A 44,959-nucleotide genomic window follows, 5' to 3' on the forward strand; every position below is an offset into this window, starting at 1 on the left:
GGGCGTCCTGGGCGTAGGCGAAGCCGCGCTCGGCCTCGTCCAGCTGCATGGACGACACGCCGAGGTCGAAGAAGACCCCCTGGACGCGCGGCACGCCGAGCCGGTCGAGAACCTCGGGCAGCTCGTCGTAGACAGCGTGCACCAGGGTCGCCCGGTCGCCGTACGGGGCGAGTCGCTCGCCCGCGAGCCGCAGCGCGGCCGGGTCGCGGTCGAGGGCGATCAGCCGGGCCGCCGGGAAGCTGCTCAGCAGCGCCTCGCTGTGTCCGCCCAGGCCCAGGGTGCAGTCGACGACGACCGCGCCGGGCTGGGCGAGAGCGGGGGCCAGCATGTCCAGACAGCGCTGGAGCATGACGGGAACGTGGAGAGCGTTGCTGCTCATTGCGCTGCTCGTGCGCCCTTCTGAGGGTCGGGCGAGGAGGGTACGCACCTCCGGGTCCCCGCCCGCTCTGAAGGGGAAGCGGCCATCTGGCGCCGGGGAAGTGACGTCAGGCGGCCGGAGCGGGAGGAGGCCGAGGGGTACGTACGCACCGCGCTCACGCGAAAATTCCGGATCCAAAGGGGAGCGTCACGCCTCCCACTTCGCGCCACTTTAGTCCACTCGTCCCCTCGGTCAACCAACCGGCCAGCGCGTCCCGCCGGGGTGTGGACCGCCTCGTTCGGCCGTGCGGCATCGGGGCGCGCACCCTGTGGAATCCCTCACATCACCCCAACGGGCCACCCGGTTACGCCCGTTTGCCCGCCCTAAAGAGGAGACAAAATCCGCTGGTGAGAGGTATCTTCGTGATCATGTCGATATCAGCGCCGCAGCCAAACCAGTCCGCCGACGACGCCCCCACGGAAGACACGGTGATCGACCGCCTCGTCGAAGCCAACCGGCGGTACTCCGTCCAGTTCCGCGACCCCGGGATGGACGCGCGCCCCGTGCAGCGCGTCGCCGTCGTCGCCTGCATGGACGCGCGGCTCGATCTGCACGAGGCGCTCGGCCTTGAGCTGGGCGACTGCCACACGATCCGTAACGCGGGTGGCGTGGTCACCGACGACATCATCCGCTCCCTGACCATCAGCCAGCGCGCCCTGGGCACCCGCAGCGTCGTGCTCATCCACCACACCGGCTGCGGTCTGCTGACTCTCACCGAGGACTTCCGGCATGAGCTGGAGGCGGAAGTGGGGCAGCGGCCGTCGTGGGCGGTAGAGGCGTTCAAGGACCTCGACGCCGACGTACGCCAGTCGATGCAGCGGGTGCGCACGTCCCCGTTCCTGCCGCACACCGACGACGTCCGCGGCTTCGTCTTCGATGTGACGACGGGTCTGCTGCGGGAGATCGATCCGCGACAGTGACGGATTTTACCGCCTGAACACGTACAAGAGTGACAAATAACCCCGGGTTATCCACAGCCAAGTGACGCGAAGCCGCGGAGACCGCAAGAATGCATAAGTGACATCGCCCCCCGCAACCCAGCGGGGGCCGGTGTCCGCGTATGCGGTGGGCCGGTCCGTTCCGAGGGCAACGGCCCTGAGAACGGGCCGAGGAGGGCCGGGTGACGACCTATGACGAGCGAGCGAGCCTCAGCGATCTGACCACCACAGCGGAGCGGGTCCGCAGGTCGGTGGAGGGTGTGATCGAGGGCAAGCCCGAGGTCGTACGGCTTTCGCTGACCGTGCTGCTCGCCGAGGGGCATCTGCTGATCGAGGATGTCCCGGGCGTGGGCAAGACGATGCTCGCCAAGGCGCTCGCCCGGTCCATCGACTGTTCGGTGCGGCGGATCCAGTTCACTCCGGACCTGCTGCCGTCGGACATCACCGGCGTGAGCATCTTCGACCAGCAACGCAAGGAGTTCGAGTTCAAGCCGGGCGCGATCTTCGCCCAGATCGTGATCGGCGACGAGATCAACCGCGCCTCGCCCAAGACCCAGTCGGCACTGCTGGAGTCCATGGAGGAGCGCCAGGTCACCATCGACGGGGAGACCTACGAGCTGCCCAGCCCCTTCATGGTGGTGGCCACGCAGAACCCGGTCGAGATGGAGGGCACCTATCCGCTGCCCGAGGCGCAGCGCGACCGTTTCATGGCGCGCGTCTCCATCGGCTACCCCAGCCCGCAGGCCGAGCTCGAGATGCTGGACATTCACGGCGGCGTCTCACCGCTGGACGACATGCAGCCCGTCGCGCACGCCCATGAGATCGTCAAGCTGGTCGAGGCGGTGCGCTCGGTGCATGTGGCCGAGGCCGTCCGGCGGTATGCGGTCGATCTCGTGGCCGCCACGCGCAACCACCCCGATCTGCGGCTCGGCGCCTCCCCGCGGGCGACGCTGCATCTGCTGCGAGCGGCCAAGGCGTCGGCCGCGCTGGCCGGGCGCGACTTCGCACTGCCGGACGATGTGCAGGCACTGGCCGTGGCGGTGCTGGCGCACCGGCTGTTGCCCACCGCGCAGGCCCAGCTGACCCGGCGCACCTCGGAGCAGGTGGTGGCGGACATCCTCCAGCGCATCCCGGTGCCCACGGCGGCCCCGCGCGGCTCCGCCCCCATGCCACCGGTGCCGCCCATGCCCCCGGTCGACTACGGGCAGCAGCCGGGCGCCCGGAGGCTGTGATGACCGCAGGGGGGACGAGCGCTGATCCCTGGAGCTCCGCCGGCGGGGAGGACAACGGCGGGCTGCGGGCCGCGCTGGCCGGTCTGACGACCCGCGGCCGGTCCTTCCTGGCCGCGGGGGTCGCCGCCGCGGTGTGCAGCTATGTGCTGGGCCAGGAGGATCTGCTGCGGGTCGGGCTGCTGCTGGCCGCGCTGCCGCTGGTGTGCGTGGCCGTGGTCTACCGCACCCGGTACCGGGTGGCGGGCAGCAGACGGCTGGCGCCCGCGCGGGTGCCGGCCGGCTCCGAGGCCCGGGTGCATCTGCGGATGGACAATGTCTCGCGGCTGCCCACCGGGCTGCTGATGCTCCAGGACCGCGTGCCCTACGTTCTGGGGCCGCGGCCCCGCTTCGTCCTGGACCGGGTGGAGGCGGGCGGGCGGCGCGAGGTGTCCTACCGGGTCCGCTCGGATCTGCGGGGGCGTTATCCGCTGGGCCCACTCCAGCTCCGGTTGAACGACCCGTTCGGGATGTGCGAGCTCACCCGCGCCTTCAGCGCCTACGACACGCTCACGGTGGTGCCGCGGGTCGAGCCGCTGCCCGCGGTGCGCCTGACCGGCGAGGCCGCGGGATACGGGGACGGGCGGCACCGCTCGCCGGCGCTGGCCGGCGAGGACGATGTGATTCCGCGCGGCTATCGCCACGGCGACGATCTGCGCCGGGTGCACTGGCGGTCCACCGCCCGCTACGGCGAGCTCATGGTCCGCCGCGAGGAGCCGCCCCAGCGCGCGCACTGCACGGTGCTGCTGGACACCCGCGAGATCGCCTACCAGGGCTCCGGGCCCGACTCCGCCTTCGAATGGGCGGTCACGGGGGCGGCCTCGGCTGCGGCGCATCTGCTGGAGCGCGGCTATGCGGTCCGGCTGCTGACCGACACCGGCAGCTCGGTGCCGGGCCCGGACGGCGGGGGCGGCTTCACCGGTTCCACGCATGACTCGGCGGAGACGGCCGGGCTGATGCTGGACACCCTCGCGGTGGTGGACCACTCCGACGGCGGCGGGCTCTCGCGCGCCCATGACGCGCTGCGCGGCGGCACCGAGGGGCTGCTGGTGGCCTTCCTGGGCGACCTGGACGAGGAGCAGGCGGCGATGGTCGCGCGGATGCGGCACCGCGCCACGGGGGCGGTGGCGTTCGTGCCCGACAGCGTGGCCTGGTCGCGCGGGGTGCCGGGCGTCGGTCCGCAGCCGCTGGAGGAGCGGCTGCGGCGGCTGCGCGAGGCGGGGTGGACGGCGCTGCCGGTCGCCCCCGGCGACTCGCTGGCCCATCTGTGGCGGCAGGCCGACGCCCAGGGCGCCACCCGGGCCGACGCCCCCGTGATCGGCGGCATGACAGGGGGCTGGGCATGATCCATCAGACGCCCCCTGAGGCGAACGCGGGGGACAGGGCATGAGTGGAAGCGTCCGGCTCTCGATATGCGCGACCGTGGCCACGGTGGCGGCGGCCTGTGCGCTGCTGCCGCTGGTGGATCCGGCCGCCTGGCTGCTGCAGGCCCTGCTGCTGCTGGCCCTGCAGAGCGCGGTGGGCGTGGCGACCCGCCGGGTCCCGCTGGCCCGCCCGCTGACGGTGACCGCGCAGGCTGTGACGGCGCTGTTGCTGCTCACGTTCGTCTTCGCGCGTGGCGAGGCGCTCGGCGGCGTGCTGCCGAGCCCGCAGGCACTCCATGAGTTCGCCCTGCTGCTGCGCGAGGGCGCCGACGATGTGGGGCAGTACGCGATCCCGGCGCCGCTGACCGACGGCATCCGGCTGCTGCTGATCGGCGGGGTGCTGATGATCGGCCTGGTGGTCGACGCGCTGGCGGTGACCTACCGCAGTGCCGCCCCCGCCGGGCTCCCGCTGCTCGCGCTGTACTCGGTCGCGGCGGGTCTGTCCGACAACGGGAGCGACTGGCTGTGGTTCCTGGTGGCCGCGGCCGGCTACCTGCTGCTGCTCCTGGCCGAGGGCCGGGACCGGCTGTCCCAGTGGGGCCGGGTGTTCAGCGGCGGAGCCCCGCATCCGCAGGGCATGCCCCCGTCGGGCCTGGCCGGGGCCGGGGGCAGTCCGGCGCTCGCGCCGGTCCGTACCGGCCGCAGGATCGGCGCGCTGGCGCTGGGCATCGCGCTGGCGGTGCCGATGGTGCTGCCGTCCCTGGACGGCGGGCTGCTGGACCAGCAGGGCAGCGGCGGCGGGCCGGGCGGCGGTGGCGGCACGATCTCGGCGGTGAATCCTCTGGTGTCGCTGCAGGACAGCCTGAACCAGCCGGAGAACAAGGAGGTGCTGCGGTACCGCACCTCCTCGCAGACCACTCAGGACCTCTATCTGCGGATCGTCGCGCTCGACAAGTTCGACGGCACCTCGTGGAAGTCGTCCGAGCGGCATGTCACGGGTGTACCGAACCAGCTGCCGTCGCCGGCCGGGCTCGGCCCCTCGGTCCGGGTCTCCTCCATCGACACCTCCATCTCGGCCGCCGACTGGTACGCACAGAACTGGCTGCCCCTCCCCTACCCGGCCTCCGAAATCGAGATCGACGGGCGCTGGCGCTATGAGCCGGAGGGCCGCACTCTGGTCGGCGACCGCGGCCAGACCACCCGGGGCGCCCATTACCGCGTCACCAGCCTGCTGGTGGAGCCGACCGCCGAGCAGTTGGCCACCGCGCCGACGCCCTCCCCGCGGCTGCTGCGCGAATACACCCGGGTGCCGGGCTCACTGCCGCCGGTGGTCGCCCGGACGGCGCGACGGGTGACGGCGGGTACGACCAACGCGTACCAGAAGGCGGTCAAACTCCAGGACTGGTTCGCCGTCAACGGCGGATTCCACTACGACACCCAGGTGCAGTCCGGCACCGGCACGGCCGCCATCGTCCGGTTCCTGAAGCAGAAGGAGGGCTTCTGCGTCCACTTCTCCTTCTCCATGGCGGCCATGGCCCGGACGCTGGGCATCCCGGCGCGGGTTGCCGTCGGCTTCACCCCCGGCACCGCCGAGGCGGACGGCTCGGTGTCGGTCGGCCTGAAGGACGCGCACGCCTGGCCCGAGCTGTATTTCGAGGGCGTCGGCTGGACCCGCTTCGAACCCACCCCAAGCCGGGGCACCCAGCCCGACTACACCATGGAGCAGACGCCGTCGGGCGAGCCGACCGATGAGCCGTCGGCCGCACCGAGCACCTCGTCCGAGCCGTCGGCCGAGCCGACTGCCTCGGACAGCTGCCCCGCGGACATCAAGAAGCAGGGCGGCTGCGAAGGCGCCGCGATCCAGCAGCCGGACAGCGGCGCCTCGGGCGGCGGTTGGTCGGCGTCCAAGGTCACCAGCTGGAGCTCGCTGGCGCTGCTGCTGCTCGTGCTGCCCCTGCTCCCCATGCTGTACCGGCGGCGGGTACGGGCCCGCAGACTGGGTGACTCGGGCGGCCGCACGGAGCAGGACGCTGCCGACCGGACGCTTGCCGCATGGCGCGAACTGGTCGATTCCGCCTGGGACTTCGGCGTACTGCCCGATGGCTCCCAGACATCGCGCAAGGCGGTGGCGCGCATCGTGCGGATCACCGGGATCGACGGCGAAGCGGCCCAGGCGGCGCAGCGGGTGGCCGGAGCGGTCGAGCAGGTGCTGTACGCGCCGCGGCCGGGCCCGGTCTCGGGCGTCGCGGACGATGTGCGGCAGGTGGTGGCCGGTTTCCAGGCCCGGGCCGGGCGGCGGGTGCGGTTGCGGGCGCTGCTGGCCCCGCGGTCCTCTGTCCGGCTGGTGTGGGCGGCCTCGGCGCGCTGGTCCGCCCTGGTCGAGCGCTGGGGAGCCCCGCGCTGGGCGCGGTGGGCGTCCCAACTGCGCGGGCCCCGCGGCGAGCGGGGCTGAGGCCGCCGGCCCGGGGCCCGGATGCGGGTCCCACCGCCGGGCCGGGGCGAAAAGCGGGTCCCGCCGGGGTCCGGGGTCAAGCGGGTCCCGCCGCCGGGCCGAGGTCCACAAGCAGGTCCCGCCGAGGTCCGGGGTCAAGCGGGTCCCGCCGGGGGCCGGGGTCGAGAAGCAGGTCCCGCCGGGGTCCGGGGTCAAGCGGGTCCCGCCGGGGGCCGAGGTCGAGAAGCAGGTCCCGCCGGGGTCCGGGGTCAAGCGGGTCCCGCCGCCGGGCCGAGGTCCACAAGCAGGTCCCGCCGAGGTCCGGGGTCAAGCGGGTCCCGCCGCCGGGCCGAGGTCCACAAGCAGGTCCCGCCGAGGTCCGGGGTCCAGAAGCGGGTCCCGGGGCGCCCCCGACCTCGCTGGCCCCGGGCGGGTGCGCCGCCCCAGGGCCTGGCCGGGCGCACCCGACCGGAGCCGGGCGCACGTGAGGGGCGGCCGCCACCCGGCGACCGCCCCTCAACCGTTCATCCGTGAATGCTCAGTGGCCCTGCTCATCGCGGCGGCGCTGCCACCGCTCCTCGATACGGGTCATCATCGAGCGGCGCTGGCGGCCTTGACGGCGCGGACCCGCTCCGCCGGGGCGCTGCGCCTCACCCGGCTTGGGAGCCTTGCGCCAGCCGGTCACCGCGAGCACCGCACACCCCAGCATGATGAGGAAGCCCACCACGCTGATCCAGATCTGGGGAACGATCACTCCGACCATGAGGAGCGCGATACCGATCAGAAAACCCGCGACCGCCTGGTAGACCCGTCGCCGGGTGTACGTGCGCAGGCCGCTTCCCTCAAGCGCTGTCGCGAACTTGGGATCTTCGGCGTACAACGCTCGCTCCATTTGCTCGAGCATGCGCTGCTCGTGCTCCGAGAGCGGCACGGAGTCCTCCTACTCGTCGGTCGCGGGGGGCGACCGGGGTGCGACCCTTTCAGGATAGGCAGGGAATCGCCCCCGTGAAACCCGCCCCTCAACGCCAATTCGCCCACCGTTTCGTGTGGGGCCAAAGTTGACGCTGAGACCTGCATTCCCCTCCCGCCGATGCGCCATGCCGGACGGTGTACCCCGATCATACGGGGCCGCGCGTCTGATCGGGCCTCCTGTGGCCTACTCCACCTGCGCCATCGGTCACCCGGCGGCGCGGGTAAGGCGATCAGTCCCGCTCGGCGAGAACGTGCAGCTGAGTGGCGACGGAGTGGAAGGCGGGCAGCTCGGCGGCGGCCGCCTCCAGCCGCAGCAGGGCGTCCAGCGCACCGGGCTCGGTGTCGACCAGCACCCCGGGGACGAGATCGGCGAAGACCCGCACCCCGTGCACCGCGACGATCTCCAGACCGGCCGCCGTCACCAGCCCGGACAGCTGGTCGGTGGTGAAGCGGCGCGGCATCGGGTCGCCGGAGCCCCAGCGGCCCTCGGGGTCCGTAAGCGCCTGCCGGGCCTCGGTGAAGTGACCGGCCAGGGCGCGGGCCAGCACGGCACCGCCCAGGCCCGCGGCCAGCACGCTGAGGGTACCGGCCGGGCGCAGCGCCGCCGCCGCGTTCCGCAGGCCCTCGGCGGGGTCGTCCACGTACTCCAGCACGCCGTGGCACAGGACCACGTCGTAACCGCCCCGCTCGACCACGTCGAACAGGCCGTGGGCGTCGCCCTGGACACCGCGCACCCGCTCGGCGACCCCGGCCTCGGCGGCCCGTCGCTCCAGGGCGAACAGCGCGTTGGGGCTCGGGTCGACCACCGTGACCCGGTGGCCGAGGCGGGCGACCGGGACGGCGAAATTGCCGCTGCCGCCGCCGGTGTCCAGCACGTCCAGCGCTCCCTGCGCGGCCCCGTCCACCCCGTCCGCCACGGGCTCCCGGCCGGTGGCCTTGGCCCGCCGTTCCAGGGCGTCTTTCAGGACATCCCAGACCACGGCGGTACGGAGGGACGCACGGGGGCGCTGCGGGTCTGACACGGCGGGTGGCTCCTCGGCGCGGTGCCGCCACCGCCCGGGGGCGGCGGCGACGGGTTACTGACGTCGGCGCTCCCAGCCTATTGCCTCCGGCGGCGAGCCCCATGCCAGCCCGGGCCCGGCGCCCCGCCTGGGCCCCGCCCCGGCCCCGGCGCACCGGCCTCCGGCCGGCCCCCGCGCCCAGACCAGGCGCAGCCCACGCCACGCTCGGGCCCGGCCCCTCCCACGCCGGGCGCCCAGGCGGACCCGCGCCCAGGCTGCGGCCACGCCACGCACTCGGACCCCGGCCCGGCGCACGACCGAGCCGCCACCCCGCTCACGCCAGGCGTCGGCCGGACCTGCGCGCCGGGCCCGGCCGAGCACTCGCCTGCGGGCCCCGACCCGGCCCGCGCCAGGGGTAGCCCCGAGCTCATGCCGGGCTCTCAGCCCGCCCCAGCGGGCCGAGCGGGCCGAGCGGGCCGAGCGGGCCCCGTACTCGGGGCTACGAAACGGCCCACGCCGGGCGTCGGCCGGGCCATCGGTCGTCGCCACGGCCCGCACCCAAGCCCCCGACCCCACCCACCCCAGGCATCGGAACGGGCCCATACCCGAGGCCCGGCCGAGCACTCGCCCAGGCCCCAACCCGGCCCACACCGCACTGAGGCCCCACCCCACCACGCCAGGCGTCGAGCAGGCCCATGCGCGGACCGGCCGGGCGCACGCCCAGGCGTCGGGCAGGCCCATGCGCGGACCCGGCCGGGCGCACGCCCAGGCGTCCGCACGGCTCGCGCGCTGGAGCCCCACCCACCTCACCTGTCCGGCCGGGCTGCGCACTTGGACCCAAGCCCGCGCCACACCCACCCCAGGCATCGGAACGGGCCCATACCCGAGGCCCGGCCGAGCACTCGCCCAGGCCCCAACCCGGCCCACACCGCGCTGGGCCCCACCCACCTCACCTGTCCGGCCGGGCTGGGCACTTGGACCCAAGCCCGCGCCACACCCACGCTCGGATCCCGGCCCGCCCGCCGGCCTGGCCCCCGCCTGCCCACGCCAACCGCCGGGCCGGGCGGGGCCTTAGGCGCCGGTCGGGCCCGGGTCGTCACCCGGGGGTGTTTGCTGGGGCAATGCGGGCTGGAGCGTCAGCATGCGTTCGACCAGGCGCAGGAACATGGCGGCGGCGCGCAGCAGGTCGTCCGCGTCGCGGCTGCTGGCCGCGCCCTGTATGCCCGCCTCGGCGCGGGCCCGGCGGTCGGCGCCGGAGGAGAACAAGGCGCTCCATTCGGTCAGTTCGGGTGCGACTTCCGGCAGTACTTCCCAGGCGCTGCGGATCCGGGCGCGGCGGCGCGCCGAGGACTCGGGGCGGCCGCGGACGGCGAGCACGGCCGCGGCCGTGCGCAGGGCGGCCAGATGGGCGGTGGCGAAGCGCTCGTTGGCCGGCTCGAGCCCGGCGGCCTCCTCCAGCCCCTGGTGGGCCTGGGTGAGCAGGTCGAGGGCGGCGGGCGGAGCGCCCGCGCGGCGCAGCACGGGGTGGACATCGCTCGCGGGGCCGGTCAACGAAGGGGCAGGGGCGGCGGCACGGTGCCGGCGCGCTGCGGCGGTACTGGCCATGACGAACCTCCTGTCGTCGCGTGGCGGCCGATCTTGTGGTAGAGCGACCGCCGTATGACCCCATCGTGGGACACACCACTGACAATCGACCTGACCTGCGCGAACGACCCCGACGGCCCGAACTCCCCGGCCGTGCCCCATACTTGTTTCTGTACTGACCGGTCAGTTCAAATTTCAAGGGGAGTGGTTCGTGTGGAGGACACCCCAGACGAGGCGGCCGGGGCGGCGGTGACGGCCGAGGGCCTCGGCGTCAAGGGCTCGCGCGGCTGGGCGTTCCGCGGCGTGGACATCGCCGCCGAACCCGGCGCGCTGATCGCGGTCGAGGGCGCGTCCGGCTCGGGCCGTACCTCGCTGCTGCTCACGCTCACCGGCCGGATGCGCCCCGGCGTCGGGCAGGCCACCGTCGACGGTTTGCGTGTTCCCCAACAAATGGCGCGTATACGCAGGATCAGTGCCCTGGCGCATGTGCCCGGCGTCACGGAGCTCGACCCGGTGCTCACGGTCGCCGAGCATCTGCGCGAGCGGGCCCTGCTCCAGCGCCGGTTCGCCGACTCGCCCCGCGGGCTGCTGCGCCCGCGCCGGGAGCGGGCCGCCGCGTCCCGGGCCGCGATCGACGCGGCCCTCACGACGGCCGGACTGGACCTGGACGCGCTGCCCAAGGGGCCGCGTACGGCCGTACGGGACCTGGAGCGGCTGGAGGCGCTGCGGCTGTCGGTCGCGCTCGCGCTGATCGCCCGGCCGCGGCTGCTGGCGGTCGACGACGCCGATATGAAGCTCTCGGACGCCGAGCGCGGCCAAGCGTGGGCGCTGCTGCGGGAGATCACGGAGGGTGGCACCACGGTCCTCGCGGTCTGCAGCCAGGCCCCGGACGGCGCGGTGGTGGTCTCGACCGCGACCGTCGAGGAAACGGCCCCGTACGGGGACCAGACAGAGGACCGCACAGCGGACGAGGACGAGGAAGGGGCGGCGGATGCGCTCGCCGAAACTGGCCGCGCTTGAGCTGAAGCGGTTCGGCAGGGGAAAGCTGCCGCGGGCGGCGCTCGCCGCCCTGCTCCTGCTGCCGCTGCTCTACGGCGCGCTGTATCTGTGGTCCTTCTGGGACCCGTACGGCAAGCTCGACAAGATCCCCGTGGCGCTGGTCAACGCGGACACCGGGGCCACCGTGAAGGCTGAGAAGCTCACCGCGGGCGACGACCTCACCGACAAGCTGCTCGAGAGCAAGACCTTCGACTGGCGCCGGGTCAGCGCCGAGGAGGCCCGTAAGGGCGTCGCGGACGGCACGTACTACCTGTCGCTGACCGTCCCTTCGGACTTCAGCCGGCAGATCGGCTCCAGCTCCGGCAAGTCCCCGGAGACCGGCGCCCTCAAGGTGCGCACGAACGACGCCAACAACTACATCGTCGGCCAGATCTCCCGCTCGGTCTTCTCCGAGGTCCGCGCCGCGGCCTCCACCAAGGCGTCCCGGGGCTTCTACGACAACATCTTCATCTCCTTCTCCGACATCCACGGCGAGACGGAGAAGGCCGCCAAGGGCGCCGACAAGCTCGGAAAGGGCATCGGCAAGGCCAAGAAGGGGACGGGGGACCTCGCCAAGGGGCTGGCGAAGGCGAAGAAGGGCAGCCGCGAGCTGAAGTCCGGGCTCGGCAAGCTCGAGAAGGGCTCCGGGAAGCTGGAGACCGGTGCGGGCGGGGTCGCCGACGGCACCCAGACGCTGGCCGACAAGGCGAACGACGTGTCCGCCGAGGTCGGCCCGTTCCTCAAGAAGAACGGCAAGGAGATCGCCGAGATCTCCCGGCTGGTCGCCCGGGCGTCCCAGAAGGCGTCCGACAACCTCGACACGCTCCCCGAGACGACCTCCGCGGCGGCCCTCAAGGCCCGTAAGGCGTCCGACGACCTCGCCGCGGACTACCGGACGCGCTGCGAGGGGGCGGTGCCCCTCGATCCGGACTGCCCCGCGCTGAAGAAGTCGGTGGCCGCGGCCGACACCGCCGCGGATGTGGCCGAGGACGTCAACACGCTGGTGCGGGACAACACCGACCAACTGGACACCCTCGGCACCCACTTGGACGATCTGAGCGACAAGGCGTCCTGGCTCGCGAACAACGCCCCGCACCTCGGCAGCGACCTCGACACCTCCGTGCGGAAGATCAACGCCCTCAACCGCGGGGCCCATAAGGTCGCCAAGGGCGCCGGCACCCTGCACACCGGTCTGACCACCGCCAAGACCGGCGCGTCCGACCTCGACAGCGGCGTCGGCAAGGCGCGCACCGGCGCGGACACGCTGAACGGCGGCATGTACAAGCTCGTCGACGGCTCCGGCAAGCTGTCCGGCGGACTGCACGACGGCGCCGGCAAGATCCCCGACTACGACAAGCACGACCGCGACGCCCGCACCGAGGTGATGTCGGACCCGGTGCAGCTCGTCAAGCACGCGATGCACAAGGCACCCAACTACGGCACGGGTTTCGCTCCATACTTCATCCCGCTCTCCCTCTGGGTCGGCGCGATGGTGGCGTACATGCTGATCCAGCCGCTCAACGGACGCGCGCTGGCCGCGGGCGCCGCCTCCCCGCGCGTGGCGCTCGCGGGCTGGCTGCCGGTCGCCGCGATCGGGGTGGTCCAGACGCTTGCCCTGATGGCCGTGTTGCACTGGGCGATCGGCCTGCGGATGGTCCGGGCGGCGGGCACGATCGGCTTCCTGTTGCTGGTGGCGGCCTGCTTCACGGCGATCGTGCAGTGGCTCAACGCCCGCTTCGGACCGGCGGGCCGGATCCTGGTGCTGGCGCTGCTGATGCTCCAGCTGACCTCCGCGGGCGGCACCTATCCGGTGCAGACGAGCCCCCGCTTCTTCAACGCCATCCACCCCTTCCTGCCGATGACCTACGTGGTGGACGGGTTGCGTCGGCTGATCACGGGCGGCGGGCTCGGCCCGGTGTGGGCGGCGTGCGGGGTGCTGCTCGGCTTCACCGTTGCCTCCCTCGCTCTCACCGCGTGGTCGGCCCGGCGCCGGCAGGTGTGGTCGGTGGACCGGTTGCACCCGGAGCTGAGCCTGTGAGCGGGACCACTTCGGCAACGGGCACAATCGGCGCCATGGACAGCAGCAGCACGCGCCGCCGGGCCACCCGGCAGAAACTCTTCGAAGCAGCGGTCACCCTGATCGCGGAACAGGGCTTCTCCTCCACCACCGTGGACGAGATCGCCGAGCGGGCGGGGGTGGCCAAGGGCACGGTGTACTACAACTTCGCGAGCAAGACCGTGCTCTTCGAGGAACTGCTGCGGCACGGCGTGGAGCTGCTCACCGCCTCGCTCCAGAGCGCCGCCGACGAGAACGCCGAGCGCGGCGGCAGCCATGTGGGCGCGCTGGACGCGATGGTCCGGGCCGGGCTGGACTTCATCTCCCGCTATCCGTCGCTGACCCAGCTGTACGTGGCCGAGCTGTGGCGCACCAACCGCGCCTGGCAGTCCACCTTGATGATGGTCAGGCAGCGGGCCATAGCGGTGATCGAGGGCGAGCTGAGGAAGGGTGTCACCGCGCGGGAACTGAGTGCGGACATCGACATTCCGCTGACGGCGTCGGCGCTGTTCGGCATGGTGGTGGTCGCCGCGCTGGACTGGCAGTCGTACCAGCCGGAGCGGTCGCTGGACGATGTGCACGCGGCGCTGTCGCGGCTGCTGCAGGGCCGTGTCGGGGGTGCCGGAGCCGTGGCCAAGGGCGTCGCCGGCGCCCCGGGCCAGTGACCCGGACCCCGCGACCTTGACCCGTGATCCGGACGGAGAGCAGAAGGCGCTGTTCCGGCGCGGTTCGATCCCCCATCGACCTGCGCCGGAACAGCGCCTCCCCCCGTACCCCCCGTACCCCCCCGTTCCCCCGTACCCCCCGTTCCCCCGCTCCCCCCGGCCCCCGTTCTCTCCCCCGGCTGGAGCGTTCCTGGTCCCCGGGAACAACTCCGGGGACCCCCGTACCGTCCAGGCCGCCGCGCCGTTCCGCCGCCCCGTGTCGGCGGTGCGGCGCGCGGCCCTTCGGTGTGCTCCACTCTCTCGTCGGCGGGGGTCGTGCCCCATCCGCGCGGCTACTCATCTCATCGACTGAGTATGTGTACTCAGGACCCCGCGCTCATCCCCACGCGTCTCTCCCCCCGCCCGGCGGGGCCGGCTGTCGGTGGCGGCGGATAAAGTCGCGGTCATGGCACGGATTGGGGTGATCGGCGCCGGGATGGGCGCCATGGCGGCGGCCGCCCGGCTGGCCGTCGCGGGCCACCGGGTGGTGGTGTACGAGCGTGGGAGCACCCATGGCGGCGGGGTGGGCCGCCTCGAGCGGGACGGCTTCCGCTTCGATACGGGGCCGGGACTGCTGCAGTTGCCCGCCGTGTACCGGGATCTGTTCGTGAAGACCGGCAAGCGGACACTGGAGCAGAGCGTCGAGCTCACCCAGGTCGATCCCGCGAGCCGGCATCTGTTCGCCGACGGTACGGAGGTGCGGCTGCCCAATGCCTCGCGCGCGGGGGTGGTCAAGGCACTGGACGGCGCCTTCGGCGCGGGCGCGGGCGAGCGCTGGAGCGACTTGGTCAACCGGGCCCGGGAGGTGTGGGATGCCACGCGCCGGCCGCTGCTGGAGGAGCCGCTGCGCGCCGACTGGCAGGCCCTGGGCCGCGATCCGTATCCTGCCGTCCCTGTGCGGCGCGGCTGGTTCGGCGGGCTTTTCGGACGGGGCGAGGCCGGGCCGCCCACGCTCGCCGAGGTGGCTCGGCGTGAGCTGAGGGATCCGCGCGCCGCCGCGCTGCTGGAGAGTTACGCCCTCACTCACAGCCTGGATCCGCGCACCGCCCCGGCCGCGGCCACCGTGCTGCCCTATGTCGAGCAGACCTTCGGCACCTGGTATGTACGCGGCGGTATGCGGGCGCTCGCCGATGCGCTCCATGAGCGCTGCCGACAGCGGAAGGTGGAGTTCCGCTTCCAGGCCGAGGTCACCGGCATCGTCGAGAAGGACGGCCGCGCGGCGGGCGTGGAGTTGGCCGACGGCACCGTCGCGGAGGCCGACGCGGTGGTCGCGGCCGTGGATCCGGCGCTCTTGCCCCCGCTGCTCGGCGGCCAGGAGCCCTGGCGGGACGGGGACGTACGGCCGGACCTCGGCCCGGGGACCGGCACTCCGGGCCGGCTGACCGTCTTTCTCGCCCTGCGCGGCGCCCGCCCCGACGGGACCGCGCACCGGACGGTGCTCCACACCCCGGACCGCGAGGCCGAGTTGACCGCCGTCTTCGGCGACGGCTACGACCTCCGCGAGCCCTGCCCCCGCCCCACGGTGACCGTGCTGCGCCCGGACGACCCCACGGTGCGGCCGGACGAGGACCATGAGGCCGTCACCCTCACCGCGGTCGTCGCCCCGCACGGGCCGGTGGACTGGATGGACGGCACCGCCGCCGAGCAGTACGCCGACCGGCTGATCACCGCCGCCGAGGCCGCCATACCGGGGCTGCGGGACCGGCTGCTGTGGCACGAGGTCCGCACGCCCGCCGACACCGGCACACAGACCGGTGCCAGGGGCGGCGCCGTCCCCGGCCCGGCGCTCGCCGGAGCGGACGGCCGCTTCCTGCGCCCCGCCAACCTCACCCGCCTCCCGGGCCTCTATCTGGCGGGCGGCTGGTCCCACCCGGGTGGCGGGCCGGCCCACGCGGGGATGTCGGGCGCCCTGGTGGCCGGTCTGATCGTGGAGGGCGAGGACTGGCGGGGCTCTCGGTAACGCGGTAGCCGGGGCGCGGAAGCGCCCCGGCCTCACCACTGGTACCGCTCTAGTAGCGGTACTGCTCGTCGTAGCCCGGCTGGTAGCCCTGTTGCTGCTGGTACGGATACGGCTGCTGCTCCGGCTGCTGCGGGGCATCGCCCTCGCGCTGCTGCGGCACCCAGGGCCCGCCCGGCTGCATCACGTCGTACCCCTGGTCCGGCGAGGGGTACGCGGCGTCGGCCGTCCAGTGGTCGCCGCCGAGGGCCCCGGCGCCGTAGGGGTCCTGCTGCCCGTACGCCGCGTACTGGTCGGCGTACTGCTGCTGGCCATATGCCTGCTGCTGGTCGTACGCCTGCTGCTGGCCGTATGCCTGCTGCTGGCCGTACGGCTGGGCCTGGGGCTGGGCGCCGCCGTACGGGTCGGCGTAGGCCGCGTACGCCTCGTTCCCGTAGCCGTACTGCCCGGCCTGCGCCGCGTCGGCGTACACATCCTGGCCGTAACCCTGGCCCTCACCCGGCATCTGACCCTGTATCTGGTCGTTCTGCGAGCCGTAGCCGCCGTACGTCTCGTACGGGCTGTAGCCGCCGCCCGCGTCGTTAGGGTAGGCGCCGGGAGCGGGGGTGAACGGGGACGGCTCCTCGTAGACGCCGTACTCGCCGGTGTCGTCAGGCAACGGCTGCGGCTGGTACGTGAGCGGCTCGGCCGGCTTGACCGGCACCGCCTCCAGGTCCGATACCTGGAGGATCGGCTCCGGGTCCGGCTCGGGCGACAGGGCGTCCTTGTCATCGCGCTCACCGCGCAGCCCCGGCAGCCCGCCGCGCAGCGCCCAGCCGGCGGCGAAGCCGCGCCGGAAGGAGAGGGTCACATACGTCTGGCCGACCGCGAAGGCGGCGGCGCCGATCCCGATCACCACCACGGATGGGATCAGCACCCCGACGACCACACCCAGAAAGCCGACGAACGCCAGCAGCCTCCAGCGCAGCCGCGCCTTGTATTGCAGGAGCACCTCACCCAGCAACCACAGCGCGACGACGCCGAAAGCGATATAGAGGACCGTCCAGCCCATGCCCGCCCCTCACTCGTGCGGCCGCCTGTCGGCTGCCGTCGTCAGGACCGCTGATGCAGTCCCAGATTTTCGTAGATCTCCAGCGTCGCCGGGGAGTGGTTCAAGGTAATGAAGTGAAGCCCGGGGATCTCCTCGGCCATCAACCGCGCGCACAGCTCCGTCGCGTAGTCGATCCCGATCGAGCGTACAGCCGCCGGGTCATCCTTGACCGCCAGGATCCGCTCCGCGAGCTCGGGCGGGAAGGCGGCGTTGCTGAGCTGTGCGAACCGCTCGATCTGCTTGACGTTGGTGACCGGCATGATCTCAGGGATGATCGGCGTCGTACAGCCCGTGGCGGCGACCCGGTCCCGCAGGCGCAGATAGTCCTCCGGGCAGAAGAACATCTGCGTGATGGCGAAGTCGGCGCCCGCGCGGCACTTGTCGACGAAGTGACGGATGTCGGTGTCCCAGTCCGTCGAACGCGGGTGCATCTCGGGGAACGCGGCGACGCCGACGCAGAAGTCTCCCGACTCCTTGATCAGCCGGACCAGCTCGGCGGCGTAGGTGACCCCGTCCGGGTGCCGGACCCATTCGCCCATCGGATCGCCCGGCGGATCGCCGCGCAGCGCGAGCATGTTCCGGATTCCGGCGTCGGCGTACTGGCCGATGATGTTGCGCAGGTCGGCCCGGGAGTGGTTGACCGCGGTCAGATGGGCGACGGGCGTGAGCGTGGTGTCCGTCGCGATGCGCTCGGTGGCGCGCACGGTGCCCTCACGGGAGGAGCCGCCGGCGCCGTACGTCACGGAGACGAAGGTCGGCGAGACGGCTTCCAACCGACGGATGGCGTTCCACAGCGTGCGCTCGCCCTTCGCCGTCTTCGGGGCGAAGAATTCGAAGGAATACGACTGCTCGCCCGATGCGAGTAGATCACGCACGGTTCGTGCGTGATCGGTCCTGGTGGAAGCGGTGCCTAGGGCCATACGGGCAGGTTATCCACCGGGGTGGGCCACGCCCACCCGGAGGCGGTGATATTGCCCTTTTGTCGCTTCCTTGTCCGTAGTGCGGACACCCGGGGACACCTGCGGTTCAACCTAACGGCCCCGTCCCGGCCAACCGGGACCGGGGCGCAGCCCCGGCTCCCAGGCCACCTGAGCTCGCCGAAGCGGGGCCCGAAGGGCACAGGCAGGCGGGGTCCGGGGCGGAGCCTCAGTCGGGGCCGGGTGCGGAAGCCCAGCCGGCATCCGGGGGCGGAAGCCCATGCCTTGCCGGAGCGCGCAGGCCCGGGCGGGGCCCGGTGCGCAGACCCGGGCAAGGGCCGGTCGCAGGCCAGGCAAGGGCCGGTCGCAGGCCAGGGCGGGGCCCGAAGGCCGCAGGCCCGGGCGGGGTCCGGGGCGGAGCCTCAGTCGGGGCCGGGGGCGGAAGCCCAGGCGGGGCCCGGTGCGCAGACCCGGGCAAGGCCCGGTACGCAGACCCGGGCAAGCGCCAGTGCGCAGGCCCGGCCAAGGCCCGAAGGCCGCAGGCCCGGGGCGGGGCCCGAAGGCCGCAGACCCGGGCGGGGTCCGGGGCGGAAGCCCAGGCGGGGCCCGGTGCGCAGACCCGGGCAACGCCCGAAGGCCGCAGACCGGGGCGGGGCCCGGTACGCAGACCCGGGCAAGGGCCAGTACGCAGGCCCGGGCGGGCCCGGTGCGCAGGCCCGGGCGGGGCCCGGGAGCCCGGTTACGAAGCGCGGATCCGCTTGGCCAGGGAGGCCGTCGCTTCCGCCGGGTCGTCGGCCTCCGTGATGGCGCGGACCACCACGACGCGGCGGGCGCCCGCGGCCAGGACCTCGTCCAGGTTGGACGCGTCGATGCCGCCGATCGCGAACCACGGGCGGGCGGGCCGCAGCGCCGCGGTGTAGCGGACCAGGGAGAGCCCCGGGGCGGGGCGGCCCGGCTTGGTGGGGGTGGGCCAGCAGGGGCCGGTGCAGAAGTAGTCGACGCCGGGCTCGACGGCCGCCGCGTCCACCTCCGCCTCCGTGTGCGTGGAGCGCCCGATCAGCGCCTCGTCGCCGAGGATCGCGCGCGCCGCGGGCACCGGCAGGTCGCCCTGGCCCAGATGGAGCACATCGGAGCCGATGGCGTGGGCCACATCGGCCCGGTCGTTGACGGCGAGGAGCTTGCCGTGCCGGCGGCAGGCGTCGGCGAAGACCGCGAGGTGCTCCAGCTCCTCGGCCGCCTCCATGCCCTTGTCCCGGAGCTGGACGATGTCCACCCCGGCGCCCAGGACGGCGTCGAGGAACCGCGGCAGGTCGCCCTGGCGCTTGCGGGCGTCGGTGCACAGGTAGAGCCGGGCGTCGGCCAGCTGTTCACGTGCGGTGGCGGCGGCCATGAGGTCGGCTTCCCCCCGGGTCGGCGGCATACGGGCCGGGCCGGATGATCCGGACCGGCCCGTACGCCTCGGTCGTTCAAGTACGAGTACGGGTGCGGGTGCGGGTGCGGCGTCAGACGGCCAGTGCCTGGGCCCGGCGCTTCACTTCCGTGCCGCGATTCTCGCGCAGGGCCTGCGCCGGGGTGCCGGGCAGGGTCGGGTCGGGGGTGAAGAGCCACTCCAGCATCTCTTCATCGCTGAAGCCGTCGTCCTTCAGAAGCGTCAAGGTCCCCACGAGGCCCTTGACGACCTTTCCGTCACCGATGAACTCCTCGGGCACCTGGAGCACCCGGTTTTCGCCACGGCGCACCGCGATCAGCTGGCCCTCCTTGACCAGCTGCCGGACGCGCGTCACTTCGACGCCCAGCCGTTCGGCGACGTCGGGGAGGGTGAGCCAGGCGGGGACGAGAGCATCGATCTTTGCGTCAATCTCGGTCACGGAACAAGCCTGCCATCCGGGACCGACAGTCGGTAGCCGGGTGTCCGCCGCGCGGGCCGTCCCGCCCGGGTCCCGGGACCACCGCCCCCGCCGTCACCGACCGGTCACAGAACGGCCGACTTCAGCGGCACCGAGGGGTCCGTGGCCCGTTCGCGGTCCAGCCGCGCCCCTCGTTCGATCAGCTTCCGTCCCTGGGCCAGATCGCGCGGACGGCCGACGGCCAGCAGGGCGACCAGGGCCCCCTCGCGCAGCCAGCACACCGACCACGCGGCGCCCGTCGGATCGCCGCGCCAGATCAGTTCGTCGGCCCCCGAGTGGTACCCCGCGTACTGCACGAACCGGCCGAACTGCTCCGACCAGAAATACGGCACCGGGTCGTAGACCGAACCGGGGTAGTGGGCGGCCGTCCGGCTCCCCACCACATTGGCCGCCACGGTCCGCGGCCCCTGCACCGCGTTGTCCCAGTGGTGCACCAGCAGCCGGGTCCCGTACCGGGTGGACGGGAAGGACGCGCAGTCGCCGACCGCGTAGACGTCCGGCACCGAGGTCCGCAGCCGCTCGTCGGCGGCCACGGACCGGTCCGTGGCCAGTTCGACGCCCGAGCCCGTCAGCCAGTCCGTGGCGGGCCGTGCCCCGATCCCGACGACCACCGCGCCCGCCCGCAGCCGGGTGCCGTCGCCGAGCAGCAGCCCGTTCTCGTCCACGGCGCTGACCGGCGCGCCGGTGACCAGCGTGGCGCCGTAGTCCGCGTACCAGTGGGCCATATAGCCGGCGACCTCGGCCGGGAGGGCGCCCGTCAGCGGCCGGTCCGCGGCCTCGACGACGGTCACGGCACAGCCTGCCTCGCGGGCCGCCGTCGCGAACTCCGCACCGATCCAGCCCGCCCCCACGACCACGATCTCGTGCTGCCGGGCGAGCACGGGGCGCAGCCGTTCCGCGTCGTCCAGGGTGCGCAGCAGATGGACGCCGGGCACGCCCTCGCTGCCGGGCAGCGGGATCGGCTCGGCCCCGGTGGCGATCACCAGGACGTCGTACGACACCGGCCCGGCCTCGGTCTCGACCACCCGCTCGTCCGTGCGCAGGCCGGTGACGGGGACGCCGAGCCGCAGCCCGATACCGAGCGCGGCGAAGTCCACATCGAACGCGGACCCCTCGGCCTTGCCGAGCAGGACGGCCTTGGACAGCGGCGGCCGGTCGTACGGCTGGTGGGGCTCCGCGCCCAGCAGGATGATTTCCCCCGCCCAGCCCTGCTCGCGCAGCGCGACGGCCGTCTGCACCCCCGCCATGCCGGCGCCGACGATCACCACCCGCTGCCCGCTGCCGACGCTGCTGCCGCCACCGCTGCCACCCGAGGACGCCGTCTTCATTGTCGTCGTCTCATCGCTCACACGATCACTGTATTGCGGCAGGTGGGGCGGACCGCAGAGCGCGTGACGAGATCTCGGGCACAGACCGACCGGCCGTACACCTGCCGTACACCGGCCGTACGGCAGGGGCCCGGGCCGCACTTTCCGCCCCTCGGGCCGCGTACTAGGGTGGCGGGACAGAGCACTCGCGGGAGCCCGGCGCACCGGGCTGAGAGGGAGGCTGGCCGGCCTCCGACCGTACGAACCTGATCCGGGTCATGCCGGCGAAGGGAGGGGCAGCGTGCCCGTGCACGCACCACACGGACGTGACGACACCCATGACGCCACCTATGACGCCCTGGTCATCGGGGGCGGCATCATCGGCCTGGTCACGGCCTGGCGGGCGGTCCAGCGGGGGCTGCGCACCGCCGTGGCCGACCCGGCGCCCGGCGGCGGAGCCGCCCAGGTCGCGGCCGGGATGCTGGCGGCCGTCACCGAGCTCCACTACGGCGAGCAGACGCTGCTCGGCCTCAATCTGGCCTCCGCGCGCCGCTATCCGGACTTCGTGGCAGAGCTGGAGGAGGCCAGCGGTAAGGACGTCGGCTACCGCGCCTGCGGCACGCTCGCCGTCGCGCTCGACGCCGACGACCGCGCCCATCTGCGGGAGCTCCACGCACTGCAGCAGCGGCACGGGCTGGAGTCGCAGTGGCTGACGGGGCGCGAATGCCGCCGTCTGGAGCCGATGCTCGCGCCCGGCGTACGCGGGGGGCTGCGCGTCGACGGCGACCACCAGGTCGATCCACGGCGGCTGGCGGCGGCGCTGCTTGTCGCGTGCGAGCGGGCCGGGGTCGTCTTCCACCGGGACCGGGCGGAGCGGCTGACGCTCGATGGCGACCGTAGTACGGGCGCCGAGCTGGCCGACGGGACGCGGCTGGCCGCCGAGCGGACCGTCCTGGCCGCCGGCAGCCTCAGCGGCCGCCTCGCGGGCGTCCCCGAGGCCGTCCTGCCGCCGGTACGGCCCGTCAAGGGCCAGGTGCTGCGACTGTCCGTGCCCGGCCCGTACGCGCCGTTCCTCTCCCGGACGGTACGGGCCATCGTGCGCGGCGGGCATGTCTATCTGGTCCCGCGTGAGAACGGCGAGTTGGTCGTCGGCGCGACGACCGAGGAGCTGGGCTGGGACACCACGGTCACCGCGGGCGGTGTGTACGAGCTGCTGCGCGACGCCCATGAGCTGGTGCCCGGCATCACCGAACTCCCCCTCGTCGAGACCCGCGCCGGGCTGCGCCCCGGCTCCCCCGACAACGCCCCGCTGCTCGGCCCGACCGCGCTCCCGGGGCTGCACCTGGCCACCGGCCACTACCGCAACGGCGTCCTTCTCACCCCCATCACGGGCGATGTCATGGCCGAGGCGCTGACCGGCGGAGAACTCCCGCCACACGCGCGGCCGTTCTCCCCGCACCGCTTCGCGGCCGAGCACCCGTCGCCCCCCGCCGGCCGCCCGTCGGCCCCCGCGCCCCTCGCCCCACAGGAGCAGCCCGTATGAGCGTCACCGCCCGGATGACCGTCTCCGTGAACGGGGAGCCCCGCCAGGTCCCCGACGGCACCACCCTCGACCGGCTCGTCGCGACCCTCACCCAGGCACCCTCCGGCGTCGCCGCCGCCGTCAACGAGACGGTGGTACCCCGCACCCAATGGCCCACGACCCCGCTCGGCGACGGCGATCGCGTCGAGGTCCTCACCGCGGTCCAAGGAGGCTGATCCCCTCATGACGCAGACCACAACGGCCGACGCCGCGACCACCACCGCTTCGCTGACCGCGCCCGATCCGCTGACCATCGCCGGGACCGAGTTCACCTCCCGCCTGATCATGGGCACGGGCGGCGCGCCCAGCCTGGAGATCCTGGAGCACTCGCTCCTCGCCTCCGGCACCGAGCTGACCACCGTCGCGATGCGGCGGCTCGACCCCACGGTGCGGGGCTCGGTGCTCTCCGTACTGGACCGGCACGGTATCCGGCCCCTGCCCAATACGGCGGGCTGTTTCACCGCCGGAGAGGCCGTCCTGACCGCCCGCCTCGCCCGCGAGGCCCTCGGCACGGACTGGGTGAAGCTGGAGGTCGTCGCGGACGAGCGCACCCTGCTCCCCGACCCCATCGAGCTCCTGGACGCCGCCGAGATCCTCGTCGACGACGGCTTCACCGTCCTGCCCTATACGAACGACGACCCGGTCCTGGCCCGCAAGCTCGAAGACGTCGGCTGCGCCGCGATCATGCCGCTGGGCTCCCCCATCGGCTCCGGACTGGGCATCCGCAATCCGCACAACTTCCAGCTGATCACCGAGCGGGCCACGGTGCCGGTGATCCTGGACGCGGGGGCGGGCACGGCCTCGGACGTCGCGCTCGCCATGGAGCTGGGGTGCGCGGCGGTGATGCTCGCCTCCGCCGTGACCCGGGCACAGGAGCCGGTGCTGATGGCGGGGGCGATGCGGAGTGCCGTGGAGGCGGGGCGGCTGGCGTACCGGGCGGGGCGGATCCCCCGCCGCCACTTCGCTCACGCGTCCACCCCGACCGAGGGCCTGCCGGCCCTCGACCCGGAGCGTCCGGCGTTCACCTAGCCGGATGGGCTCGCCGTCCTCGCCGGAGGCACCGGCTTGTCCTCGCCGGATGGGCTCGCTGCCCTCGCCGGAGGCACCGGCCCGTCCTCGCCGGAGGGGCTCGCTGCCCTCGCCGGAGGCACCGGCCTGTCCTCGCCAGAGGGGCCGGCTGCCCTCGCCGGATGGGCTGGACTTTCCCTACCGTGGGAGGCGGAGGTGGTCTCCATGCAGGTGGCCGACCGGATCGAGCGGGAGATCTACGTACGGGCGCCGCTGGACCGGGTGTGGCGGGTCCTGACCACGCCCGAGCACATCCGCTCCTGGTACGCCCCGGCCGGCTGCGAGATCGACCCGCACCCCGGCGGGACCCTCCGCTTCCGCTGGGATGAGCACGGAGAGTTCCACGGCAAGGTCGAGAGGGCGATCCCCGACACCCTCTTCCGCTTCCGGCTGGCCCATGAGCCCGATCACGCTCCGCAGGCTCCCGACCACGCCACCCTCGTCGAGTTTTCGCTCTCCTGGGAGGGCGAGGGCACCCGCCTCCGGCTCACCGAGAGCGGTATCCAGGCCCTGGCAGTCCCCGATGAGGCCAAGGCCAGGCATGCCTCGTCCGCCACCCTCGCCTGGACCTCCGCGCTGGAGGAGCTGGCCGCGATCGCCGCCGCGTCGCACAACTGACGCAACTGACGCACCGGTGTCACTGTTCGGTCGCAGTACCGGTCCCACCTGGGGCGGCCGGTCCTGCCCCGGGGCCATGGCTCGTAGACTGCCGTCGTGGATACGACCCTCCAGGACCCCCTCGTCGGGCAGGTGCTCGACGGCCGCTACCGCGTCGAGGCGCGCATCGCCGTGGGCGGGATGGCGACGGTCTACCGGACCGTCGACACCCGACTCGACCGCGTGCTCGCCCTGAAGGTGATGCACCAGAGCCTCGCGACCGACGCCGCCTTCGTCGAGCGCTTCATCCGCGAGGCCAAGTCCGTCGCCAGGCTCGCGCACGCCAACGTGGTCGGCGTCTACGACCAGGGGACGGACGGGCCGCACGTCTACCTCGCCATGGAGTACGTCGCGGGGTGCACGCTGCGTGATGTGCTGCGCGAGCGCGGCGCCCTGCAGCCGCGCGCCGCGCTGGACATCCTGGAGCCGGTGCTGGCCGCCCTGGGGGCGGCCCACCTCGCTGGGTTCGTGCACCGCGACATGAAGCCGGAGAACGTACTCATCGGGGACGACGGCCGGGTCAAGGTCGCCGACTTCGGGCTGGTCCGGGCGGTGGACACCAACACCAGCGCCTCCACCGGCACTGTCCTGGGCACCGTGTCGTATCTGGCGCCCGAGCAGATCGAGCACGGCACGGCCGACACCCGCGCGGATGTCTACGCGTGCGGCGTCGTGCTCTACGAGATGCTGACCGGCTCCAAGCCGCACGGCGGCAGCACCCCGGCGCAGGTCCTCTACCGGCACCTCAACGAGGACGTCCCGCCGCCGTCCGGCGCCGCGCCCGAGGTCGCCCCGGAGCTGGACGCGTTGGTCGTGTCCGCCACCGCGCGCGATGTGGAGCTGCGCCCCGCCGACGCCGTCGCGCTGCTCGGCCATGCCCGCGCGGCCCGTGCCGCGCTGACCGACGCGCAGCTGGACGCGATGCCGCCGCAGGCCAGGGAGGACGTCTCGGGCGGCTCGGAGGACCGTACGACGGTGATCCCGCGCCCCGCGACCGCCGCTGACCAGCAGCTGAACCACACCAGCCGGCTGGAGCTGCCCCCTGACCGCCCGGCGCCGCGGCGCACGGGGCGCACCGGGCGCCGCGGGCCGCGCCGCCCGGTGCTGCTGGTGGTGGCCGCCGTACTGCTGGTGCTCGGCATCGGCGCCGGGGTCTGGTACATCAACTCCGGGCAGTTCACCGAGGTGCCGCCGGTTCTGCGGAAGACCCAGGCGGAGGCGGAGAAGAAGCTGCACGGCGCCGGTCTGGAGGTGAAGGTCGTCTCGGAGTTCAGCGATGTCGTGCCCAAGGGCAAGGTCATCGATTCCAAGCCCGGCGCCGGTGAGCGCATCCGCGACACGGGCACCGTGACCATCCGGGTCTCCCAGGGTCCGCCCCGGGCCGAGGTGCCCAATGTGGTGGGCAGGCCGCTGGCCGAGGCGAAGCGGAAGATCGCGGACGCGGGTCTCTCGGTGGGCAAGGTGACGCGTAGCTTCAGCAGTGAGACGCCTCAGGGCACGGTACTGTCCACCAGCCCCGACTCCGGCTCCGTGCGCCGCCCGGACACCGCCGTGTCGATCGTCGTCAGCAAGGGCCGGCGGCTCGACATCCCCGATGTCGTGGGCGACTCGGTCGAGGAGGCCCGGTCCACGCTGCGTGACGGGGGCTTCAAGGTGAAGCTCGCGCAGCAGCGGGTGTTCTCGGAGGAGGACAAGGGCTCGATCGCCGAGCAGTCCCCCTCGGGCGGCCAGGGCGCCGAGGGCGACACGGTGACGCTGACGGTCTCCAAGGGCCGCCAGATGATCGAGGTGCCGGATGTCGAGGGCATGAGCGTGGACGACGCGAAGGCCGAGCTGGAGTCGGCGGGCTTCGAGGTCGACGTCGACAAGCCGCTGCTGTTCTCCGGGGACAAGGTGAAGGACCAGTCGGTGGACGCCGGGGAGAAGGCGCCCAAGGGGAGCACGATCACGATCAAGGTCAAGGGCGGCGTCTTCTGACGGGACGGGTCACCGTCACCCGAAGCTGACCCGCTCCAGCCAGAAGTCGAGCAGCTTCTCGTCGCCGAGGATCTCGATGTCCTCACCGCGGGCCGGGCGCCGCTTGTAGATGAGCAGCAGCAGCTCGGTCAGCGGTCCGCGCACCGCGACCGCCGCCTTCTCGTGTGCGCGGCGCCAGACGATGGCGTCGCCGGTGAGGTCGGCCACCCACTCCGCCGCCGCCTCGGGGGCGGTGTCGGTGGCGTGGAAGTGGAGAGTGCGGCCGGGGCCGAGCAGTTCGCGCATCCAGGGGTGGGTCTCGAAGTGCATCGGCAGTGAGCCGAGCTCCATCCACTCGTCGAGGGCGTCGAGGGCGACCTCCTGGTCGACGGTGTACTCGGCGCCGAGCGCCAGCGTCGCGTCGGCCCGGTGGACGACCGTCTCGTGGGTGAAGCGGCGCGCGTAGAAGTCCGTGGCTCCCTCGGGGGCCGGGACCGGCGCCCACAGCTCCAGGCCCGTCCCGGCCTCGCGCAGCGTCTCCGCCAGCCGCTCGGCGCCTTCGGACAACCAGGGGGCGACCACGGCCGGGTCCTCGTCGGCGTACGGGGACAGGTCGCGGAAGTGCGCCTCGGGGGCGGGCCCCGTCGCCCGGGTCCGCACCATCTCCTCGGCCCAGCGCTGGGTGCCGCCGAGGTGGCGCAGCAGCTGGCCGAGGTTCCAGCCGGGGCACGAGTCCACGGGGACCGTCAGGTCCGCGCCCTCGATCGTGGACCGCAGCAGCTCGGTCTGCGCGACGATCTCGGAACAGCGGCGCTCATAGCTCAGCAGAGTCATGTACGTCACAGTAGGGGCGACCACCGGCACCGCGGGCGGCCGTGCCCGCCTGGGATCCTGTACTTGTGAGTACGCACCGCAACCGCAACCCCATCGGCGGCCATGTCCGCGTCGCCGGCGGCCTGGCCACCGTCGGGCTGGCCCATGCCGAGGAGATCGGCGCCGAGGCCGTCCAGGTCTTCGTCACCAATCCCCGCGGCTGGGCCACCCCGCTCGGGACCCCGGCCCAGGACGAGGCGTTCCGCGCCGCCTGCGCAGAGAAGTCCATACCGGCGTATGTCCATGCCCCGTATCTGATCAACTTCGGCTCGCACACCCCGGCCACCGCCGAGCGCTCCGTGGAGTCCCTGCGCCATTCGCTGCGGCGCGGCCGGGACATCGGGGCGCTCGGCGTCGTCGTCCACACCGGCTCCGCGACCGGCGGGCGCGAGCGGGCGACGGCGATCGCCCAGGTGCGTGAGCGGATGCTGCCGCTGCTGGACGAGCTGACCCATGAGGACGACCCCTGGCTGCTGCTGGAGCCGACGGCCGGACAGGGCACCTCGCTGTGCGCGCTGATGGAGGATCTCGGCCCGTACTTCGAGGCGCTGGACCGCCACCCCCGGCTGGGCGTCTGCCTCGACACGTGCCATGTCTTCGCGGCGGGCCACGACCTCGCCGACTCGGGCGGGATGAAGGCGACGCTGGACGAGCTGGTGACGGTGGCGGGTGCGGGCCGGCTGAAGCTGATCCACGCCAACGACTCCAAGGACGTCGTCGGGGCCCATAAGGACCGCCACGCCAATATCGGTGCCGGGCATATCGGGGCGGAGCCGTTCCGTGAGCTGTTCACGCATCCGGCGACGGAGGGGGTGCCGCTGGTGATCGAGACCCCGGGCGGTACGCAGGGGCACGCGGCGGATGTGGCCCGGCTCAAGGAGTTGCGCGCCGGGGTGGCGTAGGGGCGCGCCCGGCGCATTGAGGAATACCCCCTGGAGGTACAGGGTTCCCCCGTCGAGGGAACGGTGACGACCCTGGGGGTATGGACATGCGGCAGCATGAGCACACGCACGGCGCACCCGCACCCGCCTCGGCCACATGGCCCATGGCCGCTCAGGCCACCATGCACTGCCTCACCGGCTGCGCCATCGGCGAGATCGTGGGCATGGCCATCGGCACGGCCCTCTCCTGGCACAACGCCCCGACCATGGCCCTGGCGATCGCGCTCGCCTTCGTCTTCGGCTATTCGCTGACGATGCGAGGGGTGCTGCGGGCGGGGCTCGATCTGCGGAGTGCGGTGCGGGTGGCGCTGGCCGCCGATACGGTGTCGATCCTGATCATGGAGATCGTCGACAACGCGACGATCCTGGCCTTCCCGGGCGCGATGGACGCGACGCTCTCGGACGCGCTCTTCTGGGGCAGCCTGGCGTTGTCGTTCCTGGTGGCCTTCGTCGTCACGACGCCGGTCAACAAGTGGATGATCGGGAAGGGCAAGGGCCACGCGGTGGTGCACCAGTACCACTGATGCGACGACTGATACGACGGCCCGGGAGCGCCCTAGAACTCCGGGCCCTCGCCCGGTTCCTCCTGGTAGGAGTAGCGCTGCTCGGTCCAGGGGTCGCCGACGTTGTGGTAGCCGCGCTCCTCCCAGAAGCCGCGGCGGTCAGCCCTCATGTACTCCACGCCCCGGACCCATTTCGGCCCCTTCCAGGCGTAGAGGTGCGGTACGACCAGCCGCACCGGAAATCCGTGCTCCGCCGTCAGCGGCTCGCCGTCCTTGTGCGTGGCGAAAATCGTCGTCTCCGCCGTGAAGTCCGACAGCCGCAGATTCGAGCTGAAGCCGTATTCCGCCCACACCATCACATGCGTGACATCGGGCGCCGGCGGGGCCAAGGCCACCAGCTCGCCGGCCGCTACCCCGCCCCATTCGGCGTCGAGCATGCTGAATTTCGTAACGCAGTGCAGATCGGCCACGAGCGTCGAGTACGGCAGAGCCGAGAACTCCTCATGCGTCCAGCAGTGCTTTTCGCCGTCCGCCGTGGCACCGAAGACGCGGAACTCCCACCGGTCCGGCCTGAACTTCGGGACCGGCCCATAGTGCGTAACCGGCCAACCGCGCTGCAGTCGCTGCCCCGGAGGCAGCTTCGCGAGCTCCCCCGCGCGGCTTTCCGACTGGCTCATGACTTCCATGGTCTCAGACCGACGGGGGTGGTCATGACCAGGGCATCAACACTCCGGGGCAACTCGCACTAAGCGTGCACTTACTGGACGCCCTACCAGGGGCGATGCGACGATGCGCGGAACCTGCCGTTCCCATTCGGATGGAAGGAGCCCCTCCGATGCAGGGCGACCCCGAGGTCCTCGAGTTCCTCAACGAGCAGCTGACCGGCGAGCTGACGGCGATCAATCAGTACTTTCTGCACTCGAAGATGCAGGACAACTTCGGATGGACCCGGCTGGCGCAATACACCCGGTCGGAGTCGTTCGATGAGATGAAGCACGCGGAGCTGTTGACCGACCGGATTCTGCTCCTGGACGGCCTGCCCAATTACCAGCGGCTCTTCCATGTCCGCCTGGGCCAGACGGTCACGGAGATGTTCCAGGCCGACCGGCAGGTGGAGGTCGAGGCCATCGACCGCCTCAAGCGGGGCATCGAGCTGATGCGGTCCAAGGGAGACATCACCTCGGCCAATATCTTCGAGGACATCCTGGCCGACGAGGAACTGCACATCGACTATCTCGACACCCAGCTCGCGCTGATCGAGAAGCTTGGTGAGCCGCTCTACATCGCCCAGCAGATCGAGCAGCCGGGCGACTGACTGATCAGAGCCACTGATCAGGCGGCCTCGGCGGAGACGGTGGCCGCGGCGGTCGTCGTGGACGTGGACGTCGCCGTCGCCAGGACGACCGGGTCAAGCGCCGCCTCGCGCCGCGGGCACGCACCGCGCCCCAGCAGCGCCTGGATCTTCCGTACGCACGATCCGCAGTCCGTGCCGGCCTTGCAGGCACCGGCGATCTGGCGCGGGGTGCACGCGCCCTTTTCTGCGTGATCGCGCACCTGCTTCTCGGTGATGCCGAAGCATGAGCAGACGTACACGGACTCTCCAGCGTTGCCGTTGATCAGTGAGGTAACCCTTACCTTACTCGCCGAGCTGGACCCATACAACGCAGTGGGGCGCGGATCCCTGTGATCCGCGCCCCACCTGCGTAAACAATCTTTACTGGTCCCGGTACATCTCCGCCACCAGGAACGCCAGGTCCAGCGACTGGCTCCGGTTCAGCCGCGGGTCACACGCCGTCTCGTAACGCTGGTGCAGATCGTCGACGAAGATCTCGTCGCCGCCGCCCACGCACTCCGTGACATCGTCGCCGGTCAGCTCCACATGGATGCCGCCCGGATGCGTACCGAGCTCCTTGTGGACCTCGAAGAAGCCCTTGACCTCGTCCAGCACGTCATCGAAGCGGCGCGTCTTGTGCCCGGACGCCGCCTCGAAGGTGTTGCCGTGCATCGGGTCACAGATCCACGCGACCTGCGCCCCGGACGCCGTCACCTTCTCCACCAGGTCGGGCAGCTTGTCGCGGACCTTGTCCGCGCCCATCCGCGTGATGAAGGTCAGCCGGCCCGGCTCCCGGTCCGGGTCGATCCGCTCGATCAGCGTCAGCGCCTCTTCCGGCGTCGTCGTCGGGCCGAGCTTCACGCCCACGGGGTTACGGATCTTCGACGCGAACTCGATGTGCGCCCCGTCCAGCTGCCGGGTCCGCTCACCGATCCACACCATGTGCCCGGACACGTCGTACAGATCGCCGGTCCGCGAGTCCGTACGAGTCATCGCCGTCTCGTAGTCGAGGACCAGCGCCTCGTGCGACGAGAAGAACTCCACCGTCTTGAACTCCTCCGGGTCCACCCCGCAGGCGTTCATGAAGTTCAGCGCCCGGTCGATCTCGCGCGCCAGCGCCTCGTAGCGCTGACCCGACGGCGACGACTTCACGAAGTCCTGATTCCAGGCGTGCACCTGGCGCAGGTCCGCGTAGCCACCGGTGGTGAAGGCCCGCACCAGGTTCAGCGTGGACGCCGACGCCTGGTACATCCGCTTCAGCCGCTGCGGATCCGGGATCCGCGCCTCCGCCGTGAACTCGAACCCGTTGACGGAGTCACCGCGGTACGTCGGCAGGGTCACCCCGTCGCGGGTCTCGGTCGGCTTCGAGCGCGGCTTGCTGTACTGACCGGCGATCCGGCCCACCTTCACCACCGGGACGGACCCGGCGTAGGTCAGCACGGCGCCCATCTGGAGGAGCGTCTTGAGCTTGTTACGGATCTGTTCGGCACTGACACCGTCGAAGGCCTCGGCGCAGTCCCCGCCCTGCAGCAGAAACGCCTCACCCCGCGCGACGGCTCCCAGGCGGTGCCGCAGCGCGTCGCACTCGCCCGCGAAGACGAGCGGCGGATAGGACTCGAGCTCAGCGATTACCTCGCGCAGAGCCGCTTGGTCCGGCCAGTCAGGCTGCTGCGCCGCGGGAAGAGACTGCCAGGTGTGGCCACCGGCGTCGTGGGTTTCAGCGTTCACGGTCACCCGGTCAAGGTTACGGGGTCCCTACCGTGGTCCATCCCGCCGCCCAAGGGGTGAGACGCCCGCCGTCACCCCTTGAGCTCGAACCAGACCCGTTTCCCCGGCCTGCCGGGCGTCTGCTCCACGCCCCACGCGTCCGTGATCAGCTCCACCAGCGCCAGCCCGCGGCCCTGCTCGTCCCAGGGCCCGGCGGCTGCTTTCGCGGGCAGGCCGGGCCAGGTGTCCCCCACCTCCACGCGCAGCTTGCCCTGCTCCGCGAGGAGGAGGGCGGTGCAGGTGCGGTCGGGTACGTGCCGGATCACGTTCGCGAGGAGCTCGGTCATCGCCAGCTCGGCGGGCTCGGAGAGGTGAGGCATGTCCCACGTGGCCAGGAAGACGCGGAGGAGGCGGCGGAGGTGGCGGGCGGCGTGCGGGGACATGGCGGTCAGGGTGAGGTGGTACTGCGGCGGGGGGTACGCGATGTCTTTGTTCACGCCACAAGGGTGGATCCAGTCGATTACCGTCGGCTACGACGCGAACACAACGCGCTGGTCGTTGGCTGTGCTGATCCAGGGAGCCGCCCGTGCCGAACATCCGAAAGTTGGATCCCACCAGGTCTCCGATGCACTACCTCGGGACGGAACTGCGCCGGTATCGAGAATCAGCGGGGCTCACACAGAGCGAGCTCGGCGAGAGGGTCTACTGCACGGGATCACTCATCGGTCAGTACGAGACGGCTGCCAAGATCCCGACCCCGGACACTACGGCGCGGCTGGATACGGCGCTGGGCACGAATGGGGCGTTGCTGCGGCTGCTGAAGATGGCGCTGAGCTTCCAAGTACCGCTGGGCATCAAGCAGTATGCCGAGCTGGAAGCCCAAGCCTCCCAGAAGTTCGTTTTCGAGCTGGCAACGGTGAACGGCCTGCTACAGACCGAGGAGTACGCGCGAGCTGTACTCGGCGTGCTCCGCAAGGACAACCTCGACTCGCGGGTGGCGAACCGAATGGAGCGCCAGCGCGCCCTGGAGCGGGCCAACCCGCTACTGCTTTGGGCGGTCTTAGGCGAGGCTGCCCTACACCAAGAGGTCGGCGGCCGGGAAGTGATGCGCAACCAACTGGCTCACCTGTTGAGCTTCCGCGACCACGCGTGGGTGCACATCCAAGTACTGCCGTACACGGCTGGAGCGCACGCGGGCACTCCAGGCGCATTCACGCTCTTCCGCTTCGAAAACGGCCCGGACCTCGCTTACAACGAGGACTACATCTCGGGCCACTTGCACGCCAACCCGCAGGATGTCATCGCCCTTACCCTTCGTTACGCTCACCTTCAGGCTGCCGCGCTGTCCGTACAGGACTCGGCTGACCTGATCGCCGAGGTGATGGAGGAACGCTATGGAGTGCAACCCTGAGCCGACCGAGGCACGGTGGCGCAAGTCCAGCTACAGCAGCGACATAGGCAACGAATGCGTGGAGTGCGCCGCACTCGGCGGCGCCACGTGGCGCAAGTCCAGCTACAGCAGTGACACCGGCGGCCATTGCGTCGAGGTGGCCGCAATACCCATCCACCAGGTGGCCATCCGGGACTCCAAGAACCCTTACGGCCCCACCCTGCTGCTCTCCCCCGCCGCCTTCGCCGACTTCGTAGCCGCGACCGCAAGCGGCAAGCTCTGACCACAGCACCGCGTTAAAGCAGAAGCATCCTGCGACGGCCCGGGGCGGGCCCGCGCCGTCGCGGCCCGCCGTCCGGCCTCAGATGTCCATGTAGTCTGTCCCGCTTTTACAGTCGGCCTCGGCCTGCTTGAGGGCTGCCTTCAGCGCTTCCAGTGCCGGAACCGACGCCGCCAATGAGGCACGCTGCTCCTCAGTGAGCGTGGCGAGCGCCTTGGCGAGCATCTCCCCCCAGGCGTTCTCGATCAGAGCCATGCCCTGTTCCGCCTTGAGTGTGGGCTTCAACCGGGTAATCCGCCGGTCGTTCGGACCCTTCTGCCTCTCCAGCATGCCGGCGTTGACCCGACCGCACGGTTGCGCTCACGTTGCTGGCACGCAGTCCCAGATCGCGCGCCAGTTCCTCCACCGTCACCCCCGGCTCGGCGTGGACACCCCTCGCAGGGGCACCGTGGGCTTGACCTTCGAGTCGTATCGAAGGTTTACGGTCGGCGGTATGAGCGCGATGCGGATCTCCCAGCTCGCCGAACGCGTCGGCGTTCCGGCGACCACGCTGCGGTTCTACGAGACGTCCGGGCTGCTGCCCGCCGACAGGACCGCTTCCGGCTACCGCCTCTACGGCGAAGACGCCGTAGAACGGCTGGCGTTCATCGGGGCAGCCAAGCACCTCGGGCTGCCGCTGGAGGAGATCGCCGAGCTGCTGTCGGTATGGGAGTCAGGGGCCTGCCGAGAGGTGAAGGCCGACCTCCGGCCGCGGATCGCCTCCCGCCTGGCTGCGGCCGAGGAGCGGACAGCGGAGCTCGCGGCGTTCACCGCGACCCTGCGCGCCGCGCTTGAACACCTGGACGCGCTGCCGGACCGGACCGGTAAGTGCGACCCACAATGCGGCTTCCTCACCCCCATCAAGCCCACTACCGGGCAGCCAGCCGCCTCCCGGCCAGGCCCGGGACCGGTGGATGTGGCGCTGGCCCCCAGCCGCCATACGGCCGGGGAAGAGGCCGAACGGTGGCGCACGGCCCCGGTAGCGTGCTCGCTGACCGGCGAGCGGATGGCCGAGCGCGTCGCGGCCTGGCGCCAAGCCCTTACCGGCGTCCGCCGCCGCGAGATCCCCGAAGGGCTGCGCCTGACACTGCCGGCCTCGCGCACGGCGGCGGTCGCCGAACTGGCGGCGGCCGAGCAAGGCTGCTGCGCGTTCTTCGACTTCCGTCTCCACATCGACGGCCCTGACCTCCACTTGGAGGTGCGCGCCCCGGCCGAGGGAGCCGGCCTGCTGGCCGAGCTGTTCGCCGACGCCGCCTGCCCCGTCCCGACCCCGCCCGCCTCCTGCCTGCCCTGGCCTGCTTGAAGGACCCGCTGTGCTCGTCGCCCGCTCCGTCGCCCTGTTCGTCGTCGCCGCCCTGTTCGAGATCGGGGGTGCCTGGCTGGTCTGGCAGGGCATCCGCGAACACCGCGGCTGGATCTGGATCGGCGCCGGCGTTATCGCGCTCGGCCTGTACGGAGTGGTGGCCACCTTCCAGTCGGATGACAACTTCGGCCGCATCCTGGCCGCCTACGGCGGCATCTTCGTCGCCGGATCGATCGCCTGGGGCATGATCGTCGACGGCTACCGCCCCGACCGGTTCGACGTCATAGGCGCCGCGATCTGCCTGGCGGGCATGGCGGTGATCATGTACGCCCCACGCGGAGACTGACCGCCCACAAGCGCGAAGCGGGCCCCACACCGGGGCCCGCTCGGGTTCAAGATCATGCGCTTAGCACTCATGGCTGCTCCGTTGCACCGAGGCCGTACGCGAGGGCGGAGCGCTGGGGACGGTCGGACGCAGGGGGCGCGGCGCCTGCGCCGCGCCCCCCCCGTCTCGTCCTACTGGCCGAGCTTCTCCATGCAGAGGGTGAACTGCGCCCTGCCCCTGCGGGTCACCTGGTATTGGCTGTCTCCGTCGTCGCAGGTGTGGTCAAGGGCGTACCGTTCCTTCACCTTGTAGTCCGCCGTACTGGCACCGCAGTCGACGATGGAGAGGTCCGGGGCGCTCTCGGAGCCCTTGTTCTGCATGCAGTCGCCGACATCGGCGACGGCCGCGCTGGTGGTGTCCTTGTGCTCGGGGCCGGTGGTGTTGCCGCGGCTCGTGTAGTACCAGACGCCGGCGATGATGAGGGCCAGCGGGATCGCGATGATCCGGGCCTTGGTCTGACGGCTGAGCGTGCGCGTGGACACGATGAATTCCCCCGTGCTGTGGTGTGTTTCGCGCATCAACGGGATGCGCGCCCCCGTAAGTTAGCCTCCGTCAGCGGCATCGCAAAATGCGAGGTCAGGCCGTCGCACAAGAGCGGTTGAGTCCGACATCGGCACCCTTTGGGCATATCCCGCCCCGCGGGCGCCCGGCACCTACGCTGATTCCATGACGACGTACGACGTATGGGTGCGGGTGAACAGCGACACGTCCGGCAGCCGGATGGTGCGCGCCGACACCGTCGAGCAGGTCAGGTGGGACCAGAAAACGCCCCAGCACCTGATCCTGACCCTCAACAACGGTGACGAAGTGCGTCAGGACGTACCGCCCGGCGTGCCGCACGAAGGCCCCGATCTCGCCGAGCACCTGGTGCGCGCGATGGTGAGGGCTGCCGAGCGGCCCGGTGGCCAGACGCTGGTCCTGGAGGTGGACGAGAACACCGGAGACGTCGGGTGGGTCCGCACCCCCCTGGCCGACAAGCCCTGGAAAGGCTGAGCCGACGATCAGGTCAGCTCCCGCCCCCTGGCACAAGGGAATTCCGGCATACTGGGCGTACAGCTCGGGAGGTGGTGCGGCATGGCCCACATCAGCATTCACGTGGACGATGAGTGGCTAAAGATTCTGGCGGCGCGGGTGTCTGGCTACAGCCCCGAGCACACGGTGCTATCCGTGCTCCGGCTAGCCAAGGAGCAGGCCGTGCGTGACGCGCTCGACTACAACGAGCAGCATGGCGCCCACCTGCCCATAGAGGAGGCCGTCGAGGCAGCGGCGAGCGAGAGCAGGAGCGCAGCGCTTCAACGGATTCGTGAGATGAGTGCCGAGGGCGCGTTCGAAGAGCGGCCGGACGCCGCACGTGGAGCAGCGTGAACAACGAGCGTTTCTTAATCGACACCTCAGCCTTCCACCGCCTGCACCACAAGGCCGCGCACGACTGGGATTCGGTCGTGGCTGCTGGCCGTGTGCACATGTGCGACTACACCCGGCTGGAGGTGCTCTACTCGGCCCGGTCCGTCCGTCACGGCAATGACCTGCAGGTCCAGCTCGACAAGTTCCCATGGGTGCCGTTGCCTGATCAGGTCGCCGATCGAGCCGCGACGGTACAGATGCTGATGTTGCGGCGAGGCACACACCGTAGTGCTGGTCCTGTCGATCTCCTAACTGCAGCGGTCGCGGAACTCTGCGGGCTGATCCTGCTCCATTACGACAGGGACTTGGACACGCTCGCAGACATCACGGAGCAGCCGACGCGCTGGATCGCCGACCCCGGCTCACTCGACTGAGCCACACATCCAGGGGCTGAGGTATGGTTCCAGGCATGTTCGCGCGACTGACCATGACCTGGTGGTGGACCGCTCATCCGGCGGCCCACTGAATCGCGCGCACTCATAGATCTCGCGAAGGCCGCCCGAGGGGCGGCCTTCGGCGTTTGCGCGGGCCGTTCCTCCTTCCGGAAGGAACCCACCGCAATGCGAAACGAGACGCCCCCAGACACATCCGCCGTCATCGCACGTCTGCTCTCCGACGACGCCCCGCCCTTCGCCCTGCTGCACCGCCGTACCCCCGGGCACGCGCCGGACACCGTCGAGGTGCTGGTCGGGCCGGTCACCGAGGAGGACCGCCTGACCGATATCGCGCTGCCGACCGGGGCGCCCGAAAGCAACAAGGCGGTGAGCGACGCCCTGGCGCTTGTGCCGTTCCGGCAGATCCGGGAGCGGGGCTTCGACGTACGGGACGACGGGACGCCGCTGGCCGTGCTGCGGCCGGAGGAGTCGTACGAGCTGCCGCTCGCCGAGGTACTGGAGGCGCTGCCCGCGCATGACGTGGCGGTGGAGGGCGGGGCCTTCGACGTGGACGACGACGCGTACGCCGAGATCGTGGGCCGGGTCATCGAGGACGAGATCGGCACCGGTGAGGGGGCCAATTTCGTCATCCGGAGGACCTTCACCGGGCAGATCCCGGGCTTCGCGCGTACCGACGCGCTCGCGCTCTTCCGGCGGCTGCTGGCCGGGGAGCGGGGCGCGTACTGGACGTACGTGGTGCGGCTGGCGGACGGGCGGACGCTGGTGGGGGCCAGCCCCGAGGTGCATGTGCGGATGACGGGTGGGACGGGCGAGCGCGAAGCGCTCTCGTTCGAGGGTGATGGGAGACCGGCGGGCGGGACGGTCGTGATGAACCCGATCAGCGGGACGTACCGCTACCCCAAGGACGGCGCCAGGGCGGAAGGGCTGCTGGAGTTCCTGCACGACCGCAAGGAGGTGGAGGAGCTGTCCATGGTCGTGGACGAGGAGCTGAAGATGATGTGCACCGTCGGCGACATGGGCGGTGTGGTGATCGGGCCCCGGCTGCGGGAGATGGCGCACCTCGCGCACACCGAGTACGAGCTGCGCGGCCGCTCCTCGCTGGATGTGCGGGAGGTGCTGCGGGAGACGATGTTCGCGGCGACGGTGACGGGCTCGCCCGTGCAGAACGCCTGCCGGGTGATCGAGCGCTATGAGCCCGCCGGGCGTGGCTACTACGCGGGGGCGCTGGCGCTGATCGGGCGGGACGGCGGCGGTGCGCAGACGCTGGACTCGCCGATCCTGATCCGCACGGCCGACATCGACGGCGACGGCTCGCTGCGGGTGCCGGTCGGGGCGACGCTGGTGCGCCACTCGGATCCGCGCGGCGAGGTCGCCGAGACGCATGCGAAGGCGGCCGGGGTGCTCACCGCGCTCGGGGTGCGGCCGGCGCCCGTGCGGGAGGAGGCGCCACAGGAGCAGCCGCGGCTCGCGGACGATCCGGGGGTGCGGGCGGCGCTGGACGCGCGGCGGGCGGATCTGGCGCCGTTCTGGCTGCGGATGCAGACGGCGCAGGAGCCGGCGATCGGCGGACTGTCCGGGGAGGCGCTGGTGATCGACGCCGAGGACACCTTCACGGCGATGCTCGCGCATCTGCTGCGCACCTCGGGGCTGACCGTGACGGTGCGGCGGTACGACGAGCCGGGGGTGCGGGAGGCGGCGCTGGCGCACGAGGGGCCGGTGGTGCTCGGCCCGGGGCCGGGCGACCCGAATGACACGGCCGACCCGAAGATGCGCTTTCTGCGCAGGCTGGCCGCGGATCTGCTGGCCGGGCACCGGCATGGGCTGCTGGGGGTGTGTCTGGGGCACGAGCTGATCGCGGCCGAGCTGGGGCTGGCGATCGCCCGGAAGGACGTGCCGTTCCAGGGCGCCCAGGAGCGGATCGGCTTCTTCGGGCGCGAGGAAACGGTCGGCTTCTACAACACCTTCACCGCGCGGTGTGAGGTGGCGGCGGAGACGGAACTGGCGATGCACCGGGTGGAGCTGAGCCGGGACCCGGTGACCGGCGATGTGCACGCGCTGCGCGGGCCGGGCTTCGCCGGGGTGCAGTTCCATCCGGAGTCGGTGTTGTCGCTGAACGGCTCGGCGCTGGTGGCGGAGTTGCTGGCGGCCGTCCTGGTCTGACCGTCCTGGTCCGAGGGCGGACTGGCCCGAGGGCGGACTGATCCGAGGGCGGACTGATCCGAGGACGGACTGGCCCGAGGACGGACTGGCCCAAGGGCGGACTGGCCCAAGGGCGGACTGGCCCAAGGGCGGACTGATCCAAAGGCGGACAGGCCCAAGGCCGGACAGGCCCAAGGGCGGACAGGCCCAAGGGCGGACAGGCCCAAGGGCGGACAGGTCCAAGGGCGGACTGGCCCAAGGCCGGACGTGGCGATGGGCCGGACGCGCGGGAGGAAGCGCGCCCGGCCCATCGCCGTACTGCACCCAGACGGCGTCAGCCGAAGAAGACTTCGGCCTCGGCATAGAGCGAGGGGTCGACGGTCTTGAGGCGTGCGGTCGCCTCGGCGAGCGGGACCCGGATGACGTCGGTGCCGCGCAGCGCCACCATCTTCCCGAAGTCCTCGTCCCGGACCGCGTCGATGGCGTGCAGCCCGAAGCGGGTGGCCAGCCAGCGGTCGAAGGCGCTGGGCGTGCCGCCGCGCTGGACATGGCCGAGGACGGTGGTGCGGGCCTCCTTGCCGGTGCGCTTCTCGATCTCCTTGGCCAGCCACTCGCCGACCCCGGAGAGCCGGACATGGCCGAAGGAGTCCAGCGACTGGTCCTTGAGGACCATGTCGCCGTCCTTGGGCATCGCGCCCTCGGCGACGACCACGATCGGGGCGTACCGGATCTTGAAGCGGGACTCGATCCAGGCACAGATCTGGTCGACGTCGAAGCGCTGCTCGGGGATGAGGATGACGTTGGCGCCGCCCGCGAGCCCCGAGTGGAGGGCGATCCAGCCCGCGTGACGGCCCATCACCTCGACGACGAGGACGCGCATATGCGATTCGGCGGTGGTGTGGAGCCGGTCGATGGCCTCGGTGGCGATGTTGACGGCGGTGTCGAAACCGAAGGTGTAGTCGGTGGCGGACAGGTCGTTGTCGATGGTCTTGGGGACGCCGACGCAGCGGATGCCGTAGTCGCCCGAGAGCCGGGCGGCGACGCCGAGCGTGTCCTCGCCGCCGATCGCGATCAGCGCGTCGACCTCGTGCTTGGCGATGCTCTCCTTGACCCGGCGGATGCCGTCCTCGCTCTTGAGGGGGTTGGTACGGGACGATCCGAGGATGGTGCCGCCGCGCGGCAGGATGCCGCGCACCGCGCGGATGTCGAGGGGAACGGTGTCGTTCTCGAGAGGACCGCGCCAGCCGTCCCGGAAGCCGACGAAGTCATAGCCGTATTCCTGTACGCCCTTGCGCACCACGGCGCGGATGACCGCGTTGAGCCCGGGGCAGTCACCGCCACCGGTCAGCACTCCGACCCGCATCGTTTCTTCCCTTCTCCCGTGAAATCCCGTGATTGGGCCCGGCACGGGGCCACGCTAACGGTGATCCAGGTCACAGGGGATGGGGTGTCGGTCGATTCCCGTCCACGCCAAGGGAGTTGTTTTTGAACTTCACTCTTACGAGGGGTGAGGCGATGCCCAAACCTCACCGCCCGGTCTCAGACGTCGTCCAGGCCGCGCTCGATCGCGTAGCGCACCAGCTCCACGCGGTTGTGCAGCTGGAGCTTGCCGAGGGTGTTCTGCACATGGTTCTGCACCGTGCGATGGGAGATGACCAGCCGCTCGGCGATCTGCTTGTACGACAGCCCCTTGGCCACCAGCCGCAGCACCTCCGTCTCGCGCTCGGTGAGCTGGGGAGCGGCGGGCTGGTCGACGGCGGTGGGGGCGGGCTCGCCCGCCAGCCGCCGGTACTCGCCGAGCACCAGGCCCGCGAGACCCGGAGTGAAGACCGGATCGCCGGCCGCCGTGCGGCGCACCGCGTCCAGCAGCTCCTCGGTGCTGGCCGACTTCAGCAAATAGCCGGTGGCGCCGGACTTGACCGCCTCCAGGACGTCCGCGTGCTCACCGCTCGCGGAGAGCACCAGCACCCGCGGCTCGGGGTGGGAGCCGACGACCTCCTTGCACACCTCGACCCCGGGCAAGCCGGGGAGGTTGAGATCGAGCACCAGCACATCGGGTTCGGTGGCCTTGGCCCGGCGGACGGCCTGCGGCCCGTCCCCCGCCGTGGCCACCACATCGAATCCGGCCTCGGACAGATCGCGGGCCACGGCGTCACGCCACATGGGGTGGTCGTCGACCACCATCACCGTCACCGGGCGACCGTCGTGGCGCTCGGGCTCGGGCTCCATCATCGTGTCGTCTCCCCCTTGTCCTTCGTGCTGTTCATCAGGGCCTTGGGAGCCTTTGGCCCGGGCGCTGCCCTGGGCACCATCAGCTCCACCTCGGTGCCCTGGCCGGGCGCGGAGATCCACTCGGCGCTGCCGCCGAGGTCGCGCAGCCGCCCCCGAATGGACAGGGCCACCCCGAGACGCCCCTCCGCCTCGGCGTCCGCGAGCCGGCCCTCGGGGATGCCGGGGCCGTCGTCCCGTACGGTCACCATCACCGCGTCCGGCTCGTCCTCCACCAGGATCCAGGCGTGGGCGTCGTCGCCCGCGTGGATCCGTACATTGTCCAGCGCGGCGCCGACGGCGGCGGCCAACTCCCCGGCGGCGCCCGCCGGGAGGACCACCGGGGCGCCCGGTTCGGACAGGGTGACGCGGGATCCGGCGTGCGGCGCCAGCAGGGCGCGCAGATCGCAGGGCCCGCCGCCGGTCTCCTCCGGGTCCGCCGGGACGAGCGGTCCGGGCGGTGCCGCCGTGGTCGCCGGGGTCGCCGTGGCCGCGGGCGTGTCCGGGATGTCCGTTCGGGCGTCCACGTCCGCCGCCCCCCGCGGCGGGGTCACCAGGCCGCTGGAGACCAGCGTGCGCAGCGCGATCTCCTGCTCGCCCGCCATCCGGCCCAGTTCGGCCGCCTCGCCGCCGATCGCGGCACCCCGCCGCTGCACCATGGCGAGCACCTGGAGCACGCTGTCGTGGATGTCGCGAGCCAGCCGCTCGCGTTCGCGGGTCGCCGCCTCGATGCGCAGCGCGCGGGCGAGGGTGCGCTCACTGGCGCGGGCCACCTCGACCACATAGCCGATGGCCACACTCGCCACCCAGACCAGCATCAGCATGTGGACGACGTCCTGGGCGAAGCCGCCGCGCTCGACGATGTTGGCCGCGCAGACGACGGTGGAGGCCCACGCGGCCCAGCGCCAGCCGCCCTTGATGGCGAAGCCGAGGACCGCGCCCGCCGTCCATATGGAGGGCAGGGTGGGCGTGCCGTCGGCGATCCGGTCATGGGTGTCGACGAGCGGGGTGAGCAGAATGCCGGTCACCGCGATGGAGAGGTCGCCGACCAGGAACCGCCGGGTGCAGCGCTCGGCCGAGGAGACCATGCGGAAGGTCAGCGCCGTCCACACCGTCAGCACGGCCATATAGGCGCCGGCGCCCAGCGGGTGGTGGTAGTCGCCGAAGGCGTAGACGTAGAGGCTGAGCGCGTACAGCAGCGTGAGCACGCGGTACGCGGTCAGCGCCTGCCACAGCGGCTGCTCGACGGACATGCGTACGGCGTTCTCGCGTCCGGCGCGCTCACGTCCGACGTTCTCGCGTCCGGCGCGCTCACGTCCGGCTCGCTCGCGTCCGACGCGCTCACGTCCGGAACGTTCGCGCTTGGCCTGCTGCTGGGCCACTTCCCCCCACCCCCGGCGCCGGGTCGCGTCTACGCCCCGGCCTTGTGCTTGTCCTTCTCCCTCTCGGCCTTCTCGGTCTGCTTCCGGACCGCCTCCGCCTCCGCGATCTGCTGCTTGGCTGCGGTCGCGTAGATGTCGACGTACTCCTGACCGGAGAGCTTCATGATCTCGTACATCACCTCGTCGGTCACCGAGCGCAGGATGAAGCGGTCGCCGTCCATGCCGTGGTAACGGCTGAAGTCCAGCGGCTTGCCGATCCGGATGCCGGGCCGCATCAGCTTCGGCACGATCTTGCCGGGCGGCTGGATCTTCTCGGTGTCGATCATCGCCACCGGGATCACCGGAGCGCCCGTCGCCAGCGCGACCCGGGCCAGACCGCCCGGCTTGCCCCGGTAGAGCCGGCCGTCCGGGGAGCGGGTGCCCTCGGGGTAGATCCCGAAGAGCTCACCGCGCTTGATCACCTCGATACCGGCCTTGATCGCCGCCTCGCCCGCGCCGCGCGAGCCCGAGCGGTCCACCGGGAGCTGTCCGACGCCCTTGAAGAAGGCCGCCGTCAAACGCCCCTTGACCCCCGGGGTGGTGAAGTACTCCTGCTTGGCGATGAAGGTGACCTTCCGGTCGAGCATCGCGGGCAGGAAGAACGAGTCGGAGAAGGAGAGGTGGTTGCTCGCGAGAATGGCCGGCCCCTCGGCAGGGATGTGCTCCAGCCCCTCCACCCAGGGCCGGAAGGCGAGCTTCAACGTACCGCCCACCGACAGCTTCATTGCGCCGTAGAACAACCGAGGACCTCCTGTATCCGACGAGGAGACCTTAACCTGCCTACCCGGCATGCGGCGCGCCGCGTACGCTGAGGAGCCCGATGCCCGCTTCACCACCGAACGGAGATCCGTGGTGCCGCTGCTTCCCGGAGCCGAGCCGTTCCGCCACGACGGCGGAGAGATCGGCGTCCTCGTCTGTCACGGCTTCACCGGTTCCCCCCAGTCGGTGCGCCCCTGGGCCGACCATCTGGCGGCGCGCGGTCTGACCGTCTCCCTGCCGCTGCTTCCCGGCCATGGCACGCGGTGGCAGGATCTCGCCGTCACCGGCTGGCAGGACTGGTACGCGGAGGTCGACCGGGAGTTGCGCGCGCTCGGCGAGCGCTGCGAGCGGGTCTTCGTCTGCGGTCTGTCCATGGGCGGCGCGCTCGCGCTGCGGCTGGCCGCCCAGCACGGCTCGGCGATCAGCGGCCTCGCCCTGGTCAACCCGGCCAACAAAGTGCACGACCGGGTGGCCGCCGCGCTGCCCGTCGTGCGTCATCTGGTGCCCTCCGTCAAGGGCATCGTGAGCGACATCGCCAAGCCGGGGGCGGAGGAGACGGGCTACGAGCGGGTGCCGCTGCACGCCGTGCATTCGCTGCGCCGGTTCTTCCGGGTGGTCGACGCCGAACTGCCGCAGGTCACCCAGCCGCTGCTGGTGATGCACAGCCCGCAGGACCATGTGGTGCCGCCGGCCGACTCCGAGCGCATCCTGAGCCAGGTGTCCTCGCGGGACGTCACCGAGAAGCTGCTGGGGCGCAGCTACCACGTGGCGACGCTCGACCACGACGCCGAGTTCGTCTTCGCGGAGACGGACACGTTCATCACCCGGCTGACGACGGGTAAGGGAGAGGACACGGGGACCGATCCCGGGAAGGACAGCGGGAAGGAGGGGGCGACGGCCAGTGGCTGAGCGCGATTCGAACGAGAACGAGGCGGACGCGCGGCGCGATGACGAGGCCGCGTTCGCCGAGATCGTCGCTGCGTACGGCGAGGAGCCGCCGGACCCCCCGGGCGCGGAGCGCTGGCCCGCAGCCGAGAACCTCACCGAGGAGTGGGGCCGCGACCGCCCCTCGCCGGAGGCGGACGGCGGCCTCGACGCCGTTGCCGAAGGCAAGACGGCCGAGCGGGGCGAGGGGGCCGACGACGGCAAGGCTGAGGCGGCCGACGCAGTCGGTGAATCGGCGTCCGGCGGGCTCGCCAAGCCCGACAAGCCGATCGGCAGCTTCATCGTCTACGCACCGGGCGTCGGCCCCCGCGACTGGGAGGCCCACGAACCCTCCGACGACGAGTCCGACGAGACCGACGAGGGCCACTTCATCCCGCCGGAGCCGCCGCCGCTGCCCGAGGCGGACACCACGTCCCGCTTCGCCTGGCTGGGCGTGCTCGGCGGTCCGCTGCTGCTGCTCGGCGTGGTGCTGTTCCAGGTGGAGCTGGTGTGGTGGATCACCACCCTGGGCGTCGGCGGCTTCCTGGGCGGCTTCGTCACGCTGGTGCTGCGGATGAAGGACAGCGACGAGGAGGAGGACGAGGACCCGGGGCGCGGCGCCGTCGTCTGAGCCAGTTGTCGTTTCCGGGCCCTGCTGTTCTTGTTGGCCTCGTGGGTCG

Annotated in this window: 47 protein-coding genes and 1 riboswitch (1 of these 48 only partly in view); of the genes, 27 read left to right on the plus strand and 20 right to left on the minus strand. The window is 71.8% G+C overall.

Features of this window, described 5'->3' with window-relative positions; genetic code table 11:
- Positions 1-379, minus strand: the 5' portion of a protein-coding gene (rsmH, locus tag ABZU99_RS12465; protein ID WP_355939313.1) for a 16S rRNA (cytosine(1402)-N(4))-methyltransferase RsmH. The gene continues 584 nt to the left of window position 1, outside the view; 379 of the gene's 963 nt are visible here — the first part of the coding sequence; the start codon lies at positions 377-379; its stop codon lies beyond the left edge, outside the window.
- Between the two features lie 407 nt (positions 380-786).
- Between rsmH and ABZU99_RS12470 the strand changes: the two genes are divergently transcribed.
- From ABZU99_RS12470 to ABZU99_RS12485, 4 genes are all read left to right on the plus strand, one after another.
- Positions 787-1,338, plus strand: a complete 552-nt coding sequence (locus ABZU99_RS12470) for a carbonic anhydrase (RefSeq protein WP_355939310.1) — start codon at positions 787-789, stop codon at positions 1,336-1,338.
- A 200-nt stretch (positions 1,339-1,538) separates the two neighbouring features.
- Positions 1,539-2,588: a MoxR family ATPase gene (locus tag ABZU99_RS12475; protein ID WP_355939307.1), complete on the plus strand. Its 1,050-nt coding sequence runs from the start codon at positions 1,539-1,541 to the stop codon at positions 2,586-2,588.
- On the plus strand, positions 2,588-3,970 hold the full coding sequence (locus ABZU99_RS12480) for a DUF58 domain-containing protein (RefSeq protein WP_355939304.1): 1,383 nt from the start codon (positions 2,588-2,590) through the stop codon (positions 3,968-3,970). Before ABZU99_RS12475 ends, ABZU99_RS12480 begins: the two co-directional genes overlap by 1 nt.
- A 40-nt stretch (positions 3,971-4,010) precedes the next feature.
- A complete protein-coding gene (locus ABZU99_RS12485) occupies positions 4,011-6,440 on the plus strand; it encodes a DUF3488 and transglutaminase-like domain-containing protein (protein ID WP_355939301.1) in 2,430 nt (809 codons plus the stop codon).
- A 517-nt stretch (positions 6,441-6,957) separates the two neighbouring features.
- Here the strand turns inward: ABZU99_RS12485 and ABZU99_RS12490 are convergent.
- The 3 genes from ABZU99_RS12490 to ABZU99_RS12500 all read right to left on the minus strand — a co-directional run bounded on the left by ABZU99_RS12490 (position 6,958) and on the right by ABZU99_RS12500 (position 9,997).
- The gene (locus ABZU99_RS12490; RefSeq protein WP_355939299.1) at positions 6,958-7,350 is read right to left on the minus strand and encodes a DUF3040 domain-containing protein; all 393 of its coding nucleotides are present in this window, start codon (positions 7,348-7,350) and stop codon (positions 6,958-6,960) included.
- A gap of 271 nt (positions 7,351-7,621) precedes the next feature.
- Positions 7,622-8,413, minus strand: a complete 792-nt coding sequence (locus tag ABZU99_RS12495) for a methyltransferase (protein ID WP_356046777.1) — start codon at positions 8,411-8,413, stop codon at positions 7,622-7,624.
- 1,050 nt (positions 8,414-9,463) lie between these two features.
- Positions 9,464-9,997: an SAV_6107 family HEPN domain-containing protein gene (locus ABZU99_RS12500; RefSeq protein ID WP_355939293.1), complete on the minus strand. Its 534-nt coding sequence runs from the start codon at positions 9,995-9,997 to the stop codon at positions 9,464-9,466.
- 183 nt (positions 9,998-10,180) lie between these two features.
- Between ABZU99_RS12500 and ABZU99_RS12505 the strand changes: the two genes are divergently transcribed.
- The 4 genes from ABZU99_RS12505 to ABZU99_RS12520 all read left to right on the plus strand — a co-directional run bounded on the left by ABZU99_RS12505 (position 10,181) and on the right by ABZU99_RS12520 (position 15,734).
- Positions 10,181-10,996: an ATP-binding cassette domain-containing protein gene (locus ABZU99_RS12505; protein WP_355939291.1), complete on the plus strand. Its 816-nt coding sequence runs from the start codon at positions 10,181-10,183 to the stop codon at positions 10,994-10,996.
- Positions 10,968-13,052, plus strand: coding sequence for a YhgE/Pip domain-containing protein (locus ABZU99_RS12510; protein WP_355939288.1), 2,085 nt, complete (start codon positions 10,968-10,970; stop codon positions 13,050-13,052). Before ABZU99_RS12505 ends, ABZU99_RS12510 begins: the two co-directional genes overlap by 29 nt.
- A gap of 35 nt (positions 13,053-13,087) precedes the next feature.
- Positions 13,088-13,735 carry a TetR/AcrR family transcriptional regulator gene (locus ABZU99_RS12515; RefSeq protein ID WP_355939286.1) on the plus strand — a complete coding sequence of 216 codons (648 nt, stop codon included), beginning with the start codon at positions 13,088-13,090 and terminating at the stop codon, positions 13,733-13,735.
- A gap of 445 nt (positions 13,736-14,180) precedes the next feature.
- Entirely contained in the window at positions 14,181-15,734 is a 1,554-nt protein-coding gene (locus ABZU99_RS12520; protein WP_355939284.1) for an NAD(P)/FAD-dependent oxidoreductase, read from the plus strand.
- A gap of 49 nt (positions 15,735-15,783) precedes the next feature.
- Here the strand turns inward: ABZU99_RS12520 and ABZU99_RS12525 are convergent, their stop codons facing one another.
- The 5 genes from ABZU99_RS12525 to ABZU99_RS12545 form a co-directional block, all read right to left on the minus strand.
- Positions 15,784-16,782 carry a hypothetical protein gene (locus ABZU99_RS12525; RefSeq protein WP_356046773.1) on the minus strand — a complete coding sequence of 333 codons (999 nt, stop codon included), beginning with the start codon at positions 16,780-16,782 and terminating at the stop codon, positions 15,784-15,786.
- Between the two features lie 41 nt (positions 16,783-16,823).
- Entirely contained in the window at positions 16,824-17,741 is a 918-nt protein-coding gene (gene metF / locus ABZU99_RS12530; RefSeq protein WP_355939279.1) for a methylenetetrahydrofolate reductase [NAD(P)H], read from the minus strand.
- 736 nt (positions 17,742-18,477) lie between these two features.
- The gene (gene thiE / locus ABZU99_RS12535; RefSeq protein ID WP_355939277.1) at positions 18,478-19,128 is read right to left on the minus strand and encodes a thiamine phosphate synthase; all 651 of its coding nucleotides are present in this window, start codon (positions 19,126-19,128) and stop codon (positions 18,478-18,480) included.
- Positions 19,129-19,240: 112 nt separating this feature from the next.
- Complete coding sequence (locus ABZU99_RS12540) at positions 19,241-19,606, minus strand: Rv2175c family DNA-binding protein (protein ID WP_355939275.1); 366 nt, start codon at positions 19,604-19,606, stop codon at positions 19,241-19,243.
- Between the two features lie 104 nt (positions 19,607-19,710).
- Positions 19,711-20,973 carry an FAD-dependent oxidoreductase gene (locus tag ABZU99_RS12545; RefSeq protein ID WP_356046865.1) on the minus strand — a complete coding sequence of 421 codons (1,263 nt, stop codon included), beginning with the start codon at positions 20,971-20,973 and terminating at the stop codon, positions 19,711-19,713.
- A gap of 177 nt (positions 20,974-21,150) precedes the next feature.
- Positions 21,151-21,262, plus strand: a riboswitch (TPP riboswitch).
- Here ABZU99_RS12545 and thiO point away from each other — a divergent pair.
- From thiO to pknB, 5 genes are all read left to right on the plus strand, one after another.
- Positions 21,260-22,495 carry a glycine oxidase ThiO gene (gene thiO / locus ABZU99_RS12550; RefSeq protein WP_356227807.1) on the plus strand — a complete coding sequence of 412 codons (1,236 nt, stop codon included), beginning with the start codon at positions 21,260-21,262 and terminating at the stop codon, positions 22,493-22,495. (Overlaps the previous riboswitch by 3 nt.)
- Positions 22,492-22,710 carry a sulfur carrier protein ThiS gene (gene thiS / locus ABZU99_RS12555; protein WP_355939269.1) on the plus strand — a complete coding sequence of 73 codons (219 nt, stop codon included), beginning with the start codon at positions 22,492-22,494 and terminating at the stop codon, positions 22,708-22,710. Before thiO ends, thiS begins: the two co-directional genes overlap by 4 nt.
- A 7-nt stretch (positions 22,711-22,717) precedes the next feature.
- Positions 22,718-23,563 (plus strand): thiazole synthase, encoded by an 846-nt coding sequence (locus tag ABZU99_RS12560; protein ID WP_355939266.1) that lies wholly within the window; start codon positions 22,718-22,720, stop codon positions 23,561-23,563.
- 204 nt (positions 23,564-23,767) lie between these two features.
- Complete coding sequence (locus ABZU99_RS12565; protein WP_355939263.1) at positions 23,768-24,220, plus strand: SRPBCC domain-containing protein; 453 nt, start codon at positions 23,768-23,770, stop codon at positions 24,218-24,220.
- 96 nt (positions 24,221-24,316) lie between these two features.
- Positions 24,317-26,236, plus strand: a complete 1,920-nt coding sequence (gene pknB, locus ABZU99_RS12570) for a Stk1 family PASTA domain-containing Ser/Thr kinase (RefSeq protein WP_356046767.1) — start codon at positions 24,317-24,319, stop codon at positions 26,234-26,236.
- A 15-nt stretch (positions 26,237-26,251) separates the two neighbouring features.
- Here the strand turns inward: pknB and ABZU99_RS12575 are convergent, their stop codons facing one another.
- Positions 26,252-27,049, minus strand: coding sequence for a maleylpyruvate isomerase family mycothiol-dependent enzyme (locus tag ABZU99_RS12575; protein ID WP_356046765.1), 798 nt, complete (start codon positions 27,047-27,049; stop codon positions 26,252-26,254).
- Between the two features lie 65 nt (positions 27,050-27,114).
- On the opposite strand from ABZU99_RS12575, the gene ABZU99_RS12580 reads away from it, so the two are divergent.
- Together ABZU99_RS12580 and ABZU99_RS12585 are read left to right on the plus strand one after the other, a co-directional pair.
- Positions 27,115-27,990, plus strand: a complete 876-nt coding sequence (locus ABZU99_RS12580; protein ID WP_356046763.1) for a deoxyribonuclease IV — start codon at positions 27,115-27,117, stop codon at positions 27,988-27,990.
- An 86-nt stretch (positions 27,991-28,076) separates the two neighbouring features.
- Positions 28,077-28,553: a DUF4396 domain-containing protein gene (locus tag ABZU99_RS12585; RefSeq protein WP_356046864.1), complete on the plus strand. Its 477-nt coding sequence runs from the start codon at positions 28,077-28,079 to the stop codon at positions 28,551-28,553.
- Between the two features lie 32 nt (positions 28,554-28,585).
- Here ABZU99_RS12585 and ABZU99_RS12590 read toward each other — a convergent pair whose 3' ends face one another.
- A complete protein-coding gene (locus ABZU99_RS12590; protein ID WP_355939252.1) occupies positions 28,586-29,209 on the minus strand; it encodes a sulfite oxidase-like oxidoreductase in 624 nt (207 codons plus the stop codon).
- Positions 29,210-29,367: 158 nt separating this feature from the next.
- Between ABZU99_RS12590 and bfr the strand changes: the two genes are divergently transcribed.
- Positions 29,368-29,847, plus strand: coding sequence for a bacterioferritin (gene bfr / locus ABZU99_RS12595; protein ID WP_355939250.1), 480 nt, complete (start codon positions 29,368-29,370; stop codon positions 29,845-29,847).
- Positions 29,848-29,864: 17 nt separating this feature from the next.
- Here bfr and ABZU99_RS12600 read toward each other — a convergent pair whose 3' ends face one another.
- The 3 genes from ABZU99_RS12600 to ABZU99_RS12610 form a co-directional block, all read right to left on the minus strand.
- Positions 29,865-30,125: a (2Fe-2S)-binding protein gene (locus ABZU99_RS12600; protein ID WP_356046760.1), complete on the minus strand. Its 261-nt coding sequence runs from the start codon at positions 30,123-30,125 to the stop codon at positions 29,865-29,867.
- 121 nt (positions 30,126-30,246) lie between these two features.
- Positions 30,247-31,599, minus strand: coding sequence for a class II 3-deoxy-7-phosphoheptulonate synthase (locus ABZU99_RS12605; protein ID WP_355939244.1), 1,353 nt, complete (start codon positions 31,597-31,599; stop codon positions 30,247-30,249).
- A gap of 65 nt (positions 31,600-31,664) precedes the next feature.
- On the minus strand, positions 31,665-32,069 hold the full coding sequence (locus ABZU99_RS12610) for an ATP-binding protein (protein WP_355939241.1): 405 nt from the start codon (positions 32,067-32,069) through the stop codon (positions 31,665-31,667).
- A gap of 89 nt (positions 32,070-32,158) precedes the next feature.
- Here ABZU99_RS12610 and ABZU99_RS12615 point away from each other — a divergent pair, with 89 nt between their 5' ends.
- Together ABZU99_RS12615 and ABZU99_RS12620 are read left to right on the plus strand one after the other, a co-directional pair.
- Positions 32,159-32,983, plus strand: a complete 825-nt coding sequence (locus ABZU99_RS12615; protein WP_356046758.1) for a helix-turn-helix transcriptional regulator — start codon at positions 32,159-32,161, stop codon at positions 32,981-32,983.
- The gene (locus tag ABZU99_RS12620) at positions 32,967-33,245 is read left to right on the plus strand and encodes a DUF397 domain-containing protein (protein ID WP_356046756.1); all 279 of its coding nucleotides are present in this window, start codon (positions 32,967-32,969) and stop codon (positions 33,243-33,245) included. Before ABZU99_RS12615 ends, ABZU99_RS12620 begins: the two co-directional genes overlap by 17 nt.
- 78 nt (positions 33,246-33,323) lie before the next feature.
- Here the strand turns inward: ABZU99_RS12620 and ABZU99_RS12625 are convergent, their stop codons facing one another.
- Entirely contained in the window at positions 33,324-33,572 is a 249-nt protein-coding gene (locus ABZU99_RS12625) for a hypothetical protein (protein WP_355939229.1), read from the minus strand.
- Between the two features lie 163 nt (positions 33,573-33,735).
- Here ABZU99_RS12625 and ABZU99_RS12630 point away from each other — a divergent pair, with 163 nt between their 5' ends.
- Together ABZU99_RS12630 and ABZU99_RS12635 are read left to right on the plus strand one after the other, a co-directional pair.
- Positions 33,736-34,584, plus strand: a complete 849-nt coding sequence (locus ABZU99_RS12630; protein ID WP_355939226.1) for a MerR family transcriptional regulator — start codon at positions 33,736-33,738, stop codon at positions 34,582-34,584.
- Positions 34,585-34,594: 10 nt separating this feature from the next.
- A complete protein-coding gene (locus ABZU99_RS12635; protein WP_355939223.1) occupies positions 34,595-34,930 on the plus strand; it encodes a YnfA family protein in 336 nt (111 codons plus the stop codon).
- A gap of 170 nt (positions 34,931-35,100) precedes the next feature.
- On the opposite strand, the gene ABZU99_RS12640 is transcribed toward ABZU99_RS12635, so the two are convergent.
- On the minus strand, positions 35,101-35,451 hold the full coding sequence (locus ABZU99_RS12640) for a hypothetical protein (RefSeq protein WP_355939220.1): 351 nt from the start codon (positions 35,449-35,451) through the stop codon (positions 35,101-35,103).
- Positions 35,452-35,635: 184 nt separating this feature from the next.
- On the opposite strand from ABZU99_RS12640, the gene ABZU99_RS12645 reads away from it, so the two are divergent.
- The 5 genes from ABZU99_RS12645 (at position 35,636) to ABZU99_RS12665 (ending at position 38,928) form a co-directional block, all read left to right on the plus strand.
- Complete coding sequence (locus tag ABZU99_RS12645) at positions 35,636-35,962, plus strand: hypothetical protein (protein ID WP_356046989.1); 327 nt, start codon at positions 35,636-35,638, stop codon at positions 35,960-35,962.
- Positions 35,963-36,043: 81 nt separating this feature from the next.
- Positions 36,044-36,334, plus strand: coding sequence for a hypothetical protein (locus ABZU99_RS12650; RefSeq protein ID WP_355939214.1), 291 nt, complete (start codon positions 36,044-36,046; stop codon positions 36,332-36,334).
- Positions 36,331-36,747 carry a PIN domain nuclease gene (locus tag ABZU99_RS12655; protein ID WP_355939211.1) on the plus strand — a complete coding sequence of 139 codons (417 nt, stop codon included), beginning with the start codon at positions 36,331-36,333 and terminating at the stop codon, positions 36,745-36,747. Before ABZU99_RS12650 ends, ABZU99_RS12655 begins: the two co-directional genes overlap by 4 nt.
- A 35-nt stretch (positions 36,748-36,782) precedes the next feature.
- Positions 36,783-36,839 carry a trp operon leader peptide gene (locus tag ABZU99_RS12660; protein ID WP_106516695.1) on the plus strand — a complete coding sequence of 19 codons (57 nt, stop codon included), beginning with the start codon at positions 36,783-36,785 and terminating at the stop codon, positions 36,837-36,839.
- A 94-nt stretch (positions 36,840-36,933) separates the two neighbouring features.
- Positions 36,934-38,928, plus strand: a complete 1,995-nt coding sequence (locus tag ABZU99_RS12665) for an anthranilate synthase family protein (protein WP_355939208.1) — start codon at positions 36,934-36,936, stop codon at positions 38,926-38,928.
- Positions 38,929-39,241: 313 nt separating this feature from the next.
- Here ABZU99_RS12665 and ABZU99_RS12670 read toward each other — a convergent pair whose 3' ends face one another.
- From ABZU99_RS12670 to ABZU99_RS12685, 4 genes are all read right to left on the minus strand, one after another.
- On the minus strand, positions 39,242-40,270 hold the full coding sequence (locus ABZU99_RS12670) for a 6-phosphofructokinase (protein WP_355939205.1): 1,029 nt from the start codon (positions 40,268-40,270) through the stop codon (positions 39,242-39,244).
- 176 nt (positions 40,271-40,446) lie between these two features.
- Entirely contained in the window at positions 40,447-41,139 is a 693-nt protein-coding gene (locus tag ABZU99_RS12675) for a response regulator transcription factor (protein WP_355939202.1), read from the minus strand.
- Positions 41,136-42,428 carry a DUF5931 domain-containing protein gene (locus tag ABZU99_RS12680; RefSeq protein WP_356047002.1) on the minus strand — a complete coding sequence of 431 codons (1,293 nt, stop codon included), beginning with the start codon at positions 42,426-42,428 and terminating at the stop codon, positions 41,136-41,138. Before ABZU99_RS12680 ends, ABZU99_RS12675 begins: the two co-directional genes overlap by 4 nt.
- 158 nt (positions 42,429-42,586) lie before the next feature.
- Positions 42,587-43,321 carry a lysophospholipid acyltransferase family protein gene (locus tag ABZU99_RS12685; RefSeq protein ID WP_355939830.1) on the minus strand — a complete coding sequence of 245 codons (735 nt, stop codon included), beginning with the start codon at positions 43,319-43,321 and terminating at the stop codon, positions 42,587-42,589.
- Between the two features lie 127 nt (positions 43,322-43,448).
- On the opposite strand from ABZU99_RS12685, the gene ABZU99_RS12690 reads away from it, so the two are divergent.
- Both ABZU99_RS12690 and ABZU99_RS12695 read left to right on the plus strand, forming a co-directional pair.
- Positions 43,449-44,264 carry an alpha/beta fold hydrolase gene (locus tag ABZU99_RS12690; RefSeq protein WP_356047000.1) on the plus strand — a complete coding sequence of 272 codons (816 nt, stop codon included), beginning with the start codon at positions 43,449-43,451 and terminating at the stop codon, positions 44,262-44,264.
- A complete protein-coding gene (locus ABZU99_RS12695; RefSeq protein ID WP_355939199.1) occupies positions 44,257-44,910 on the plus strand; it encodes a hypothetical protein in 654 nt (217 codons plus the stop codon). The genes ABZU99_RS12690 and ABZU99_RS12695 overlap by 8 nt, the downstream gene beginning before the upstream one ends.
- Positions 44,911-44,959 lie beyond the last annotated feature (49 nt).

It is taken from the genome of Streptomyces sp. NPDC005266 (assembly GCF_040607655.1).
Taxonomy (GTDB): domain Bacteria; phylum Actinomycetota; class Actinomycetes; order Streptomycetales; family Streptomycetaceae; genus Streptomyces.

What these genes read in the sequence shown, in the direction of transcription:
- ABZU99_RS12470 (WP_355939310.1), top strand. Translation starts at nt 787, where the DNA reads ATGTCGATATCAGCGCCGCAGCCAAACCAGTCCGCCGACGACGCCCCC.
- ABZU99_RS12480 (WP_355939304.1), top strand. Translation starts at nt 2,588, where the DNA reads ATGACCGCAGGGGGGACGAGCGCTGATCCCTGGAGCTCCGCCGGCGGG.
- ABZU99_RS12485 (WP_355939301.1), top strand. Translation starts at nt 4,011, where the DNA reads ATGAGTGGAAGCGTCCGGCTCTCGATATGCGCGACCGTGGCCACGGTG.
- ABZU99_RS12500 (WP_355939293.1), bottom strand. Translation starts at nt 9,997, where the DNA reads ATGGCCAGTACCGCCGCAGCGCGCCGGCACCGTGCCGCCGCCCCTGCC.
- ABZU99_RS12510 (WP_355939288.1), top strand. Translation starts at nt 10,968, where the DNA reads ATGCGCTCGCCGAAACTGGCCGCGCTTGAGCTGAAGCGGTTCGGCAGG.
- ABZU99_RS12515 (WP_355939286.1), top strand. Translation starts at nt 13,088, where the DNA reads ATGGACAGCAGCAGCACGCGCCGCCGGGCCACCCGGCAGAAACTCTTC.
- ABZU99_RS12520 (WP_355939284.1), top strand. Translation starts at nt 14,181, where the DNA reads ATGGCACGGATTGGGGTGATCGGCGCCGGGATGGGCGCCATGGCGGCG.
- ABZU99_RS12525 (WP_356046773.1), bottom strand. Translation starts at nt 16,782, where the DNA reads ATGGGCTGGACGGTCCTCTATATCGCTTTCGGCGTCGTCGCGCTGTGG.
- metF (WP_355939279.1), bottom strand. Translation starts at nt 17,741, where the DNA reads ATGGCCCTAGGCACCGCTTCCACCAGGACCGATCACGCACGAACCGTG.
- thiE (WP_355939277.1), bottom strand. Translation starts at nt 19,128, where the DNA reads ATGGCCGCCGCCACCGCACGTGAACAGCTGGCCGACGCCCGGCTCTAC.
- ABZU99_RS12545 (WP_356046865.1), bottom strand. Translation starts at nt 20,973, where the DNA reads ATGAAGACGGCGTCCTCGGGTGGCAGCGGTGGCGGCAGCAGCGTCGGC.
- thiS (WP_355939269.1), top strand. Translation starts at nt 22,492, where the DNA reads ATGAGCGTCACCGCCCGGATGACCGTCTCCGTGAACGGGGAGCCCCGC.
- ABZU99_RS12560 (WP_355939266.1), top strand. Translation starts at nt 22,718, where the DNA reads ATGACGCAGACCACAACGGCCGACGCCGCGACCACCACCGCTTCGCTG.
- ABZU99_RS12565 (WP_355939263.1), top strand. Translation starts at nt 23,768, where the DNA reads ATGCAGGTGGCCGACCGGATCGAGCGGGAGATCTACGTACGGGCGCCG.
- ABZU99_RS12575 (WP_356046765.1), bottom strand. Translation starts at nt 27,049, where the DNA reads ATGACTCTGCTGAGCTATGAGCGCCGCTGTTCCGAGATCGTCGCGCAG.
- ABZU99_RS12585 (WP_356046864.1), top strand. Translation starts at nt 28,077, where the DNA reads ATGCGGCAGCATGAGCACACGCACGGCGCACCCGCACCCGCCTCGGCC.
- ABZU99_RS12590 (WP_355939252.1), bottom strand. Translation starts at nt 29,209, where the DNA reads ATGAGCCAGTCGGAAAGCCGCGCGGGGGAGCTCGCGAAGCTGCCTCCG.
- bfr (WP_355939250.1), top strand. Translation starts at nt 29,368, where the DNA reads ATGCAGGGCGACCCCGAGGTCCTCGAGTTCCTCAACGAGCAGCTGACC.
- ABZU99_RS12620 (WP_356046756.1), top strand. Translation starts at nt 32,967, where the DNA reads ATGGAGTGCAACCCTGAGCCGACCGAGGCACGGTGGCGCAAGTCCAGC.
- ABZU99_RS12625 (WP_355939229.1), bottom strand. Translation starts at nt 33,572, where the DNA reads ATGCTGGAGAGGCAGAAGGGTCCGAACGACCGGCGGATTACCCGGTTG.
- ABZU99_RS12630 (WP_355939226.1), top strand. Translation starts at nt 33,736, where the DNA reads ATGAGCGCGATGCGGATCTCCCAGCTCGCCGAACGCGTCGGCGTTCCG.
- ABZU99_RS12645 (WP_356046989.1), top strand. Translation starts at nt 35,636, where the DNA reads ATGACGACGTACGACGTATGGGTGCGGGTGAACAGCGACACGTCCGGC.
- ABZU99_RS12650 (WP_355939214.1), top strand. Translation starts at nt 36,044, where the DNA reads ATGGCCCACATCAGCATTCACGTGGACGATGAGTGGCTAAAGATTCTG.
- ABZU99_RS12665 (WP_355939208.1), top strand. Translation starts at nt 36,934, where the DNA reads ATGCGAAACGAGACGCCCCCAGACACATCCGCCGTCATCGCACGTCTG.
- ABZU99_RS12670 (WP_355939205.1), bottom strand. Translation starts at nt 40,270, where the DNA reads ATGCGGGTCGGAGTGCTGACCGGTGGCGGTGACTGCCCCGGGCTCAAC.
- ABZU99_RS12675 (WP_355939202.1), bottom strand. Translation starts at nt 41,139, where the DNA reads ATGATGGAGCCCGAGCCCGAGCGCCACGACGGTCGCCCGGTGACGGTG.
- ABZU99_RS12680 (WP_356047002.1), bottom strand. Translation starts at nt 42,428, where the DNA reads ATGTCCGTCGAGCAGCCGCTGTGGCAGGCGCTGACCGCGTACCGCGTG.
- ABZU99_RS12685 (WP_355939830.1), bottom strand. Translation starts at nt 43,321, where the DNA reads ATGAAGCTGTCGGTGGGCGGTACGTTGAAGCTCGCCTTCCGGCCCTGG.